This is a genomic window from Myroides sp., assembly GCF_032073645.1.
Lineage (GTDB): Bacteria > Bacteroidota > Bacteroidia > Flavobacteriales > Flavobacteriaceae > Flavobacterium > Flavobacterium odoratimimum.
In genome coordinates, this window is the sequence record NZ_DAMANB010000009.1 from 57,672 (window position 1) to 115,342 (window position 57,671).

The 57,671-nt window shown below is 33.8% G+C and carries 48 protein-coding genes (2 of these 48 cut by a window edge); 26 read left to right on the forward strand and 22 right to left on the reverse strand.

Annotated elements, in window-relative coordinates:
* Together RT228_RS08560 and dtd are read right to left on the reverse strand one after the other, a co-directional pair.
* Positions 1-56, reverse strand: the beginning of a protein-coding gene (locus RT228_RS08560) for a hypothetical protein (protein ID WP_006257220.1). The gene continues 148 nt to the left of window position 1, outside the view; only the first 56 of its 204 coding nucleotides appear in the window; it begins with the start codon at positions 54-56; its stop codon lies off the left edge, out of view.
* Positions 56-508 carry a D-aminoacyl-tRNA deacylase gene (gene dtd / locus RT228_RS08565; protein ID WP_006257221.1) on the reverse strand — a complete coding sequence of 151 codons (453 nt, stop codon included), beginning with the start codon at positions 506-508 and terminating at the stop codon, positions 56-58. The genes RT228_RS08560 and dtd overlap by 1 nt, the downstream gene beginning before the upstream one ends.
* 198 nt (positions 509-706) lie before the next feature.
* Here dtd and RT228_RS08570 point away from each other — a divergent pair, with 198 nt between their 5' ends.
* Positions 707-2,038 (forward strand): metal-dependent hydrolase family protein, encoded by a 1,332-nt coding sequence (locus tag RT228_RS08570; RefSeq protein WP_006257222.1) that lies wholly within the window; start codon positions 707-709, stop codon positions 2,036-2,038.
* 228 nt (positions 2,039-2,266) lie between these two features.
* A complete protein-coding gene (locus tag RT228_RS08575) occupies positions 2,267-2,767 on the forward strand; it encodes a hypothetical protein (protein ID WP_006257223.1) in 501 nt (166 codons plus the stop codon).
* Between the two features lie 251 nt (positions 2,768-3,018).
* Here RT228_RS08575 and RT228_RS08580 read toward each other — a convergent pair whose 3' ends face one another.
* Positions 3,019-3,372, reverse strand: a complete 354-nt coding sequence (locus RT228_RS08580; RefSeq protein WP_006257224.1) for a hypothetical protein — start codon at positions 3,370-3,372, stop codon at positions 3,019-3,021.
* A gap of 640 nt (positions 3,373-4,012) precedes the next feature.
* On the opposite strand from RT228_RS08580, the gene RT228_RS08585 reads away from it, so the two are divergent.
* The 4 genes from RT228_RS08585 to RT228_RS08600 are packed head-to-tail and all read left to right on the forward strand — an operon-like array spanning position 4,013 to position 12,426.
* The gene (locus RT228_RS08585; RefSeq protein ID WP_286401742.1) at positions 4,013-7,033 is read left to right on the forward strand and encodes a SusC/RagA family TonB-linked outer membrane protein; all 3,021 of its coding nucleotides are present in this window, start codon (positions 4,013-4,015) and stop codon (positions 7,031-7,033) included.
* Complete coding sequence (locus tag RT228_RS08590; protein ID WP_006257226.1) at positions 7,033-8,400, forward strand: RagB/SusD family nutrient uptake outer membrane protein; 1,368 nt, start codon at positions 7,033-7,035, stop codon at positions 8,398-8,400. The genes RT228_RS08585 and RT228_RS08590 overlap by 1 nt, the downstream gene beginning before the upstream one ends.
* Before the next feature lie 10 nt (positions 8,401-8,410).
* A complete protein-coding gene (locus RT228_RS08595; protein WP_006257227.1) occupies positions 8,411-9,616 on the forward strand; it encodes a DUF4929 family protein in 1,206 nt (401 codons plus the stop codon).
* Entirely contained in the window at positions 9,616-12,426 is a 2,811-nt protein-coding gene (locus RT228_RS08600) for a M16 family metallopeptidase (protein WP_286401739.1), read from the forward strand. The genes RT228_RS08595 and RT228_RS08600 overlap by 1 nt, the downstream gene beginning before the upstream one ends.
* 84 nt (positions 12,427-12,510) lie before the next feature.
* Here RT228_RS08600 and RT228_RS08605 read toward each other — a convergent pair whose 3' ends face one another.
* From RT228_RS08605 to RT228_RS08625, 5 genes are all read right to left on the reverse strand, one after another.
* On the reverse strand, positions 12,511-14,478 hold the full coding sequence (locus RT228_RS08605) for a hypothetical protein (RefSeq protein WP_006257229.1): 1,968 nt from the start codon (positions 14,476-14,478) through the stop codon (positions 12,511-12,513).
* A gap of 151 nt (positions 14,479-14,629) precedes the next feature.
* On the reverse strand, positions 14,630-16,609 hold the full coding sequence (locus RT228_RS08610) for a DUF3857 domain-containing protein (RefSeq protein ID WP_006257230.1): 1,980 nt from the start codon (positions 16,607-16,609) through the stop codon (positions 14,630-14,632).
* Positions 16,610-16,614: 5 nt separating this feature from the next.
* Positions 16,615-18,513, reverse strand: coding sequence for a DUF3858 domain-containing protein (locus RT228_RS08615; protein WP_006257231.1), 1,899 nt, complete (start codon positions 18,511-18,513; stop codon positions 16,615-16,617).
* Between the two features lie 83 nt (positions 18,514-18,596).
* Complete coding sequence (gene rsgA / locus RT228_RS08620; protein ID WP_006257232.1) at positions 18,597-19,562, reverse strand: ribosome small subunit-dependent GTPase A; 966 nt, start codon at positions 19,560-19,562, stop codon at positions 18,597-18,599.
* 146 nt (positions 19,563-19,708) lie between these two features.
* Positions 19,709-20,788: a chorismate mutase gene (locus RT228_RS08625; RefSeq protein ID WP_006257233.1), complete on the reverse strand. Its 1,080-nt coding sequence runs from the start codon at positions 20,786-20,788 to the stop codon at positions 19,709-19,711.
* Between the two features lie 181 nt (positions 20,789-20,969).
* Here RT228_RS08625 and RT228_RS08630 point away from each other — a divergent pair, with 181 nt between their 5' ends.
* From RT228_RS08630 to gldA, 3 genes are read left to right on the forward strand one after another with little or no spacing between them, the layout of a single operon-like run.
* On the forward strand, positions 20,970-21,812 hold the full coding sequence (locus RT228_RS08630) for a sulfite exporter TauE/SafE family protein (RefSeq protein WP_006257234.1): 843 nt from the start codon (positions 20,970-20,972) through the stop codon (positions 21,810-21,812).
* A gap of 4 nt (positions 21,813-21,816) precedes the next feature.
* Positions 21,817-22,206 carry a DUF1634 domain-containing protein gene (locus RT228_RS08635; RefSeq protein WP_006257235.1) on the forward strand — a complete coding sequence of 130 codons (390 nt, stop codon included), beginning with the start codon at positions 21,817-21,819 and terminating at the stop codon, positions 22,204-22,206.
* Positions 22,207-22,242: 36 nt separating this feature from the next.
* Complete coding sequence (gldA, locus tag RT228_RS08640) at positions 22,243-23,139, forward strand: gliding motility-associated ABC transporter ATP-binding subunit GldA (RefSeq protein WP_006257236.1); 897 nt, start codon at positions 22,243-22,245, stop codon at positions 23,137-23,139.
* Between the two features lie 151 nt (positions 23,140-23,290).
* Here the strand turns inward: gldA and RT228_RS08645 are convergent, their stop codons facing one another.
* Both RT228_RS08645 and RT228_RS08650 read right to left on the reverse strand, forming a co-directional pair.
* Positions 23,291-24,682, reverse strand: coding sequence for a RagB/SusD family nutrient uptake outer membrane protein (locus RT228_RS08645; protein ID WP_016650211.1), 1,392 nt, complete (start codon positions 24,680-24,682; stop codon positions 23,291-23,293).
* Positions 24,683-24,694: 12 nt separating this feature from the next.
* Entirely contained in the window at positions 24,695-27,811 is a 3,117-nt protein-coding gene (locus RT228_RS08650; protein ID WP_006257238.1) for a SusC/RagA family TonB-linked outer membrane protein, read from the reverse strand.
* Positions 27,812-28,225: 414 nt separating this feature from the next.
* Between RT228_RS08650 and RT228_RS08655 the strand changes: the two genes are divergently transcribed.
* Positions 28,226-28,687: an Lrp/AsnC family transcriptional regulator gene (locus RT228_RS08655; RefSeq protein ID WP_006257239.1), complete on the forward strand. Its 462-nt coding sequence runs from the start codon at positions 28,226-28,228 to the stop codon at positions 28,685-28,687.
* Between the two features lie 51 nt (positions 28,688-28,738).
* Here the strand turns inward: RT228_RS08655 and RT228_RS08660 are convergent, their stop codons facing one another.
* The 9 genes from RT228_RS08660 to RT228_RS08700 all read right to left on the reverse strand — a co-directional run bounded on the left by RT228_RS08660 (position 28,739) and on the right by RT228_RS08700 (position 36,228).
* Positions 28,739-29,353, reverse strand: a complete 615-nt coding sequence (locus RT228_RS08660) for a deoxynucleoside kinase (RefSeq protein ID WP_006257240.1) — start codon at positions 29,351-29,353, stop codon at positions 28,739-28,741.
* Positions 29,353-30,219: a hypothetical protein gene (locus tag RT228_RS08665; RefSeq protein ID WP_016650209.1), complete on the reverse strand. Its 867-nt coding sequence runs from the start codon at positions 30,217-30,219 to the stop codon at positions 29,353-29,355. The genes RT228_RS08660 and RT228_RS08665 overlap by 1 nt, the downstream gene beginning before the upstream one ends.
* A 12-nt stretch (positions 30,220-30,231) precedes the next feature.
* Positions 30,232-30,717: a dihydrofolate reductase gene (locus RT228_RS08670; RefSeq protein WP_006262857.1), complete on the reverse strand. Its 486-nt coding sequence runs from the start codon at positions 30,715-30,717 to the stop codon at positions 30,232-30,234.
* Positions 30,718-30,721: 4 nt separating this feature from the next.
* Positions 30,722-31,132, reverse strand: coding sequence for a 2TM domain-containing protein (locus tag RT228_RS08675; protein ID WP_006257243.1), 411 nt, complete (start codon positions 31,130-31,132; stop codon positions 30,722-30,724).
* A 23-nt stretch (positions 31,133-31,155) separates the two neighbouring features.
* On the reverse strand, positions 31,156-31,980 hold the full coding sequence (locus tag RT228_RS08680) for a thymidylate synthase (protein WP_025125323.1): 825 nt from the start codon (positions 31,978-31,980) through the stop codon (positions 31,156-31,158).
* Between the two features lie 26 nt (positions 31,981-32,006).
* On the reverse strand, positions 32,007-32,639 hold the full coding sequence (locus RT228_RS08685) for a bifunctional nuclease family protein (protein WP_016650207.1): 633 nt from the start codon (positions 32,637-32,639) through the stop codon (positions 32,007-32,009).
* A 91-nt stretch (positions 32,640-32,730) separates the two neighbouring features.
* Positions 32,731-33,699 carry an electron transfer flavoprotein subunit alpha/FixB family protein gene (locus RT228_RS08690; RefSeq protein WP_006257246.1) on the reverse strand — a complete coding sequence of 323 codons (969 nt, stop codon included), beginning with the start codon at positions 33,697-33,699 and terminating at the stop codon, positions 32,731-32,733.
* Between the two features lie 36 nt (positions 33,700-33,735).
* Entirely contained in the window at positions 33,736-34,482 is a 747-nt protein-coding gene (locus RT228_RS08695; RefSeq protein ID WP_016650206.1) for an electron transfer flavoprotein subunit beta/FixA family protein, read from the reverse strand.
* Positions 34,483-35,391: 909 nt separating this feature from the next.
* A complete protein-coding gene (locus RT228_RS08700) occupies positions 35,392-36,228 on the reverse strand; it encodes an AraC family transcriptional regulator (protein ID WP_006257248.1) in 837 nt (278 codons plus the stop codon).
* A gap of 162 nt (positions 36,229-36,390) precedes the next feature.
* Between RT228_RS08700 and RT228_RS08705 the strand changes: the two genes are divergently transcribed.
* The 4 genes from RT228_RS08705 to RT228_RS08720 all read left to right on the forward strand — a co-directional run bounded on the left by RT228_RS08705 (position 36,391) and on the right by RT228_RS08720 (position 41,394).
* Positions 36,391-36,936: a GNAT family N-acetyltransferase gene (locus tag RT228_RS08705; protein WP_025125325.1), complete on the forward strand. Its 546-nt coding sequence runs from the start codon at positions 36,391-36,393 to the stop codon at positions 36,934-36,936.
* 306 nt (positions 36,937-37,242) lie between these two features.
* Positions 37,243-38,220, forward strand: coding sequence for a pyruvate dehydrogenase complex E1 component subunit beta (locus RT228_RS08710; protein ID WP_006257250.1), 978 nt, complete (start codon positions 37,243-37,245; stop codon positions 38,218-38,220).
* Between the two features lie 73 nt (positions 38,221-38,293).
* Complete coding sequence (locus RT228_RS08715; protein WP_006257251.1) at positions 38,294-40,783, forward strand: DUF5686 and carboxypeptidase-like regulatory domain-containing protein; 2,490 nt, start codon at positions 38,294-38,296, stop codon at positions 40,781-40,783.
* An 83-nt stretch (positions 40,784-40,866) separates the two neighbouring features.
* Entirely contained in the window at positions 40,867-41,394 is a 528-nt protein-coding gene (locus RT228_RS08720; protein ID WP_006257253.1) for an inorganic diphosphatase, read from the forward strand.
* Between the two features lie 61 nt (positions 41,395-41,455).
* On the opposite strand, the gene RT228_RS08725 is transcribed toward RT228_RS08720, so the two are convergent.
* Positions 41,456-41,947: a DinB family protein gene (locus RT228_RS08725; protein ID WP_286401725.1), complete on the reverse strand. Its 492-nt coding sequence runs from the start codon at positions 41,945-41,947 to the stop codon at positions 41,456-41,458.
* Positions 41,948-42,235: 288 nt separating this feature from the next.
* On the opposite strand from RT228_RS08725, the gene RT228_RS08730 reads away from it, so the two are divergent.
* The 4 genes from RT228_RS08730 (at position 42,236) to RT228_RS08745 (ending at position 46,017) form a co-directional block, all read left to right on the forward strand.
* A complete protein-coding gene (locus tag RT228_RS08730) occupies positions 42,236-43,684 on the forward strand; it encodes an alanine/glycine:cation symporter family protein (RefSeq protein WP_006262853.1) in 1,449 nt (482 codons plus the stop codon).
* A gap of 55 nt (positions 43,685-43,739) precedes the next feature.
* Entirely contained in the window at positions 43,740-44,300 is a 561-nt protein-coding gene (locus tag RT228_RS08735; RefSeq protein ID WP_006257257.1) for a GNAT family N-acetyltransferase, read from the forward strand.
* A 189-nt stretch (positions 44,301-44,489) separates the two neighbouring features.
* Positions 44,490-45,218 carry a bifunctional demethylmenaquinone methyltransferase/2-methoxy-6-polyprenyl-1,4-benzoquinol methylase UbiE gene (gene ubiE, locus RT228_RS08740; RefSeq protein ID WP_006257258.1) on the forward strand — a complete coding sequence of 243 codons (729 nt, stop codon included), beginning with the start codon at positions 44,490-44,492 and terminating at the stop codon, positions 45,216-45,218.
* 1 nt (position 45,219) lies between these two features.
* A complete protein-coding gene (locus RT228_RS08745; RefSeq protein ID WP_006257259.1) occupies positions 45,220-46,017 on the forward strand; it encodes a porin family protein in 798 nt (265 codons plus the stop codon).
* A 50-nt stretch (positions 46,018-46,067) separates the two neighbouring features.
* Here RT228_RS08745 and RT228_RS08750 read toward each other — a convergent pair whose 3' ends face one another.
* Positions 46,068-46,802 carry a TrmH family RNA methyltransferase gene (locus RT228_RS08750; protein ID WP_006257260.1) on the reverse strand — a complete coding sequence of 245 codons (735 nt, stop codon included), beginning with the start codon at positions 46,800-46,802 and terminating at the stop codon, positions 46,068-46,070.
* Positions 46,803-46,880: 78 nt separating this feature from the next.
* On the opposite strand from RT228_RS08750, the gene RT228_RS08755 reads away from it, so the two are divergent.
* Genes RT228_RS08755 through accD form a run of 3 tightly spaced genes read left to right on the forward strand, consistent with a single transcriptional unit; the run spans position 46,881 to position 51,422 of the window.
* On the forward strand, positions 46,881-49,409 hold the full coding sequence (locus RT228_RS08755) for a BamA/TamA family outer membrane protein (protein WP_006257262.1): 2,529 nt from the start codon (positions 46,881-46,883) through the stop codon (positions 49,407-49,409).
* Positions 49,410-49,455: 46 nt separating this feature from the next.
* Positions 49,456-50,523, forward strand: a complete 1,068-nt coding sequence (fbaA, locus tag RT228_RS08760) for a class II fructose-bisphosphate aldolase (protein WP_006257263.1) — start codon at positions 49,456-49,458, stop codon at positions 50,521-50,523.
* Between the two features lie 44 nt (positions 50,524-50,567).
* Positions 50,568-51,422 carry an acetyl-CoA carboxylase, carboxyltransferase subunit beta gene (gene accD / locus RT228_RS08765; RefSeq protein ID WP_006257264.1) on the forward strand — a complete coding sequence of 285 codons (855 nt, stop codon included), beginning with the start codon at positions 50,568-50,570 and terminating at the stop codon, positions 51,420-51,422.
* 73 nt (positions 51,423-51,495) lie between these two features.
* Here accD and RT228_RS08770 read toward each other — a convergent pair whose 3' ends face one another.
* Positions 51,496-52,743 (reverse strand): ABC transporter permease, encoded by a 1,248-nt coding sequence (locus tag RT228_RS08770; protein ID WP_058699298.1) that lies wholly within the window; start codon positions 52,741-52,743, stop codon positions 51,496-51,498.
* A 192-nt stretch (positions 52,744-52,935) separates the two neighbouring features.
* Here RT228_RS08770 and purH point away from each other — a divergent pair, with 192 nt between their 5' ends.
* The 5 genes in view from purH to mrdA are tightly spaced (at most 52 nt apart) and all read left to right on the forward strand, a layout consistent with a single transcriptional unit that may run on beyond the window.
* The gene (gene purH, locus RT228_RS08775; protein WP_058699297.1) at positions 52,936-54,462 is read left to right on the forward strand and encodes a bifunctional phosphoribosylaminoimidazolecarboxamide formyltransferase/IMP cyclohydrolase; all 1,527 of its coding nucleotides are present in this window, start codon (positions 52,936-52,938) and stop codon (positions 54,460-54,462) included.
* A gap of 52 nt (positions 54,463-54,514) precedes the next feature.
* Positions 54,515-55,543 (forward strand): rod shape-determining protein, encoded by a 1,029-nt coding sequence (locus tag RT228_RS08780; RefSeq protein ID WP_006257267.1) that lies wholly within the window; start codon positions 54,515-54,517, stop codon positions 55,541-55,543.
* Positions 55,544-55,552: 9 nt separating this feature from the next.
* Positions 55,553-56,383: a rod shape-determining protein MreC gene (mreC, locus tag RT228_RS08785; RefSeq protein ID WP_006257268.1), complete on the forward strand. Its 831-nt coding sequence runs from the start codon at positions 55,553-55,555 to the stop codon at positions 56,381-56,383.
* Positions 56,376-56,900 carry a hypothetical protein gene (locus RT228_RS08790; protein ID WP_006257269.1) on the forward strand — a complete coding sequence of 175 codons (525 nt, stop codon included), beginning with the start codon at positions 56,376-56,378 and terminating at the stop codon, positions 56,898-56,900. Before mreC ends, RT228_RS08790 begins: the two co-directional genes overlap by 8 nt.
* Positions 56,897-57,671, forward strand: partial view of a penicillin-binding protein 2 gene (mrdA, locus tag RT228_RS08795; protein WP_006266359.1) — the 5' portion only. The gene runs 1,106 nt beyond the window's last position; only the first 775 of its 1,881 coding nucleotides appear in the window; it begins with the start codon at positions 56,897-56,899; its stop codon lies beyond the right edge, outside the window. Before RT228_RS08790 ends, mrdA begins: the two co-directional genes overlap by 4 nt.

Sequence of the window (57,671 nt, forward strand, 5' to 3'; positions counted from 1 at the left end):
CACGTCATCATCACATAGATAACCGTGAATAAACTAAACTTTACTAAACTATTCATTATTCTTTATTTTGACTATCTATTACGATTGTTACAGGTCCATCATTTAGCAATTCTACTTTCATATCCGCTCCGAATTTACCTGTTTGTATACGTTTACCTAAATCATTTTCTAACTTATCTATAAACTTCTCATACATAGGTATAGCAAAGTCTGGCTTAGACGCCTTAATATAAGAAGGTCTATTTCCTTTTTTCGTAGAAGCATGTAAAGTGAATTGACTTACTAATAATACCTCACCATCTACTTCTTTTACAGACTTATTCATCACTCCATTCTCATCTTCGAAAATACGCAAATTCACAATCTTACCTGATAACCATTCTATATCTAGTTTTGTATCAATATCCTCTACCCCTACTAAAACTAAAAGTCCTTGTCCTATATTACCAACTACACTACCTTCTACAGTCACAGAAGCCTTTGTCACACGCTGGATTACTACTTTCATCTCTTTGTTCTTTTTTATTCTATTACTTACAAACTTAAAAACTTTCTAAAGTTCTACCTTCATTTCATTAGATTAATTTCTAACAATAAAGTAGAATCAACTACTTCATAAAATATTATTAGGCAGAAAGCTACTTTTATAATAACTTAGAGGCTATATAATTTGTACACAGAACAATCTTCTAATTTTCCTTATTTTATGAAATTAAAATCCATAATAGCACTTTTTGTTGTTAGTACTTCTATCACATTTGCTCAGACCAAACAAGTCCTTATTGAGAATGTAAGAATCCTAGACCACAAGACTGCAGCCCTTACTGCGCCAATGAATGTCTTAGTCTCTGATCAAAAAATAGAGAAGATAAGCCCTTCTTCTATTTCTGTTAAAGGCAAAGATGTAACTAAAATCAATGGCAATGGAAAAACACTTATGCCAGGATTAATCGATGTACACGTACACATGGTATTCGGAGCTTTGACTATGGAACAAATGATGTCTCCTAATGCAACTCCTGAAAGCTTAATGCAAAATGTAGCTGTAGGAGCGCACAGCATGCTTATGCGCGGTTTCACTAGCGTTAGAGATGCAGGTGGCCCTATATTTCCTTTAAAAGCAGCTATTGATGCAGATAAGACTGCAGGCCCACGTATTTGGCCTTCAGGTGCTACTATTAGTCAGACTGCAGGACACGGAGACTTTAGAACTCCTAATGAGCGCTCTAGACGCTACTTTGGGAAGCCTTCTCGTGCAGAAGAAATGGGGGCTACATTTATAGCAGATGGCCGTGACGAAGTACTTACTGCTACTAGAGAGAACCTACGCTTCGGTGCTAGTCAAATCAAAGTAATGGCAGGTGGAGGAACCTCTTCTGCTTATGATCCTATCGATGTTACACAATATACTTTTGACGAAATCAAGGCAGCTGTAGATGCAGCGGAAGACTGGGGTACTTATGTGATGGTACACGCTTATACTCCTAGAGCCGTACAACGCGCTATAGAAGCTGGTGTGAAGTCTATCGAACATGGACAAATGCTAGATGAAGAGACTCTAAAGATAATGGCTGAGAAGAACATTTGGTTAAGTCTACAGAACCTAATGGACAACAACGATAATATGGATGCGCAACGCAAAGAAAAACGCAAACCTGTACTAGAAGGACAAGACAAAGTATGGCCATTAGCCAAACAACTAGGAGTAAAACTAGCTTGGGGTACTGACTTCTTATTCGAACCAGAATTAAACAAAGAGCAAAATGACTATATCCTGCGTTTACAAAAATGGTTCACTAATGCTGAAATCCTAAAAATGGTTACTCAAGATAACGGAGAGTTACTTCAGTTATCAGGATTGCGCAGTCCATACCCTGGCAAATTAGGTGTAGTAGAAGAAAATGCTTATGCAGACTTACTACTTGTAGATGGAGATCCTCTAAAAGATTTATCTCTTATAGCTAATCCTGAGAAGAACTTTATCTTAATCATGAAAGGTGGTAAAATCTATAAAAACACCATCAATACGAAGAAATAAGAATATCATTATACTATAAGAAGACTGCCTAATAAGCAGTCTTTTTTTGTTTTAGTTATAGCCCATTGTTGCCCATTCTAATTTTAACCTCACTAAGGCTATAAAAATTCAATTATCTTTGCGCAGTTATTTTACGACCTACATGACTTACTTCTTTATAATAAATCAGTACTGTAAAATAACAAGGCTACTATCAAGCCTCCTTAAATTAAAATGTAATTCAAAAATATGAGAACAGAAATTTGCTCTTGTGAAGGCTTAGACCCTTTTTGTGATAAATGCTTCGGAACGGGTCATGCTCCTTTATCAACTTCAAAAAAAACTGTAACTAAACAGTCAAGCAAAGTAAAGCCGATTAAAAAAACAAAATCTTACTTGCCTGAGAAAATAGACTCTTTAACTAAAATAGAAATAGATGCACTCGCAATCAAGATTATCTCTACTTTAGACTTAAAGTCTAAAAAACAAATGCAGATTCTTAATTCTATTCCTTTTAGTACATCTACTTTTAGAAGAGATTATAAAGAAAAGTTTATTGACTTAGAAAATATCGAAACTGAAAAACAACAATTGAGAAATGACTTATTTATTATTGATCAAGAAATAGTATCAAAGAACTATAGAAGCCATTTCACATTCAGACATTTCTTATCTGATAAAGACGTTGATGTAACATCTAATCGAGAACTTAAAGGTTTAATTAGAGAATACAAAAAGCTTAAAAAATAAGCTATTTTCTAAACCAAAACAAATACATCTGTACAGTTCACCTACAGCCTCAATTCATGTTGTCGCGGATGCCGTAATCCGTGACATTGATTAGAGGGAACACGCAAGATATTACATATTTTCCCACTATGTAAAAACACATACAATAACCTCTATACTTGTGTTATCTCAACTGCCTATAATCTGTATGAGGTGACATAGCTTGGGGGACACACAAGATATTATGTTTCTACTTTAAACGCATTCAGATATTATAGGACCTCTGCTCCTATTAAAAAACCTTTAAAAGCATCTTTATACTGGTACTCTGCAAAGCACCTTACACAGATAACGCCTAATGACTTATAAAGACTATCTAAAGAAGTTAAATCTTCGTCTTTACTAATCTCATATCTATCTGCTAATTTTAATCTATCCTTTGTCTCTAGACTTAAGACATAACTAAATTCTAGTTTATCCTCTATATCGATATGCATCACTACTTTTATCTTGCACAGACTTGTAGATAGCACCTCTTCTCCTAATTGTATTTTATCTACTAAGTCTTGCCCCATACAAGATAGGATACCACTTAATCCATGTTTAGAGCAACTAATCATTCCCATATATTCTAATTTTAAACATAACACACTACCTAAACACAATAGATAGCTTCAAATCAAAAAGAGCAAAAATAAAACAAATAAAACTTTATTTTAACAAAATAAAAAACACATTGTTTACGAAATTAACAATTCAAACTCATGTATCTTTCTACTGAATTCGTGTTGCTTTCGTTCTACCTAAGTCCGTAGTGAGTCCGTTATGAGTCCGTAGTGAGTCCGTTTTTTGGGCTAAAATAACGGACTCACTATATACTCAAATAGTTTCTATCATTCACATATACCTAACATACCACTACAAATCTTCGAGCTACTCAAGAGCTGTATTCTAAATAATCACATCCTATTTAGACATCATTCTAACCTTAAGAATTTCTACATTATAAGAAATAATTCTAAATAATAAACAACACATAAAAAGCAATAAACCTAATCTCAAAAAGAAAACAAACACCTAATAAACAGTAAAATAAGTAAACAAAAAACCTATAGTATAACTAAGCTTACCTTGTAAAAAACTCGCTTATTGTAGTTTTTTAATACATAACTAATCTAAATAAAGTCATTATTCATTTTGAAAAGTAAAAAAACTCTTTACTTTTGCACTTTAATTTAGAATTAGTCTTAATTATAACACACCATTATGCTACTTACTCCACTACGAACTATTACTACTCTCGTAATCAGTTTATTTTGTGCAATTGGAGTCTATGCACAAGAGCCTGTATTCACAGGTAAGATTTTAGATCTAGAAACTAAAAAAGGATTAGATACAGCTATAATCACTGTACTAGCCTCAGGAGATACCTTTTTCACTAATGAAAAAGGAGAGTTCCAAATTCCTGAGCTCTATCACTCTTCTGTTATCATCAGCCATGAAGGCTTTGAAAATCTAGAAATGAAATTAAAAAAGGGAAGTCAAACAATCTATCTACTACCCACTACAAAACAATTAGATGAACTGATCATCCGAAAATCGACTAATATCAATGATATCGACATTCGTAATAGTACAGGTTCTGTAATCACAGTAGACATGACACAACTGAGTCAACGCTCAGAGTTGAATATAGCTAAGTTATTAGAAGGACAAGTAGCAGGTCTTACTGTTACTTACTCTGGAGAACTGGGCAAAAAACCAGAGATAAGATTACGAGGTAATTCTTCTTTTAACTATCAAGGAAATGCCAATGAACCACTGTTTATAATGGACGGAATTGTGATTTCGACAGAGACTTTTATGACTCTTAATCCTAATGACTTCTCCACTATTAAGGTATTAAAAGATGCCCCTGCTACCGCTCTATATGGTATTAAGGCTGCTAATGGAGTTATCGAATTAACCTCTAAAAGGGGATTTGATGGTAAACCGATTATTAGCTATGCTATGAAACAAGGAGTAACAATGAGAGGGGAAAGAACAGCTAATATGATGAAGACTGATGAAAAACTAGCATTCGAACGCAGAATGCAAAATCCTGCTACTCCTGGATATCTATACTCATCAGAATATATCAATAGTACATATCAGAACAGTCCTCTTCTAAGGCAGAAACTACAAGAAGGAGAACACAAATTAGACTCCTTAAGAAGAATTAATACAGATTGGTTTAAAGAATTAGTAAAGCCTAATTATTTCCAATCTCATAACCTTAGTGTAAGAGGTGGTACCGAAAAAAACTCTTATTTCTACTCGCTGAATTACAGTAAACAAGGTGGTCGTATACCTGGTAATGATATCAATCAAATAACCGCACGTGCTAATTTAGATTATATATTAGCTCCTAATCTAACCTTATCTCTTAACAATAGTTTTGGGCTTTCGACTACCAATACTGAAAATGGAATGGATAATGATCCTACTTCATTAGCCTTTATGCTTAATCCTTATGAAACAAAGCATTCGACAAAACTAACGAGTTATTCAGATCGCTCTTATGCTGACTTAATCAATCAATACAAACAAAAACAGACTAGTAAAAGATTTAGCAGTTCCATGGTAATGCAATGGGATATATTGCCCGAATTAAACATAGCAGGGGTAATAGGTGCAGACTATTCATTAAGCGAAACTTATAAAAGAATCCTTAGTACTGCCTATAGTCAAAAGCAAAAGCCTAACAATGCCAAAGGCTTTATATCTGACTCTGATAGCAAGAACTTCGATTTTACATATAATCTACGTGCTAATTACCAAAAACAATTAGGCGACCATGATATTTTCTTAGGAGTAAATATGGATTACTATACTACGAATACAAAAGTTATTGGGGGTGAAGGTCATGGAATAGATGATGAAATCAGTAGTCTATCGGGTATCAACAACTCTTTAACAGGTGATTATGCTCCTAAAAACTCAGGAAGCAAAATAAAGAATACACAACTTGGTTTTGGAGCTGCGTTGGGATATACTTATAAAGGAACTTATGATGTATATGGAAGTTTCAAAAGAGATGGTTCTTCCCTTTTACCTTCAAGTAAACGATGGAATGATGCATGGTCTACAGGAATAGGATGGTCTCCTATTCACTATGGTTTTTTCAAGAATCAAAATATACTAACTGATTTGAAATTTAAAGCCTCATTAGGATATACAGCAAGTATGACAGGAATCTCAATAAGAGATATAGAGTCTACTTTTAGCAATCCTAATACATTCTATGGAGACTATAGATTATTAGTGCTACAAGGAATACCTAATAAAGATTTAAAACCTCAACAAACTCACTCTATAAACTACTCCGTAGATTTCGGCTTCTTTGAAAGACTAAGTCTATTAGTTAACTTCTATCAAAACACAACAAAAGATGCTATACTATCTATGCCTATAGCTATGAGTAATGGGTTTAATACATTTACTAAAAATATAGGAGAACTAGAAAATAGAGGGATAGAATTTATGTTAAGTGGAGATGCTATCAGGCTAAAAGATTTTAGATGGAATACTTCTCTTTCCTTATCCTATAACGCCAATAAGGTAAAATCACTTTATGGTACAGATAGAATATATCTAACAGAAGAATCTGTAATACCAGAATACGAAGTAGGCAAACCTCTAGGTATCATCTATGGGCTGCAAACTAATGGTATACATCCATTAACAGGAGTACCAGAATACATAGATAATGATGGTCATGTAATAGATCTAAATCAGCCAAAAAATGCAAATCACTTCAGACGTATTGGCTACAGTATAGCTCCTTATAACGGCTTTTTCAACAACTACTTCACTTATAGAAATTGGGCATTAAATATAAATATCAACTATAATTTCGGTGGTAAGAAAATGTATGATCAGTCTTATGTGAGAGACTATAGCAAATCTCATTTAAATGCCATAGAGGGACAGTTACAAGATAGCTGGTTTGAAGTAGGAGATGAAGATAAGGTTTATCCTATCAAAAAACTACCAAGCAATGCAGAAGATTATTCTCAAAGCTTTGCTAATAATAGAACAATATATAAAACAGACTTTATCAAGCTAAATTACATACAACTTAGTTACAACTTAGGCAATAATAACTTTATCAATAAGTATTTTAAATCCCTACAGCTAAGTGTACAAGCAGATAATATCTACACATACCGTTTTCAGACAGATAGAGGTTCTCTAAATGATGTATTACAGCCAATATTAACTTTCTCTCTTAATGCTACTTTCTAATGATTAAAAAAATATTCTACTTATTTGTATTTAGTTCTCTATGGGGATGCAGTCTAGAAAATAAATCTGAGAACGAAATTTCTGGAAATGATATTATCAATTCACCTATCAAAGCTTATGGAGTACTATCACAGGCATATAAAGCTACACCTATACAACCTAAAGATTATACTTTATATACAGAAGATCTACAGCCATCCTATCTAATTAATTATCTAAAAGGAAGTAGCCTCACTTATAAATGGGATGAAACAACCTTATCGATTAATAGTAGTTCGATATGGAATAATCACTATGATGCCATCGTCCACCTAAACGTACTATTAGAATCAGATCACAACTTCAATAGTCAGGACCCTGTTTGGCAGTACATTAAAGGTTCTGCTTTAGTCTTAAAAGCTTATAATTACTTCGATTTATTACAACTATTCTCTGAACGTTATAACCCTACAGCTTTAGGTATTATCGCTAAAGATAAATTAATCGTAGAAGAAAAAGCTAGACTAACTCAAGAAGAGTCTCTTAAACTAATCAAAACATACTTATCTGAAGGTCTAGATTTAATACAGCAATCTGGTAAACATCAAAACTACTTTATCAAAGAGAAAGGGATCAGGATACTACAGGCAAGGGTCGCTATGTATGAGAAAGAGTATGCAAAAGCAGAAGCTATTGCACAAAAACTTGTAAATGATGGAGCTAAACTTCCAACCTCAACAGAGGATTATCGCAATATTTGGGCTTCAGATAATACTAATATCTACTGGTTATACAACAACCTAGATAATCCTAATCACTACTTATATTACGAAGATAACCAAGGGGATCTACTTTACATCAATGAAGATTATAATTTTGACTTGGACGATATTAGATATACCATATCTCAATATAAACACAGTATGAAAGCGACTGCTGAGGACAAAATAGAGCGTTCTCTTCTAGGTAAATACAAAAGGTCACAACTAGATAAAGACCCTAGAGATGTGGTGATGATACGCAGTACAGAGGCATATTTCATCTTAGCAGAGAGTCTTTTAGAACAAAATAAATTAGCACAAGCAAAAGAAGTTCTCAATACATTCTTATCTGCTATTAATCAGCCTAACATAGAAGATACGCCTAGTCAACAAGAACTACGTCATAAACTTCATTTCGAAAAACAAAAAGAGTTCATTGGAGAAAAGAACAACTTCTTTGATCTAAAACGATGGAATACACCCATAGAACGAAAAAAAGAAGATAGCAATACTATCATTATCAAGATAGAACCTAATGACTATCGCTGGACATGGCCAATACCCATGAATGAATTGAGATATAATAACAATGCTCAACAAAACAAAGGCTGGCCTTCATTCAAATAAACAAAGTAAGATGAAAACAAGTTTTAAACATATAGTAAAGTCATTCACTATACTACTCCTAACTACACTATCTTTAAGTAGCTGTAGTAAAGATGATGGGGTTACTAAAGAATACTTAGGTGAAAATAAAGTTCATCTATCTACCCAAAACACGGTGCTAAAAAACAATGGGGAAGATGAGATCTCCATAGAAGTATTACTAGTTAAAAAAACACATCAGACCATCACTTTAACTTTTGGTCTGGAAGATAATCAAGAGCAAGGCAAAGATATTTTAGAATTAAAGAATCAAACTATCACCTTTGCTCCAGGTGAGAAGAAAGCAGTAATTACACTTAAAAGTAAAACAGCTCGTACTATCACTGAAGCAAAAAGAATAAAACTAAATTTAGTAGAAAACAATACAACTATTCCTTTAGAAAAACCTCTTGTTTTTACAGTATTACCCTTGAGTGTTATAGATGAGCTAACGAAAGAACAGATTGCTTTACTAGACGGTTATAAAGAAAAAGGATTGGATTTATACCCTCTACTAGGAGAAATAAATGTCACTACAGAGGTTAAATATCCTGGAGGGGGCGTACAAGAAGTATTTAACCTACCTTATACTACTATTCTAACAGGTAAGACGATAATAACACTAAGCGAATTAGCCACAACAGATAAACCTGTTCTTAAAATGACCTCTAATGCTATGGGACTGGAGGCTTATTTCTACAAAATGTTTAGAGACTTAACTATTGATGATTTAGAGTTTTGGAATAACCCTGGACCTGATGCTCCTCCACAAAACAAAGAAGTAATGAAATCTGTAGGATTAACACGTACTTCTACAGAGTCATTTGAGGTGACACTTAACCATATCGCCATAGATATTAATACTAAAGAAGTATCTTTTATATCAACACTAAAGAACTTATATAATGATGAATATCTAGCTGTACCTTTTGAGTTTAAATATTCTGCTTGGGATAGGTTTAAAAAACTACTAGATGCAGGAGATTTAATGGCTACTGAAAACTATGAAATGGGAGGTTCTATTAACCCTGCACATCATATCAATGTAGATCAAATAATAGAAGACGATTATGACAATTATACTTGGAAAGAATCAAAAGCTAAACTGACAGATAGTAAGTTTACTTTTGAGTTTATATTCATTCATAACAATGCTGATGGATATATCCAAGTTAAAACAGAATACAAATTAAAATAATGAAACGTACTCAAATACTATATTTCTTTGCTTTAGTACTTTGCCCTCTGCTTGTAGTAGGGCAAGGTACTTTTTCTCCATTGCCTAAAGCAGAAAAAGCAATTTATGGAACATTAGACAATGGGCTAAACTATATCATCCATCCTATACCTCAACAGAAGACAGAATATCGTCTAGTCTTAAATGTAGGATCACTACAAGAACGCGATGATGAGAAAGGATTTGCTCATTTCTTAGAACACATGATCTTTAATGGTAGTGATGACTTCCCAGGTAGACAAGCTATTGATACATTACAGCGTTTAGGCTATCAGTTTGGGAGAGATATCAATGCTTATACTACTTATGAGCGCACCGTATATGATCTGTCTCTCTTAGATATCAAACAACAGGATTTAGCAATAAATATACTAGCTAACTTCTTAGGGAAGTCACATCTCCATAATGAGGGAATAGAAAAAGAACGAAGAATCGTTATCCAAGAGATTAAAGACTTTGGTACAGAGCCTTTATTTAACCGCAAAAAACTAGAAGGTACTCCTCACTTAGATAGATTGCCTATCGCTACTGAAAAAGAGATTCTAAATCTAGATCCTGTAAAGCTTAGAGCATTCTATAAACGATGGTATAATCCTGCTCTAGCTACTATAATCATCGTAGGTAAGGTGAATACTAAAGATGCTATAGAGCAAATAAACAAATACTTCAGTTCTTTTAAAGGGCAGTCGAATCTAGATAGAAAACAAAGCGAAAACACTTTTAGCCCTGTCTATACTGACCTATTAGAAAAGCAGAGCAATACGACTATAAATTCTAATAAATTAGAAATAGTACGCTTTACAGAAGCACCTTTCTTAGCTTCTAAAGAAGATTACAGACAACAGCTTATAGAACAAATCTATAAACAATGGATCAATAAGAAACTGTCTATGAGCAAGAGCACTGCTACTGCTCACAGTCTATGGTATCTACCGAATAAAAATGAAAATGCTATAGAAATACAGGCTAAGTCAGAAGAAGAATTACAGAACCGTATAAGTTTAGTAGCTAGTACATTAAACACAATGTCTGTAAAAGGTATTCACAAAAAAGAGCTTGAACATTATAAGCAACATCTACTGAACCACTCTGTTCCTTCTGAAGACGAAGATATTGCTTATATCACCAATGCTTATGTTGATCAGGTCGTAGTGAATAGCCACTACTTATCTTCGATAGAAAGACATGCTTTACTAACTGAGTTACTCCCTACTATCACCACAAAAGATATAGAAAGTAAACACAGTAACACATGGTCTACTGATCAAGAGAACCTATATCTACTTACATATAATGATAGTTTGTTCTCCATAGACTCTGCTGATGAACTAAACAAGTATTGGAATGAAGGAAGTACAAAAACATTAGTATTCAAATCTGCTAAACAAAAGAAGACGTACGAAAGACCACGTGGTTCATTCCACTGGAGAACAATGCCTCCTATACAAAAAGCAACAACTGATATAGCTGTAAAAGAACAGCTATATGCGGATATCAACCTTACAGAACTAACATTAGCGAATGGGCTACGCATAGGTATTAAACCAACAAAGGCAACAGATGATAATTATATCATGACTTTGTTCACAAGAAATGGGCTAAATCAAATACCTACATCTGAACAAAAATATTATCAAGATGCTGGATATTTTATAGACTCTTCTTGGATACACGGCTTTACTAATGACGGATATATGCAAGCGGGATCTGATAGAGAGATATCTACACTCGTGAGTATAAATAAGGATGCTAGCATTATCAATACTTCTTCGCGAAAAGGAAATAGCAAAGACCTTTTTGAATGGACGTATAGAAAGTTATATGACTATATCACACCTCAACAGGATTTTAAAGAATATATAGAGGAAAGTGTCTCTTCTATAGATACAACTACTAAGTCTTCTTCTTTATTAGATAATCCTGCTATCAAAATAGGACATCAAATAGAAGAATATAAAAAAGAAGGTAGTTTATTCTCTGAAGAGCTCACAACGATAGAAGACTGGAAGAAAGTTAATCTAGATAGTTTCTTTACTTTATACAATCAATCATTTGCTAATCTAGAAGAAGTGTATGTACTTATCGCAGGGAATTTTGATACAGATGATATCAAGAAGAAGGCGATCGCTTACTTCGGTGCTTTAAATAATACTCCAAAGCAAGTAGATAAAAACGGTGCTAATTCATCTAAGGCATTCGTAAAAGAAGAAATAACACGAGCTACACTAACGAGTAGTGATATCGAAAGACCTGATGTCACAATAGTATTCAATGGAACAATTAAACCTACTCTAAAAGAGAGCATGATGGCTCATATCGTGAGAGAGATGTTTAACAACCAGTTCTTAACACTATCGAGAGAAAAAGAAGGATTAGTATATTCTCCTTATTCCGCTCTAGACGTAGAAGTTTACCCTGAGCCTAGAACTTCTGTTAGTTTATTCTTCTCTACCTCTTTAGATGATATAGATAAATTAGAGACCTTAGCTAAAGAAGTTATTCATTCACTTCAAACACAAAGTATTTCTAAAACAGAACTAGAACAAATGAAATTGACCATTCTAAATAATAAACGCTTACATCTAACAGATACGAGTACATTCCAATGGGTAGAAAAACTTAGAGAAACTCTATTAAACTTTGGTTCTCTTGAAGACTTTAATAATTATGATGCAATACTAAATAGCATCACTCCTGAAGACATTAAAGAGATTTCAAAATCTATATTTAACACCTCTACTTACGGAGTATTTATACTCACTCCTCAGTAAAATAACAAGTGGTTATTGCTCCACTTTATTTTCTCTTTACTAATAATAATTGAATAAGGCTACCTGAATCAGGTAGCCTTATTTTTATTTCTTCTCTAAGGTAACTTGTGCTTTTAACTGTTCTAATAATTGAGTATACACATTTCTCACGCTGTCATAGTCTTTTGAATCAATCACTCCTTTAGCTTTAATAAAAATCAAACTACACAGTACTTGATTGTCTTTTACCTCAAACTTAGTTTGTACTTCTAGACCTGTCTGCTCACTTTTTAAAGTAAAGTTTTGAGGTAGAGTACTTACTTTATACCCTTCTGGAATCACTATGCCCATTAGATAATTGTCTAACTCTGGATACCCTATGTAAATAGGATTGTTTCTATATTCGTTTTTAAATGGATTAGAATACAATGGGTAGAACTGAAATGGATTAATAATATACTTATCATTAAGAAACAATACACCATTCTGCTTACTGAACGAGAATACTGCTCTTACATCCTTCTCATTATTATCACCATTATACACACGTGTACTACTTACATTCATCCCTACGTACTGACTCTCGTACCACTTCCCAAATCTCCATTCACTACCATCATACATATTTCTAAACTCTAGAGCACGATAGTTTTTATAGTTCTCTATAATCTGACCTGAAATACTTCCATTCAAATTAGGAGTGATCTGATACTTCACTTCTTTACTAGAAATGAACTGAGGCATTAGATTCACTTTAATAATAGCCCCAGTGTCGTATAGTATAGTACCTGTACCATTTAAATCATCTAATGATAAGATATTAAGAGTCGTATACTTATTCGTAGCATCTACTAAATAAATACTATTATCAGCTTCTATAGCAGTAATAATATGGTTATAATAGTTGCGTTGCCAAGCGGTTTTCACACCATTACTTCTAGTACTCAATAATACTGGATTAGCTTTTATACCAACATATCTTAGCATGGCTGTCAATAGTAAGTTCACATCAGCACTATTTCCAGTCCCTTTATAGAAAGTAGTTTTGATACCATTCTGTGTGAAAAGTCCATATTCTTGATTCCATGTTACTCGACTCTGTACTACATTTAATAGTTTTGAAATCTGAGCTTCTATACTTAGTCCCTTATATTCTTCTAGGTTAATTTCTTTTTTAAGAAACTTATCTTGTTTTAATTCTTTACCAAACCCTCTATTTTTAAGTAAGTCAGCATAAAACTCTTTCTCCGTTTGCATTACTTTTTCCGCAGAATTACCTGGGAACTGTACTTGTTGTAAATCAAAGCGCACTGTTGAAATATAGTTCGCAGGATTATCTAGATAAGGCTCTACAATAAAAGAAGGTACTAATTGTGCTTTATACGTTTTTTCTATAGCATTGATTTCAGACTTAATCATAAAGCCATTCACCCCACGAAAAGAGACTCTTCTATTATACTCTTGTTCTGTTAGTTTTATATCTCCTTTTTTTATGATGCTATATAAAAAGTACTCTGGTACTACTACTTTATAACTGGCGCTTTCTTTAGGCATATCACTCTGTATATACCACTCTGGTAACTCATCTATATAGTTTGTAGATTTAATATACGAATACTCTATAATATCTCCTGCTTTCGCATCATTATAACTCACTCCCTTCTCTCTCCAATTACCTTTATCTTCATCAATTAGATTTTGTTTTGGAGATTTCTGTTTTACCACTTGACCATCTACCAATCGATATATATTAGATACATTAATAGTCATATCCTCTCTTGCGTATCCTTTAGGTGCATAAGGAACCACGAACTTCAACTTTTCCTTAGCTACCTCATCATATAATTTGATTTTACGTGATACAGTCTCATTCACTCTAAAACCATATTCATCAGAATATTCAAAATCTACTCTAACTTCTTCTTGTAGTATGACCGCTTTATCCTTAACGAAAGAGGTATTACTTAGCTCTGCTAATTCAGCTGGCTTTACTTTTCCTAAGAAATCTTGTCCATAAGAAGGTGTCTGTAGACAACATATTAATACAAATAAAAAACAGGCTATTTTATTCATTATCTTATTTTTTGTGGTAGTAATTATAAAGTCAAAATTTACCACAATTATACAACATAGCAAGAGGACTTACACCAAAAAGATTCTTAATTAATCAGACTACTACTTTAAATACATAAAAAAAACCAAGACTACTCGTCTTGGTTTTAATTTACTTCTTTTTAAATATTATTTGGTCTTCTAACTTTTCAAACATCTTTGTGTAGAATGTTTGCACTTTAGAATAGTTCTTTGCTTCTATAAAACTTCCTCTTGTAAATTGTATAATGAAAGTAACGTTATTGTTTTCTTTCTGTATTTTATAATCTAACCCCAACTCTATTTCATCATCTTTTAAATCTAATGCTTCTGGTAAATATTCTATCTCATATCCTTGTGGTATAATTACTGAGAATTTATAGATATAAATTAAAGGATAAATAAAATTAATAGGAAGTTTTCTCTCTTTTGCAGTAAAAGGATTCGTTCTATAATTATAAAATATGCTCGGCTTGACATATAGCTCATTTCCTATTACTGTACATCCATCTTTCTTAGACATACCAAATCTTACAGATAAGGGCATTAATGAATTCTCTTTCTCTTGTACATTTATATTTCCCACCTCAACATTGTCAAAACTTTCTTCAAAAATCTTAGTTATCGCATCATCACCTTTACCTTCCATATCTTTTCGAAGCCATAATGCAGAATAATCTCTATATTGCTCTGTTCCTCTTCCTATAGTTACTCCATTTTCATTAATACTTAATGTATAATTCTCCGAAGTAACAGAATAAAAATTAGGTATCATATCGATTTCCTTAAATTTATCCTTGTCCTGTATCATTAGTCCCTTCCAATTTAGATTATTTACTCTAATCACATTTAAGCTACCGTACTTCTCTGTAGCATCTAATAGAATAACCTGTCCATCTAACATGGCTCCTACAATCACTCTGTTATAAGAAGTTTTCTGTAGTGATATACTAATACCATTCTCTATAGAACTAACTAAGATAGGATATGCTTCTATCCCTACGTAACGCAACATCGTAAGTAGAGTAAAGTTAACATCAGCATAGTTACCCGTCTTTTGTTCTAAAGCTTTCTTTAAATCTTCTGAATAATAACCATTCTTCTTATTCCATGAGATTATGTCTTTAGTTTTTGCTAATACTTTCTCTATTTTCGCTTTATTATCTAGATTCTTATACTCTTCTAAGTTGATTAATTTACTCAGTGGTTTATCCATCTTAAACTGCCCTGAAAAAGAAGAATTCTCATAGATAGACTTCACTAAATCACCTTCATTAAGCGATATATTCTTCGGTTTCTCGTTAGGAAAACGAATAATTGACAAATCGTGTTTAAGACTAGATCGATAATTGTCTATATTAGATACAAAAGGTTCCTCTTTTAATGAACTTACGTTGCTTGTACTATAAATACCTGTAGATTCTGTATACTCAAAATATGGTGCTTGTGGTCCTCTATCATTAGAAAGATAAAGTCTCTTCTTCTCCGATGTTTTCTTTGAATCGATTTTAGCTTCACCCATTATTCTAGAAGTATAAATAAAATATTCAGGTATCTTAATCTCATATACAGTACTATGAATAGGGATACTTCTCTGAAAATCCCATGAGGGAATGTAACTAAAATAGTCACTAGTCACAGTATAACTATACTCTACTATAGAGCCTTCACGTACGTCTGGTACAACGACTTTCTTTGTTTTCCAATTCTCGTCTTGTTTTTCGTCAAAGATAGCGCTTGACTTTATCTTAGTTCGTTGTACTTTTCCATCAACCAAGTTATAAGTATATACATCGTTTATACGCACAGACTCAAGCACTTTATTCCCAATATAATAAGAAACTTGAAAATCTGCCAAAGACAGTCCTTCTTTCTTATATATCTTAAGTTTACGACTTACTTCTCTAACCAACTTAAATCCAACATTAGGAATATAATCAAAATATACACGTCCATACTCATTAAGAACAGCAGCTTCAGCCTCTGGATCAATTTTATCTACTGTCTCTTGTAATTCTTCAACAGTGACTTTTCCTAAAAAGTTCTGCGCCTGTGTAGTATATGTACACACACAAATTAAACAACTGATGGTAAACTGTAATACTTTTCTCATAACCCTTATTGGTTTAATTTCAACACTATTTTTGCTTGGTCATTTTTTTGAATCTCTTCTTTATACTTGCGATATAAATCATAATCTTCTACAGTAAATAATCCTTCATTTGCACTGCTTAAACGAGTGTAATATATCTTCTGGTCTCGCACCTGATAAGTCACTTTATAGTCACCATACTTAGTATTTAGATTGACATTTTCGGGAAGATTGTCCACTACATATCCTTCAGGAATCTCTAGTTCTACTACATCCTCATCCTTCCAAGAAGAACTGATATACAATGGTTGTTTTCTATTCTTACTATTACTTAAATTACTATTACTTACATTCCATCCGTTAATAGAAAACACTAATCTATTTCCTAATTTAGTTGCATACTTAGCACCTGTAAAGGAGAACTTCTCATCAAACGATGTTGTATTATTATCAATACTTAGATTAATCTCCTTAAACTCATTAATATTAAAAGAAGAGAATCTTTGCTTATAATACTTTTCCCTATCTCTGGAATTGGCATAATACATCTCTACTCTATTATCAAACTGCCCTCCTTTAGATGTAATATCTAAAGCAACTTCTATATCTCCATTAACTTTAAGAGAATAAATTCCTTTACTGATCTGTGTGCTTTCGTCTCTAGTATACGCCTTAGTTTTCACGATTTCACTATCGTTCTCCTTCACTACTAATACCTGACGATCATCTGTGAAGCCAGCTATATACCCAAAAGGCAGTTGATTATTAGTACACTCCACCCATTGATAACCGCCTTGCTTAAGAGGAATAGCTATAATCATATGATTGCCTTGAAGGCAAACTGACTCTTCTCTTATATCTATTGAACTAGATGAACCATAGACCACCACTGGATAACTCTCTATTCCTACTACTTTTAATAAGGCACGATAATAGTTACTAAGCCCTTTACAGTCTCCATAATTTAATCTCTTAACATCATTAGCTAACATAGGTTTCCAACCTCCTACTCCTAACTGTACACTGATATAACGTGTATGGCTCTGCATATATTCATAAAGTACCTTAGCTTTAGCCATATCATCTGTGAAATTTGCTGTCAGTTCATTTACCTTCTTAATTGTCTCCGGAGTTAAAGCTTCTGTTCCTTTAATAAAATTGTGATAATACCAATTACCCAATTGTTCCCAATTAGTAAACTCTCCTTTTATTCCCTCTAGTGAGACCTGTCCTAAAGTAACAACTACACTTGGCAAAAGCTTATTAGAACTTGGCATATTACTCTCACTTGTCACTGCCTTAAAATCTTTGAGAGTATAGGTAACTTTATTTCCTTGATCAACTTTAGTAATCTTCGTAAAGTCAGGATTGTATAGCAAGGGAGTACTGACAATACCACTACTGTTCTCTATAGAAAAAGTAGAAAGTAAAATCGACTCAGAAAAATATTGTATAGGTTGCCACTTTGGCAAAAAAGCAGTGTTACGAGATTCTATTTCACTCTCATATATAAATATTACAGGATACTGAACTGGTCTAAACTCAAAAGTAAGAACCCTTATATCAGTAATAGCCATTCCTTGACTAAGTGAATAGTCTTTAAAATCTTTTTGTTTGAATACTTTAACTATTTTACCTTGAGCATCTAGTTGAGTAACTTGAATCTGTTTTATCTTATTACTTCTTCCATAAATCTCACTAAAATCAAGGCTACTAAGACCTTTCTCAGAGAAAACAGTTACGACCTTCCTTGTCTTGATTGTATATTTATCAATAGAAAAAATTTGTAAGTCTACAATATTCTCATTTATGACTGTATATGCATTATCTATAAAATCTTGCTCTATCTTAGATACATTGTAGTTATCTTGTGATAAAGCAGAAAAGTATATGAATAAAAATAGCAATAGATACTTAGTTTTCATTCTCTTTTAGTTATTAAATTATACCACGCAATATACGTTAAAAAAAACTTAATAAAATACAAAATAAAAACAAAAAACCAAGACTATTCGTCTTGGTTCTTTCCATCTTTATATATATCTGTTCGATAATGTTCTTCTTCTCCGTCTAGAATCTGAATATAAGTCTTATACCTAGACCAAGCTAATTCATCTCTATCCAATGCGTCCTTTACAGCACAGTATGGCTCCTCTCTATGCAAGCAATTATTAAACTTACACTGATCCTTTAAAGCAAAAAACTCAGGAAAATAGTCACCTACTTCTTGTGGTTCCATATCTACCACACCAAATCCTCTAACACCTGGAGTATCAATAATCTTAGCATCAAATGATAAGTCAAACATCTCTGCGAATGTCGTAGTATGCTGTCCTTGTTGATGTTGTTCTGAGATTTGAGCCGTCTTTAAGTGTAATCCTGGTTCTATAGCATTGATTAAAGTAGACTTCCCTACTCCAGAATGCCCTGTAAATGTAGATACCTTACCTACCATTCTTTCTTTAATAGCATCTATTCCTTTACCTGTGACAGCAGATACTCTTAAACATTCATAACCAATCTGAGAATAAATATACTGCATGTACAACTGCTCATCTAGAGCATCTTCAGAATAAGTATCTATTTTATTAAATACTAATACTGTCTTAATTCCATAAGCCTCAGCAGTCACCAAGAATCTGTCAATAAAACTTGTAGTCGTAACAGGATTATTTATGGTTACAATTAAGAATAGAGTATCAATGTTAGAAGCAAGAATATGTACTTGCTTAGATAAGTTTACAGACTTACGAACGACATAATTCTTACGAGGTTTTATATCATTAATAACCCCCGTAGTAACATCGTTTGTAGTTTCTAGTTCAAAGCGAACATGGTCACCTACAGCAATTGGATTAGTACTTTTAATACCTTTAATCCTAAACTTACCTTTAATTCGACAGTCATAAAATACGCCGTCTTCACCTTTCACTGAGTACCAACTACCTGTTGATTTGTAAACTATACCATTCATATGGCAAATATACTTCAAAAAATATGTTCCTTAAACAGGATTAAAGACAATTCTTAGTTAACCTGATTCATTACTATACAATACTTTAAACAAAGAAAGGGCCTTTACATCTGTAAAAGCCCTTCTATAATTCACATTACCAACTACTATTTGTTGATAATTTTATCTTGTCTATGAATACTCTCTTGGTGAATAGCAGTATATATAGCAGTGATAAACTCTTCTGTAAATCCGATATGTTTACCTTCTTCTTGCATCTTTTCAAGAATTTTCAACCAACGATCTTGTTGGAATACAGCTACGTTTTTCTCTTTCTTCAATGTTCCGATTGCATCAGAGATAGCCATACGTTTTCTCAATAGATCAAGTAACTTACTATCCATATCATCGATTTGGATACGATGAGCTTGTATTTGTTGTAAGAACTCTTCAGTTTCATCCGTTACGTTTCTCACTTGTAATTTAGAAATAATATCTCCTAGTTGATCAGGTGTTACTTGTTGAGCAGCATCACTCCATGCATTATCAGGATCACAGTGTGTCTCTATCATTAATCCTTCATAGTTAAGATCTAATGCTTGCTGAGATACACCTAATATTTTATCTCTATTACCTGTAATATGTGATGGATCACAGAAAATAGGAATATTAGGTAAATGTAATTTTAGATCAATTGGGATTTGCCACTCAGGGATATTGCGATACTTCGTTTTCTCATAAGTACTAAACCCTCTGTGAATAACTCCTAATTTAGTAATACCTGCTTCTGCAAGTCTCTCTACTCCACCCATCCATAAAGATAAGTCCGGATTCACTGGATTCTTTAACAAAACAACTTTGTCAGTACCTCTAAGTACATCTGCAATTTCTTGAACAGCAAAAGGATTTACGGCAGTACGTGCCCCAATCCATAAGATGTCAATATCGTGCTCTAAGCACAATTGTACGTGTTCTGCGGTTGCAACCTCAGTAGCTAATAACATTCCTGTCTCAGCTTTAACTTGTTGTAACCATTTCAATCCAATGGCACCTACTCCTTCAAATCCACCTGGACGAGTACGAGGTTTCCAAATCCCAGCGCGATAGACTTTAACCTCTTTTGGCAGTGACTTAGCGATTCTCATGACTTGCTCTGGCGTTTCCGCACTACAAGGACCTGCAATTATTGCAGGATTTTGTCCTTGGAATAAAGACAACCAATCCTTGTTAATGTTTAGTTTTTCCATTGGTTAATTATTAATTTGTATTTACATATAATGACGTTTTTACAACTTTGGTTTTGTACTTACCAAAACTGTCAAAAAAAGACTCTAATATATTATTTTAAATTATAAAGTTGGCCTTTTATTCGATATTTATTTGATAAATAATTACTTTTAACCACTTAAGAACAAAATAATATAAAAAATGACCTTATTAACTTTCACGCTGATCATGTTCTTAGGAGCATTTGCAGCAGGCTTCATAGGCTCTTTATCAGGACTAGGAGGCGGTATAATAATCATTCCTTTGTTATCTGTATTCTTAGGTGTTGATATGCATTATGCTATTGGAACTGCCTTAGTTGCTGTAATAGCGACTTCTTCAGGATCAGCTTCAGCCTATGTCAAAGAAGGAATTACCAATATGAGATTAGGAATGTTTCTAGAAATAGCAACTACTGCAGGTGCAGTTATAGGAGCTATCATCTCTACCAATGCAAATACTTCTGTTCTGGCAGTTATTTTTGGATTAACTCTTACTTTTTCCTCTATCAATTCTCTTCGAAAAAAAGAAGACCATTTAGTCACTCCAGAGAACTCTAGCAAACTTGCCCATAACTTAAAACTAGTAAGTTCATACCCTACCCCTAGTGGTACGACTGTAAAATATGGTATGAAGAATATTATTGGAGGGTTTAGCATGATGGGGATTGCAGGAATGATGTCTGGACTATTAGGAATTGGCTCAGGTGCCTTTAAAGTAATTGCTATGGACTCTATTATGAAGATTCCCTTTAAAGTATCTACTACGACAAGTAACTTTATGATGGGAGTAACAGCTATTGCTAGCTCTGTTATCTATATTCAAAAAGGATATATAGAACCCTCTATCTGCATGCCTGTAATAATAGGTGTATTAGTTGGGGCAATGGTAGGAGCCAAAGTACTTCTAAAAGCCAACCCTAAAAAACTAAAAGTATTCTTTGCTTTTCTAATCTTAGCTTTAGCGATTAATATGATTTATAACGGAGTAACAGGTAATATATAAGATTATGGGAACAACTAAATTTTCAGACACAGACTTACAATCTATAATTGGTAATGTACTGCGATATGGAGTATGGACTGCCCTATCTGTTGCTGGTATAGGAGGCATTATTCTTTTTTCTAATAAAGGAAGTGAACAAGTAAACTTCACTAATTTTATAGAAAAAGATGATAATATAATCAACGTGATAAACAATATTTTTTCAGGAGTAGCCCAGGTAGATGGAGAGTCTATTATCTTCTTGGGGATATTACTTTTATTTTTAACACCTGTGCTTAGAATATTTCTATCACTTTTATCGTTTTTCTTAGAGAAAGATTGGCTATATGTATTTATCACATTGATTGTAATAGGTATTATTGTATTCAGTGTTTCTTTCGGATTTTCACATTAAATATATACTTTTGTTACTATCATATAAATCAAAATAATGTCACTACAGGTTAAAAATATAAGCAAGTTTTATGGCGAACAGAAAGCCTTAGACAGTATTAGTTTCTCTATCCCAAAGGGTCAAATAGCTGGCTTTTTAGGCCCTAATGGGGCAGGTAAGTCTACACTAATGAAGATTCTAACGACATACATTCACAGTGATGAAGGTCAAGCTTATGTCAATGACTTTAACGTAGAGACAGAACAGCGAAATGTACAGCATTCTATAGGTTATTTACCAGAGCACAATCCGCTGTACTTAGAGATGTATGTGCGAGAGTATTTACAGTTCAACGCTGATATTTATAAAGTAGCTAAAAGTAGAATTGACGAAGTAATTAACCTAACAGGTCTAAGTCCTGAAGCGCATAAGCGAATAGGTGAATTATCGAAAGGATATAGACAGCGTGTAGGATTAGCCACTGCTCTTCTTCACGATCCAGAGGTACTTATCTTAGATGAACCTACCACAGGATTAGATCCTAATCAATTAGTAGAGATTAGAGAGTTAATTAAAAACATTGGTAAGGATAAAACGGTATTTCTCTCTACACATATTATGCAAGAAGTAGAAGCTATTTGTGACCGTGTGATTATTATCAAAAAAGGACAAATAGTAGCAGATCAAATGCTTTCATCTATGTTAGAGAATCAAAATGAACAGATAATAGCTGTTGAATTTGACTTTAAAATAGAGGTTCAGTTTATAGATAGAATCCCTAACCTTATCCGTGCAAATCATATTCATGACACACAGTGGGAATTAGTGTTCCCTATAGATAATGATTATAGACCTACTGTATATGACTTCGCTCAAGAGAATGGACTTAAAACACTATCCATGCAAGTAAAAAACAAAAATCTAGAAAGTCTCTTTAGAGAGATTACACAATAAGCAAAAACACCTCTTAGTAGAGGTGTTTTTTTTTATACCTCAACCCACACAAAAAAAGAGGTTGTCACGAATGACAACCTCTTACGCTAACTAAAAACAACAACCAAATACCATTCTAAAATGGATACTTTTTTTAAAAATAAATATTCAATTAATTACGAGCATCTAACTCTTCTTGAGGAATGACTAACTGGAAGCGTTTATCCTGTGCAGGAAGAGATACTACAGTTCTGTGATTACCTGTACGAGTGATTCCTCTTAATAATCGCTTAGCATCGAACCACTCTACTCCGCATTCTCCATATAATTCTTTTCTTCTCTCTAATAAGATTACATCTAGTAACGCTGTACCAGTAGCACTTGTAGCTTTAGCTTTTGCATCTCTATTTAGACGAATAGCATCTAATATCTCTTTTGACTTTCTTTCATTGCCTAAATGATATTCTGCTTCAGCTTCTATTAATACCAATTCAGGATATCTGATAACTGGTAAATCAGCTTCGAATGTGAATTTAAACTTAGAAGTCACATACTCTTGCCAATCTCCTTTAGGCTTTTCGTAAAAATTACTAAACAAGTTTCGCACATCTGTTGGGCTAAAATATTTCACAAACTCATCATTGATAAACGTACCGTGATAAGCTACCGCTATATGATCCATCATAGCGTGTGGATGTGATTTATAATACACAGACTGATCAGCACTCTGAGGCAATGCCCATAACCACTCTGTCGCACTCATCGTATCAAAGCCTTTGTTGTAATCTTCTGCATTCAATACTTTTAGTATATTTCCTCCATAAGCTTCATTCGCATTCTTCTTAGCTAGATCCCATTTACCCATATATTGATATACTTGAGCTAAAAATGCTTGAGCTACTGATTTATTGATATACGATTTATTTATTCTACCTCCTCCTAGTCTAGACGAAGCTTCTTCTAAGTCAGTTACTATTCTAGTAAAGAACTCTTCCTTAGTAGAAAATGGATTAGGTATAGTAGTCGGCTCTGTATATATCGGCGGAAATGTTACGTTTTGATTAGATAAATAAGCATCTCCAAACTCTATTGCCAATTGAAAGTAATAATATCCTCTAAGAGCTAGAGCCTGACCTATTAACTCATCTTTATCTTCTTTACTAATCTTTGTACTCTCTTCTACTCCTTGAATAAAGTTATTTACTTGATCTATGATTCTATAAGGCAATCGCCATGAGAACTTAGATCTAGTCCCTGTACTTAAATACACCTGGTAGTCATAATCTGAGCCAAACCAAATCTGTTTTTGTATCAAATCTGCTCCTTTTACACTTCGAGCAAATAAAATACTATGTAATCCAGACGCTTCATCATTAATCAAAGTGCTTCTCTGTAATCTCAAAATTCCCGATAAGAATGAGGTCGCCCCCTCTTTACTCCCAAATACTACTTCTGGAGATATACTATCTTTTGGTTTTGGATCATCTAAGAAATCTGATGAACATCCTGTAACTGTGCTAATAAACAATACAGCTACGATACTTTTTATTATTGATTTTATCACGTATTTACTCTTTTAGAAATTAATATTTAATCCAACAGATAGGGTTGCAGATAGAGGCACACGATAGTTAGTCACCCCGTTAATTGCTTGCTCTGGATCGATACCTTTATGTGACTGGAAAGTCAATAAATTCTCTCCTTGCACATATACCCTTGCTTGTTTTAATTTAAACTTACCTAAACTTTCGATAGGTAAAGTATACCCAAGTGTTAATGCTTTTAATCTTAAATAATCATTCTTATACAGGAATCTAGTAGATGTTGCAGCAAAGTTATTTGTAGAGTTAATAAGTACTGGGATATCCGTAATATCACCCGGCTTTTGCCAACGATTAACTATATCAGGTGAACTTTGATATCCTATAGACATACCATTCATTAATCCCGAATAATCATTATCATAAATATAACCACCTAAACTAAAATTAAAGAATGCACTAAAATCAAAGTTTTTATAAGATAAAGCCGTATTAAATCCTCCTACTAGTTTTGGAAGAGCAGATTTATTATAGTAACGCGTTGCCTCGTTATAGTCCTTTGTAGTTTCTCTTCCTATCACTTGACCATCTGTATCTACTACATCCTTATACCACATTCCATATCCATCATTAGGATCTACACCAGCCCAATCTCTTAAATAGAAATCATAAAGAGAGCGACCTTCTGCCCATCTATTTAACCCACTGATAAAACTGTCTTGCGTCAGTGATTTAATCTTATTTCTATCAATAGAGAAATTAAGTGAAGTATCCCATTTCCAATCGCCAGAACGTATATTATGAGAAGTCAAGCTTACCTCTAGTCCATAGTTTTCTATTGTTCCAGCATTAGATAATATCTCTAAGTTACCAGTAGAAGGAGCTTGTGGAATAGCAAATAATAAATCTATAGAACGCTTTTTATAATAATCAACCGATCCTTCTATTCTATTGTTAAACAAACTAAAATCGATACCAGCATTGAATGAAGCTGTTTTCTCCCATGTCAAATATGGATCAGCTAAATCACCTAATACAACCCCAGGATTATCTAACTGATTATAACCTGTATCAAATAACCTTAAGTAAGGAAAATACTTCCCTGTGATATTATTATTTCCTAGCTCACCATAAGAAACTCTTAATTTTAATAAGTCAATAGTATTATTGTCTACTAAGAAATCTTCTGATGACACTATCCAAGATCCTCCTACTGAGTAGAAGTTTCCTTTTCGAACAGATTTATCAAAACGAGTACTTGCATCACGTCTAAACGATCCTTCTATAAAATACTTATTTGCATAGTCATAACTTACCCTACCTAAATAACTAGTCAATCTATCCTCTACATCGTATCCATTAATACCCTCTAATGAGGTACCACTCCCTATCTCTGTATTACCAGGTAAGAATCCTGTAGTAGAAGCATTAAAGAAATCTTTCTTAAACTTATAAGCCTCGTAGATACCATCTACTGCGATATGGTGTTCTCCTAATATCTTATCGTAGTGTAAGGCATTAATAAAGTTCAATGTCTCTGACGTATCCTTGAATCTAAGTACACGACCATTCACACTAGATGCCTGACCATACTGAGAGTTGTTGTACTCTTTATTGTCATAGTCATACTTTTCATAAGACAGATTAGTTCTGAAATATAACCCCTCAGCCAAATCTAACTTAGCAAAACCATTCCAACTCGTCGTAGATCGTCTAATTACAGTACTATTGTTTTGTAATATCCCTGCTGCATTCTCACCACTCATGATAGGGCGAACACTATTAATATCTTTACTAGAAGCATTACCATAATCATAGATCAGACTTCCTTGAGCATCATATACTACTTGTCCATTTAAGTCTCTTTTATATACAGGATATACACTAGGCATAGCATAGATCCATCCCATTGGGCTATAAAGGTTAGTACCACTCTGTACAGGGAAGTTTTGATTAGAAGCAGAGTACGCAGTATTAGCTCCTAATTGTAACCAGTCTGTCACTTGACTTTCTATATTAAGACGAACAGTCGTACGTTCAAAGTTAGAAGTCTTGATCATTCCATCTTGGTTTAAGTAGTTACCTGAAAGGAAATAAGTCGTACGATCACCTCCACCTGCTACATTAAAATTGTATTCATTTCTAAACGCTTGGTTTCTCTGCAATTCTTTTTTCCAGTCTGTCTCCCATAACAACGGATTCTTAACTGTCCAATTACCATTATAATCCACAGGTTGATCTGTTCCAAATGGATTATAACCAAAATAACTTACTAACCCATCTGAAGCCGTTCTACGTGCTGTCTCTTCATCTTGGCCTAGCACATACTGATAGTTATTCTTTCTGGCTTCCCACAGATACTGTGTATACCCACGAGTATCTAATACCTTGTGTGTTTTCACAGCATCGAATGCTACTCCAGAACTCAACTTGATATTCACGTCTGGTTGGCTATTTAGCTTACCCATTTTTGTTTTAATCAGGATTACACCATTAGCTCCACGAGAACCGTATAAGGCTGTAGAAGACGCATCTTTCAGCACGTTGATACTTTCTATCTGATCTGCACTTATCGAGCTAATATAGCCTGAATACGGAGCTCCATCTAATATAATTAATGGATCTGCTGATGCATTGATAGAACCGATACCACGAATGCGTATTGTAGGGCTCTCTCCAGGTTGAGAGTTAGAGTTTATGATATTCACTCCAGCTACTGTTCCTTGTAGTGCAGACACTACAGAAGTAGACACTTGCTTATCTAGAGCATCACTCTTGATCTGACTAATTGCACCTACTACAGCTTTTTGCTTTTGAGCCCCATAAGCCACGATTACGATATCATCTAAACCTATCACATCCTCTACTAAGCTAATATTCACTACACGCTGTTTAGTCACAGTAATAGACTGAGGTTTAAAACCTACGTACTCGAATTGAAGCACATCACCTTCATTTACATCGATAGCATACTTACCATCTAAGTCTGTTTGTACTCCTTTAGTTGAATTCTTTACGATAACTGAGACTCCAGGTAGAGAGAATCCCCCCTGTTCACTTACCACACCTGTCACAGTTACTTGTTGTGCTAAAGCCACATTACACAGCAGTAGCAAGCTACTTATTAGTAGCCGAAGTTTAATACTTTTCATTTATACTAAAAATTTTATTATTTTTAGCAGCACACACATTACCTATCGTTTTTTTGCTGCTTAAAAAAACGATACAAAAAAAGGAGGCTCTACCAAAGCCTCCTTTTCTGTTATTAAAACAAAAAATCAATAAAGCTTTTCTTCACATAAGGGTACACACATCTTCTCCATACACATAGAGAAGTTTTTAGCAAGAACAGGTGTACTGCATGATTTCGAAATAGGTTTTACTATTTTTTGTATAATCTTCATTTACTTATTTTTTATCTGATATAACAGTGCAAAGATATACACATAAATATTTTTTCTACAACACAACCACAATTAAGGAAAAAACATCTATAATCAATATCTTTCAAAGAAAAAACCATTACTTTTACATATCCTAAACTTCACTAAACAGAAAAATTAACTATGCAACACATAGACGAAATTGATAAAAGACTACTTATCGAACTTCAATTAGACGGAAAACAATCGACGAAACAGCTAGCAGAGAAAGTAAATCTATCACTTACACCTGTACACGAAAGAATAAAGAAGCTTGAAGCAACAGGAATTATTCAAGGATATTCTGCTCAACTCAACCCCGATTTATTAGGAAAAAAACTAATCGTGTATTGTCAAGTAATCTTGATTAGACATCAAGAAAGCCTCTTTGAGGAATTTGAAAACTATGTCAAAGGATTAGACGAAGTATTAGAAGCTTCTTATATAGCAGGAGACTATGACTTCTTTTTAAAATTACTAGTTGATGACGTACAAGCCTATCAACAATTTGTAGTACACAAGATATCCAAACTAGAAATTATCTCTAATATCAAAAGCTCTTTTGTTATTCAGACCATAAAGAAGACCTCTAATGTACCCTTATAAAAGAAAAGCCCTGACGTAACATCAGGGCTTTCTTATATTCTATATTTCTTTTTAAAACAGACCGTTGATTTCCGCATCTATTTTATTGATTACGTTTCCTAAATCTTCTGGGTTTTCTACGAAATCCAAATTATCTACATCGATAATTAGTAACTTCCCTTTGTCATACCCTTTAATCCACTCTTCATATCGTTCATTTAATTTGTTTAAATACTCGATAGAAATAGAGTTTTCATAATCTCTTCCTCTCTTTTGGATTTGCCCTACTAGATTAGGTACAGAGCTTCTTAAGTAGATTAATAAATCTGGAGCTCCTACCAATTCTTGCATCAATTCGAATAAAGAAGAGTAGTTCTGAAAATCACGATTAGACATTAAGCCCATTGCGTGTAAGTTCGGCGCGAAGATATGTGCATCTTCATATATCGTACGATCCTGGATAATCGTCTTACCACTTTGTCTAATTTGTAAAACTTGACGAAAACGGCTATTTAAAAAATACACTTGTAAGTTAAAAGACCATCTGTCCATCTGGTGGTAGAAGTCATCTAGATAAGGATTATCTACTACATCCTCATAATGAGGTTCCCACCCATAGTGTTTGGCTAATAAATTCGTAAGCGTAGTCTTTCCTGCGCCTATATTTCCAGCAATAGCTATATGCATTACGGTAATTTTATAAAGTAATTATTTATTTTCTGTCCGTCAAAAATACTCAATTTTTGATTGCCATAAAAGAAGCCTGAAATGCTTTTTTCTTTTGTATCTAGAACAGAAGTCTTATTCGCTTTTAAATCAACAAAGTATAATTTATCTTTATAAGAATAAAGTAATTTATCTACCTCTAATATTTGCATTAAATCGTATTCCGTCTCTAGATTATACGTAACAACCTCTTTACCGACTAGGTCATTTCCATGTAATACGTTCTCTTCATCTACCCAAAAGAACAGATGAGGCAATGTCAAATATTGTTTAATCTTAGCTCCTTCTGGAAAAGTAAATACACGGTGTAGCTCATAAGTAACACTGTTATATAAATTCACTGATCTGTTGCGCTCATTTACTAACCAATAATTACGCTTCGTACTCACCCCTGCAAAACTAGTCTCCATAGTCGGAAACTTAACTCCTAATTCGATGACATTGCGTTCTGCTAATTCTCTATTGACTAATACAAAAGCCTTCTTTTCTTTATAGAAAAGCATTAGTTCTAGAGGATTAGTAATATCGATTAAGGTAAGAGAGTCAAAATTCTTACTCTTATAAGAAGTACCACTATATTTTGTGTTCTTTCTAAAAACATCTCCTTCTTTTAGATAAGTACTTTCATAGATATCTTTACCTAAGAACTGCTGATCCTTACCTACATTTTCATTACTTTGAAACTTTAGTCTCAAAGTATCCATAATGACAACAGGTTTATCACTCTCTAAAGCTTCTTTTTTTTCAGATATTGTTTTAGAAGGTTTTTGAGCATATCCTAGAGCGACAACTAAAACAACAATTAAACAAGAAAATATCTTTTTCATAACTTACTTTTTTTAACTTTTGATATACGTCAAAAAGGTAAAAGGATATTGATGTTTTGCATCTTTATCATGAAACTCCTCTCTGACTAATTTCCATTCTTTAGGATCGATAACAGGAAAGAAAGCGTCTGCCTCTAATACCGTATGTACACGAGTTAGTTCTATCTTATCTGCAAAAGGAAGTGCTAGATTATAGATTTCTCCTCCGCCTATAATAAAACTCTCTTCTTGCTCTGTTACTAAATCTAAAGCCTTTTCTAAACTATTCACTACAATACACGATGCTGGAGCCTCGTACTCCTCTTGGCGTGTAATGATGATATGCGTACGATTAGGTAAAGGTTTTGGAAAAGACTCAAAAGTCTTTCTCCCCATAATAATAAAATGATGAGACGTTAAGTCTTTAAAATGTTTAAAATCATCTGGCAAATGCCATAACAAATCATTGTCTTTACCTAAAGCATTATTCTCTGCAGCTGCAGCGATCAGTGTCAGCATATTTTTATTTTTTATCTAATTCTGGTGAGCTAGTAGGAGTTGGTTGTTGGATTTGCTCTAAATCTCTCTGTGTATCTACTAATGGAAAATCCTTCTCTACTTTTGCTCTTAATTCTTTGATGCGTTGTTCTTGTAGTTCTACTAAACGTCTTACTTGCTTATCCTCCCATCGCTTACCCATAAAGCGATCTACGATTAACACATTCACAGCGTGTAAGAATACTAACAATGCCCATATCCCGATAGCATACGGCCACCAAATCGTAACTGTAGTCTGATCCTGAACTAAGCCGTTAAAACAAAACATGGCAATACTCCCTAAAACAAATACGACGAAGTGAAAGAATAACATCTTTCTTTGTTTTAATCGTTTGCGTGCATATTCATACATTTCGTAAGATTCATCTCTTTTCATAAGCTATATTTTTATTGCGCTGTTTATACAGATACTTGTCCTTTTATAGCAGGATGAGGATCATATCCCTCAAGTGTAAAATCCTCGTATTTAAAACTAAATATATCTTTCACCTCTTTATTGATTACCATTCGAGGCAACGGCTTTGGTTCTCTACTTAGCTGTAGTGTCACTTGCTCTATATGATTATTATAGATATGCACATCCCCGAATGTATGGATAAAATCTCCTACTTCTAGATCACATACCTGAGCGACCATCATCGTTAACAAGGCATAAGAAGCAATATTAAAAGGTACTCCCAAGAATACATCTGCACTGCGCTGATATAACTGACAAGACAGCTTCCCATCTGCTACATAGAACTGAAAGAATGAATGACATGGAGGCAATGCCGCCTTTCCATTCGCTACGTTATCTGCAAAAGAGATAGAAGTGTCTGGCATCACACTAGGGTTCCATGCAGACACCATTATACGTCTACTGTTAGGGTTGTTCTTCAGGGTATCTATCACCTCTTTTATCTGGTCTATCCCTTCTCCATTCCAGTTTCTCCATTGATATCCATACACAGGTCCTAGATCACCGTTCTCATCAGCCCACTCATCCCATATACGCACTCCATACTCACTAAGATACTTAATATTCGTATCTCCGTTTAAGAACCACAACAACTCATAGATGATAGACTTTAAATGTACTTTCTTAGTCGTCACTAAAGGGAAACCTTCTGCTAAGTCAAATCGCATCTGGTGTCCGAATATACTCTTGGTTCCTGTACCTGTTCGATCTCCTTTTTGTGTTCCTTTATCAAGTACTTGTTGTACTAAGTCTAAGTATTGTCTCATTGTTGTGTTGTCTATATATAGGGTTATTATCTTTTATTTAACTCATCTCTTAGCAAAGCTGCCTTTTCATAGTCCTCACTTGCTAAAGCATCATCTAACATCTTCTCTAGATCTGATTTAGTATAACTAGAAAAATCATTTGCCTTCGCCTCTTCTTCTAAAAACTGTTCTACCTGAGAAGCAATGTCCTCTCCTGAATGTGGTACTCTACGCTCTTCTACTGTTTCTTCCTCTTCTTCCACCTCAGCACTAAGGATGATACCTGCTCTATCAAGAATATCTTTATACGTATAAATAGGGGCATAAAAGCGTATTGCTAGTGCTATCGCATCTGATGTACGTGCATCTATCGTCTCTTCTACTCCATCTCTTACACAGACTAGACTAGAGTAAAAAACTCCATCTAATAGCCTGTTAATGATAACTTCTTTGACTATGATACTATATCGATCTGCTAGGGTCTTAAACAAGTCATGAGTCAGAGGTCTAGGTGGTTTAATATCATCCTCTATCGCTATCGCAATAGACTGAGCCTCAAAGGCTCCTATTACGATAGGTAATTTTCTACTTCCTACCTCTTCTTCTAGTATAAGCGCATATGCACCATTCTGTGTATGACTATAAGAGATCCCACTTACCGTTAATTTTATTAAACTCATAATTATTTTTTATACAAAAAAAGCAACTAAAACAAAGATATAAATATTCTTTGTCTTAGTTGCCTTATATATTTAAAAGCTTATAAAATGCTTATGCATTCTTAGCCTTAAACTCTTTTAATTTCTCTACTAACTGAGGCACTACTTGGAATGCATCTCCTACGATACCATAATCAGCTACTTTAAAGAATGGTGCTTCCGCATCTGTATTAATAGCTACTTTTACTTTAGAAGAGTTCACCCCTGCGATATGTTGGATAGCTCCAGAGATACCTACAGCGATATATAAGTTCGCAGCTACAGGCTTACCTGTTTGTCCTACGTGCTCTTCATGCGATCTCCACCCTAAGTCAGATACAGGCTTAGAACAAGCTAATGCTCCACCTAATACTTCTGCTAAGTCTTCGATCATCTTCCAGTTCTCTGGTCCTTTTAATCCACGTCCTCCTGATACTACTACATCAGCATCAGCGATAGTTACTTTTCCAGATACTTTTTCTACTCCTTCTACTTTTAGGCTGAAGTCAGCATCGTTTAACGATGGTGCAAAATCCTCAGCTGCAGCAGCTCCAGAAGCCTCTACTAGTCCGTAAGAGTTCTTAGCTAATGCTAATACTTTTACATCTGTAGTTAATTCTGTATGTGTAAATGCTTTAGTAGAGAAAGAGTTTCTCTTCACTACGAAAGGAGAAGTACTCTCTGGCAAAGCTACCACGTTAGAAGCATATCCAGCGTTTAGAGCTACTGCTACATAAGGAGCAGCGTATAAACTGTCTGTTGTAGAAGATAATACTACTACTTTAGCTCCTTCTTTAGCAGCTGCTTGTTTGATTACATCTGCATAAGCTTTAGCATTAAAGTTAGCTAACTTATCGTTAGATACTTTTAATACTTTATCTACACCGTATTTTCCTAATTCGCTTACGTCTGAAGCATTGATCGTTACAGCTGTCACAGTTGTTCCTAATGACTCTGCTACTTTTTTAGCATAAGAAGCTAACTCTAATGCTACTTTTTTAAATTTTCCTTCTGCTGATTCAGCATATATTAAAACTGACATAATTCTTCTTTTTTAAAGGTTTACAAATAAATGAAATTAGATAACTTTTGCCTCGTTGTGTAACAAGTTGATTAACTCATCTAAGTTATCAGGTGAAATCATTTTACAAGCTGATTTTGGAGCTGGTTTTTCGAATTTCACATCTTTAGTAGTTGCCTCTGCTCCTACTGGTTCTACTACAGCTAAAGCCTTTGTTCTAGCTGACATAATACCACGCATATTAGGAATGCGCAAGTCTTTTTCATCTACGATACCTTTTTGTCCTCCGATTACTAATGGCAATTTTCCAGAGATAGTCTCTTTACCACCGTCTATCTGACGAATCGCTTTCACAGAAGTACCATCTACTTCTAACCCTTCACATGAGTTTACGAAATCGTATCCTAAGAATGCAGCTAGCATTCCTGGTACCATTCCACCATTATAATCTAAAGATTCCTTACCAGCTAATACTAAGTCAAAACCTCCATTTTTTACTACTTCTGCTAATTGTTTTGCTACGAACATTCCGTCAGTAGGATTAGCATTCACACGGATAGCTTCATCTGCTCCGATAGCTAATGCTTTACGCAACGTAGCTTCAGTATCAGGTCCACCTACATTCACTACAGTAACTGTAGCTCCTTGTTTCTCTTTGAACCAAATCGCTCTAGTTAAAGAATACTCGTCATTAGGATTGATTACAAACTGTACTCCATTTGTATCAAATGTTGTATCTCCATTCGTGAAGTTAATTTTTGAAGTAGTATCAGGCACATGACTGATGCAAACTAATATTTTCATTTTTATATCGTTTTTTGTGTTTCACATTTACTTACCGAACGAAAATAAGAATTTATTTTTGATATTTTACTATGCGTGCATATAAAATTATCAGTCTTATTTAAATAGATTCTAATTAACAAACTTTTACCTCTACCCGTTTATAATGCTCCACACCCCTTAATTATATTGAAATACAAACTTTTTCTTTCCTATTTATGGTAAGGGTACTCCTGTCCTTATCCTATTATTTCTCTTTTAATAACAACTCTTTTAATAAAAGAATTAACACGAATTTGGTTAAATAATCTTTTGACACCTTCACTTCTACTCTTAATACTCGAACAGAATTACGTTATCACCACAGACAAATTCAGATTTGAATCTATGCCTATAGCACTAATATCACCTCCCTTATAATAGCTATCTAAGTAGAACACTATTCTTTTTAAACAACTCAACAATTTTCTCTACTTCTTCAACACCGCTACAACACTTCTTCAACATTCCTTCAACAAACAACGTCTTAACTAGAGCAATCATGGAGAAGTCTTGACGAACTGTTGAAGAAGATAGCACAAAGCCTTATATATACTGGCTTGAAAGCTATTCAATACCCAACTACAAAAAAAGGACAACAAACAACAGCACCTTAAAAATCAACCACTTAACCCTTAAAATTCATAAAATGAAAATAAAAAAGCAGACCTACTTTTTTCTTAAAACAACGTTTAAAGAAGGATTAAAGCTCTATTTAGGCTAAAAAACAATGTAAAAAGACAGCTTCTAGTATCATTATTAGTCCCAAAAAAGGACAAGAACAAAAAAAGTGTAGAGAAATTCGAACAACTATATATAGTACATAGCTAGGATAACTACTGATTATTTAATCACATATACTAATATTTCACCAACAAAAAAATAGTAAAGCTATCTTCTAAACTGCAGAGGATTTACCCCTGTCTCGCGCTTAAAGAAACGCCCCATATAAGAAGGATCTTGAAAGTTTAACTGCTCGGCTATTTGGCTAATGTTTAAATCCGTATTGCGAAGGTAATCTTTAATCTCTAATACCACTTGACGATTAATAAGCTCTTTAGGGCTATAATTCAAGAACTGCTGAGTGATCTGTGATAAATAATAAGGTGTAATACATAAAGTATCTGCATAGAACGCGACATCTCTATGCTGCTTAGCATGATGAGTGATCAGATCCCAGAACTTCCAGCATAGCTCCTCTTGTCTACTGTAGTGTTTCTCTATAATTAACTCATCATAGTTAACCTGCTCTGATAAATTTAAAAACAAAATCTGAAATTGGTTACACAGCATTCGCTTAGTGTGTATAGAAGTGTGCTCTATCATATAAAGAGATACAGAATGCCAGTGATTATAAATCCTAATATTCTCTTCACTAAAATATTGCACTGGGAAATAATGTAGGTAACTAAACAATTCGTTTGGTAATACATAAGCAATCTCACTAGCGAAATCGCGCTGAATCAAAAAACAATGCATCCTATAGTCCTCTGACATCTCTCTGAAGGTGACTATATTATCTTCTCCTACGATAATAAAGTTACCCTTACTCAGTATATACTCTTTAAAATCAACACTGATGAGTGCCCTTCCAGCTTCTACAAAAAAGAACGATAAATAAGGGGTAGCAACAGGATAATCAAACTGATTCTCTTTCGTACAAATGCCATAATCCACCCCAAAACTAAGAGTGATACGCTCCTTTAAATCTATCAAAACACTTTTCATAAATACAGAATAAAATCAAAGTACCATACAAATAAACAAAAATACTTTCTAAAATTACATTTTTATCTAAAATAATCATACAGCCAGATTCTAAGCACACCCCTACTTTTGCATCAGAATAATAACAAGTACTTTCAACAAGAGTACAAAAATGAAAAGAAGATGAGACTAGAAACAGAAAGATTGATTTTGCGCCCTTGGGAAGAGTCAGATGCAGAGAGTTTATACTTATACGCAAAAGACGAACAAGTAGGTCCAGCAGCAGGTTGGCCAGCCCATAAAAGTGTAGAAGAAAGTAAAGCAGTAATCAACAACGAATTTGCACACCCAGAGATATACGCCGTAGCTCTAAAAGACACTAATGAAGCGATAGGATGTATTGGTTTGTTAATCGGAAAAAACAGCAACTTTGACATTTCTGAAAACGAAGCAGAAGTAGCCTACTGGGTAGGTGTACCACACTGGGGCAAAGGCTATATCCCAGAGGCACTTGAGCGATTAATCAAACACGCATTTGTAGACCTAAAGATCGTAGACCTCTGGTGTGGATTCTATGAAGAAAACGCTAAATCACTACGTGCACAATCAAAATGTGGATTTACATTCGCTTATAAATCAGAAAACAGATATGACAAATACTTTAAAGACGACCGTATCGAAGTAATCACTAGATTAAAATACGAAGACTGGTTACAATCTCAGCAATAACACTTCACCCTTCTATCTCTATAGGAGGGTTTCTTTTGATTGGGCACATAGAGATGGCGTAACACCATGAGTTAAGAAACCTCAACGATACAACGATAAACTATAAAAGCTAAAATACTACAACACCTTCAACTAAAGGCGTATAATATTAAAGAATTGTAAATCAGAAATAAAGTAGGTTATAAAAAATATAATAAAAGAGGACGCATAAGATTAAAACCTATAAAACAATAAAACAGATACTCAAGATAAAGATATTTTTTCCTATTTTTGCTTTCGTAAATTAATTACACAAAATAGAAAATTATGAGAACGATTCAATTTAGAGAGGCCGTGTGTGAAGCGATGAGCGAAGAAATGCGTCGCGACGAATCAATATATTTAATAGGTGAAGAAGTAGCTGAATATAACGGTGCTTATAAAGCTTCTAAAGGTATGTTGGACGAATTCGGTCCAAAACGTGTTATCGATGCTCCGATTGCAGAGTTAGGATTTGCTGGTATTGCAGTTGGATCTGCAATGAATGGTAACCGTCCTATCGTTGAGTTTATGACTTTCAACTTCTCTTTAGTAGGAATCGACCAAATTATAAACAATGCTGCTAAGATGCGTCAGATGTCTGGTGGTCAATTTAATATTCCTATCGTATTCCGTGGACCTACTGCATCTGCAGGACAATTAGGTGCAACTCACTCACAAGCTTTTGAAAACTGGTATGCTAATGTACCTGGATTAAAAGTAGTAGTACCATCTAACGTATATGACTGTAAAGGATTATTAAAAGCGGCTATCCGTGATAATGACCCTGTTATCTTCATGGAATCTGAGCAAATGTATGGTGATAAAGGTGAAGTGCCAGAAGGAGAATACACTATCCCATTAGGAGTAGCTGATATTAAGAGAGAAGGTACTGATGTAACTATCGTTTCTTTTGGTAAAATCATCAAAGAAGCTTATAAAGCTGCTGATGAACTAGCTCAAGAAGGTATCTCTTGTGAAATTATTGACTTGCGTACTGTACGTCCATTAGATCAAGAGGCTATTCTTAAATCTGTAAAGAAAACAAATCGTCTAGTAATTCTAGAGGAGGCTTGGCCATTTGGAAGTATTTCTTCTGAAATTACTTATATGGTACAAGAGCAAGCATTCGATCATTTAGACGCTCCTATCCAAAGAATCACGACTGCTGATACACCAGCACCATATTCTCCAGTATTACTACAAGAGTGGCTACCTAACGCTAACGATGTAGTGAAAGCTGTAAAAAAAGTACTTTACAAGTAAAAAAAATAACGTATATTTGATAGACTCCATCTTATGCTAAGATGGAGTCTTTTTTTATGAATACTACTTTACTATGAAAAATAAAGTTAAGTTTCTATTATTATTTCTACTCGTTTCAGCATTTAGTTGGGGACAAACCAAAGTAAGTGGGAAAATAATTGACGAAAACAACTTAGAGGTGCCATTTGCTAGCGTTTACTTTAAAAACTCTACTGACGGAGTTATTGCTAATGAATCTGGTAAGTTCTACTTAGAGTCTACCAAGACCTATACTACCCTAGTGGTATCTTTCGTGGGTTATAAAACACTTGAAATTCCGTTAGAGGGAAAAACAAATCTAGATCTAAAAGTCGTTCTACAAGATGACAACACCTTAGATGAAGTTAAAATCTATGCTGGTAAAACTTCTAAGAAGAATAACCCTGCCTTAGATATTCTACGTAAAATATGGGAGCGTAAACGCAAGAATGGTTTATATATGTTCTCTCAATACGAGTATGATAAATACGAAAAAGTAGAGTTTGACTTAAACAGTATAGATAGCGCATACCAGAAGAAAAAACTATTCAGAGGTATGGAGTTCATCTTCGAACAAGTAGACACCAACCGCATTACAGGGAAGACATACCTACCTATTTTTATCAATGAAAATATAGGTCAGGTATATGGTGATAATAGAAACGGTAAGAAAATCGAAAAAACCTTAGGAAACAAAAACTCAGGTTTTGATACGAATCAACATATTATCGAATTCGTTAAAGACCTATACGCTGAGTATAATATCTACAACAATTATATCAAGATATTCGATAAAGACTTCGTCAGTCCACTATCTCGTACAGGTATTAATGTGTATAACTATGTACTAGCAGATAGTGCTTATATAGATGATAAATGGTGTTTTAATATCGTATACTACCCTAGACGTAAAGGAGAACTAACATTCAAAGGAGACTTCTGGGTGAACGACTCTACATTCGCAATCAAGAAAATTAATATGGAAGCGAGTAGAGATGCAAATATTAACTGGGTTAAAGAGATTTATATAGAGCAAGAATTCGATGTTCTAAATGATTCTGTATTCCTATTGACTAAAGATCACTTCATGTCTGACTTTGCCCTTTCTAAAAGAGAGAAGTCTAAAGGGGTCTATGGTAAGCGTACTTCTATCTATAAACATCACAAATTTGATATAGAGCATCCTGATGAATTCTATCAAAAGAATGTGAATGTATATGATGAAGGAATCTATAAAAGAGATGAAGACTTCTGGAAAAGTTATCGCTTTGAATCATTAAGTAAAGACGAACTAGGAATCTATAAAATGCTAGATACATTAAAAACAGTACCTAAGTTTAAGTTCCTATTTGATCTATCATCTACTATAGCGAGTAACTACTACAATATCGATAAGTATAAATTTGACTACGGACCTATCTTTTCTACTTTTGGATATAACGATATTGAAGGGTTGCGTTTGCGTGCTGGTGGAAGAACTTACTTTGGTCCGAATGACAGATGGAGATTAGAAGGATATGGTGCATACGGATTTAAAGATAATCAGTTTAAATATGGCGTAAGTGCTAAAGTACTATTGCACAACGATAGTAGATTAATCTTATTCGGAGGAAACCGTAGAGATATAGAGCAAATAGGTGTAAGTCTTACAGAGACAAATGATGTATTGGGAAGAAGTTTTGCTTCGAACTCTTTATTTGCGAGTGGAGATAATACGAAATTGACTAAAATTAATCTTTCTACAGTAGGTTTAGAAATAGAACCTGTCAAGAACTTAAAGTTTAGTACTTCGTTTAATTATAGAACACTAAGAGCGGCATCAGACTTATTTAACCTAGACTACTACGAGGATAAAGAGAATAATATCATCGCTAACGAAACAAAACAGTCTGAGTTTAACCTAACTGCCGAATATACACCTAAACGAAAAACAATAGGATACGGTGTAGATAGAACAGATGTAGATAAAAAATACCTACGTATGTTCTTAAAGTATACACAAGGGTTCAAAGGTGTAATAGATAGTGACTTCGAGTATAAAAAAGTTCAATTCTATGCTAGAAAACCATTATTGTTAGGAGGTTTTGGTACATTGACACCTACATTCGAAGCAGGGAAGACATTCGGAGAAGTACCTCTAGGGTTATTAAGTGTTGTACCTGGTAACCAGTCGTGGTTTAATATCGAAAATACGTTTGCGAACTTAAACTACTACGAATTTGTTACAGATCAATATGCATCATTACATTTAGAGCACAATTTTGGAGGTCGTTTATTCTCTCGTATTCCATGGTTAAGAGATTTCAATTTACGTGAGATCGTAGGAGTTAGAGGAATATACGGAAAGGTCTCACAAGAGAACATCGATTTAAATGCATCAGGACTACAATACAAGGCACCTAGTGATGTGTATTATGAATATTATATAGGTGTAGGTAATATATTTAAAATCTTTAGACTTGATTTAAGTTGGAGAGGAAATTACCTAGATATGCCTGACGCTAGAAAGTTTGCTATTAGAGGATCTTTCGGAATTTATTTCTAATAATTAATCTAAAACTTGTTATAAACAAGTAATTAGAGTACTTTTGCACACGATTTTTAGAAATAAGATTTAAATAAAAAAATATGAATACATTCGAAACTTTTGATGCATTTGTTGAGATTCCAGCAGGCAGCAGAAACAAATATGAGTATGATTTTGATTTAAAAAGATTGCGTTTTGACCGTCTTTTATATTCTAACATGAGATATCCAGCTGATTACGGATTCATTCCAGAAACATTAGCTTTAGATGGAGATCCTCTAGACGTACTTGTAATGTTCACTGAGCCATCTCTTCCAGGAATGGTAGTAGAGGTAAAACCTGTAGGTGTTTTCTATATGGCTGATGATAAAGGACAAGATGAAAAAATCTTATGTGTACCTGTATCTGATCCAATCATGAATAAACTAAACGATATTCAAGATGTAAACGAGCACTTCAAAAAAGAAGTAGAACACTTCTTCAAAGTATACAAAGACTTAGAAAACAAAACAGTTACAACTGATGGTTTTGGAGATAAAGCAGCTGCTGTTCAACTAATCAAAGAATGTACTGAGCGTTTTGAAAAATTAGAAAACAAAGCTGAAGGTTTATTCAGCATCCGTTACTAATAAAATATAGTAAGAGAGCCACTCAAATGAGTGGCTCTCTTCTTTTATATCTACTACTTAATTATTTTTTATCTAAATATCTTTCTAATAAGATATCTATATGGTGTAAAGTATGACCATAGTTAAGCCTACCGATCTCTTCTACAGAGAGTACATAATGAGCCATTTGGTTTTTTAAAGCTAAAGCTTCTGTTGTAAAACCTTTAAACTGATAATACACACTCTTCATCAGTGTGATATATTCTTCTCTTAAATCTTGAGGTTCTTTACATTCCCCTTTTGAATTATCTACATACAGATTCTCATCAAATCCACTTAAGACACTTGTGTCCTGACGTGCGATATGCAAGGCACGATAACTAAATATACGTTCACAGTCTATCAGATGCTGTATCAGTTCCTTTACCGTCCACTTCCCTTCTGCATAAGCATAATCCCATTTATGTTGTAAGGTTACTTTATCCATTACCTCTAAGACAATAGGGATACAAGCTAATAATATCTCTTCTAAAGGCAATCCTTCTGAACGTCGAATGTAATCTGTGTGTGACATAGAGTTTATTTATAAGGTTTAGTCTGGTTATTTGTCTATCCAAAGTTAAAAAATGTCTTCATTAGTTATCGATATTTTTTACAAACAAAAACACAATACTTCACCGAAATAGCTTCATAAATAAAGTAAGATTTAGAAAGAATGATTTTAAATTTAAAAAAAGATAATTTTAACACCTTTCAATACTTAAAATTTTCTTAATTTCCACAAATATAAAACAAGCATATCTCTACTTAATAACAAAGAGATGTACTACAAACACACACAACAAAAAGCACAAACAACACAATGGAAGAAATTATTAAATTACTAAATGACTTAATTTGGTCTAACATTTTTATTGCACTCTGTCTATTAGTAGGACTTTATTTTACGATTACAACAGGATTTATACAGATCAGATACTTTCGCCATATGGTGAAATTACTTTTTACAGAAGGTTCTTCCGATAAAGGGGTAAGCCCATTTCAAGCCTTTAGTATGGCTATCGCTGGACGTGTAGGAGTAGGTAATATCGTAGGAGTAGCTACCGCTATCGCTGCCGGAGGTCCTGGAGCTATCTTCTGGATGTGGGCTATTGCCTTCTTAGGAAGTGCATCTGCTTTTATAGAATCTACATTAGCACAAATTTACAAAGTAGATAAAAATGGTCAATACGTAGGAGGTCCAGCCTTCTACATCGAAAAAGGAATGAAGAGTAAAGCATTTGCCCTATTCTTCTCTATCGTAACTTTAATCAGTTGTGGTCTATTCTTACCGAGTATCCAAAGTAATAGTATCGCCGTAAGTATGCATTCAGCTTTCTCTATCCCTACATGGGTTAGTGGTATTGCTATTTGTTTATTCTTAGGATTTGCAGTATTTGGTGGAGCGAAGAAAATGGGATTAATTGCTCAGATCATTGTACCTTTTATGGCTAGTGCATATATTATCATGGCTGTCATTATTATAGGGTTAAACATACAAGAGGTACCACACATCTTTGCTTTAATATTTAAATCTGCCTTTAACTTAGAGTCTGCTTTTAGTGGAGTCTTCGGTGCTGCAATCGCATGGGGTGTAAAAAGAGGTATATATTCTAATGAGGCTGGGCAAGGTACAGCACCACACGCTTCAGCTGCCTCTGAGACATCTCATCCTGTAAAACAAGGATTAGTACAAGCTTTCTCTGTTTATGTAGATACCTTATTCGTATGTACAGCAACAGCCTTAATGATCTTATTTACAAATTCGTATAACGTGATAGATGAATCAGGGACTTATATAGTAGAAAATATGCCCGGTGTAGAAGCTGGAGCTGCTTATACGGTAAAAGCAGTGGCAACACACTTTCCTGTATTCGCTTCTCAATTCATTGCTATAGCACTAACTTTCTTTGCTATCACTACAGCTATGTCTTATGTGTTCATCGCTGAATCAAACTTCGAATACTTAAGTAAAAAGAAAAACATTATCCTAAGATGGATCATGCGTATCATCATATTAAGCATTGTATTCTTTGCCTCTACTAGTGAACCAAGTATAGCATGGGGAATCGGTGATATCGGTGTAGGAGCTATGGCATGGATTAATATCATCGCTATCTTTATCCTAAGAAAACCAGCATTAAAGGCTTTAAAAGATTATGTAGCACAACGCAAAGAAGGAAAAGATCCTGTGTTCGAACCTAGTAAAATAGGTATAGAGAATGCTTCTGAGGAATGGGATAAAATAAATGAACGAAGAGCACATCAGTAATAATCACGAGTTCTCTTAAACTTTCTTACCTTTGTACTAATTCAAATTAAGAAAAATGCATTATACAATTAGACCTGCAAAAAGAGAAGATTACGACGTAGTTCCAGAATTAATGCTACAAGCAATGGAAGATATTGTCTTCACATTTATCCAAAAAGAAGACATCGAAGAAGCCATTAACTTTCTAACTATTATGTTCCGTAAACCGGGGAACTTATATAGTTATGAAAACACTTTCGTAGCGATAGATGAAGAGGGTGATATCGTAGGTTCTATAACTGGATATAACGGAGATGACTTTATCACGTTAAGAGAGCCTGTACTAGACCTAATGAAGCAACAGTATAATAATGACATGATACCTGAACCAGAAACCACTGGTGGAGAATATTACTTAGACACTGTAGCTGTATCTCCTAAAGTACAAGGTAAAGGAGTAGGTAGCCACTTACTGAAACATGCTGTAGACTATGCTAAGTCACAAGGTCATAAACAAGTAGGACTAATTGTAGATTTAGAAAACCCTAGTGCAATGAAGCTTTATTCTCGACTAGGATTTAAACAAGGAAATCAACTAGAGTTTGCAGGTGGTGAATACTACCACATGTATATCTAACCTCATACAGATAAACCTGAGCATGTGTTCAGGTTTTCTTTTTTTTCAGATCCCCTATTCTTTGTTTTAGACAATAGATCATTGTCTTTATCTACTTCCTTATTTAAAAAGCATTTATTCTTCATTTTGACACAAAACGAAACTTCTCATTTGGCTTTTAATAATTATATTTGTCAAAAATAAAATACAATGTCAAAAAATATTACTCCATACGAAGGATCTGAATTAGGCAAGAAACAACAAGTCGAACAAATGTTTGATACTATTTCTGGCAATTATGATAACTTAAATAGAATGATTTCTCTTGGTACTGATCAAGGATGGAGACGTAAGGTATTAAAGTTAGTATCTGAACAAAAACCAACTACAATATTAGACATTGCTACTGGTACTGGTGATTTAGCTATTCTGCTATCTAAAACAGAAGCTACTAAAATCACTGGACTAGATTTATCCGCTGGAATGCTAGAAGTAGGTAAACAAAAAATCAAAGCGTTAAACTTAGATAATAGAATCGAAATGGTACAAGGAGACTCAGAAAACTTGCCATTTGCAGACAATACTTTTGATGCTATCACAGTAGGTTTTGGTATTAGAAACTTCGAAGACTTAGAAAAAGGATTGTCAGAAATACTTCGCGTATTAAAACCTGGAGGAATATTCGTTATTCTAGAAACTTCTGTTCCTACTAAATTCCCATTTAAACAAGGATATTTCTTCTATACGCAGAATGTAATGCCGTTCATGGGTAAATTGTTCTCTAAAGACCAAAAAGCTTATAAATATTTATCTGACTCTGCAAAAAACTTCCCTTTTGGAGAAGCTTTAAACAATATTTTAAGAAAAGTTGGGTTTAAAGATGTAAAGCATCTTCCACAAACGATGGGAATTGCTACGATATATTCATCTTCAAAATAATATGAAAAGACTAATTGTATTTTTTTTAATCCTATTCGTTAGCTCACAGTCTTATGGGCAATGGATATTTGGTAGAAACCCGATGCTTAACAAAAGAGATTGGGACAAACAGCGTGTCCATTGGGGCTATTACTTAGGAGTCAATTCATACAATTACAAGTTTGATTATAATGCAGACTATTATCACAAGCTACAAGCATTAAAAGAAAAATACCCAAATGACTATACTGAAATACAAGTAAAGTCTTCTATGGGATTTAATGTAGGACTTGTTGGGAACTTGCGTATCATGGAGCATTTAGACTTGCGCTTTGAGCCAGGACTAACATATGCAAAAAGAGAATTGTCTTTCCCTAGAGCGCTTATCTATGATTATTATGCTACACAGCACAATAATCCAGAACCTTCTGAATATGAATTAAACAGTTCTTCGGTCAAGTCAACTAGTGCTACATACCTACACTTCCCTTTATTATTAAAATTCTCTGCTCTGAGAACTGGAAATATACGTCCTTATGTCTTAGGAGGTTTTTCTTTGGACTTAAACTTAGGAAGTAATAATAAAGTAGATAGCGATAACTATGAGGGAGTCTGGCGAGTAGAGAAGCTTACAGCTAACTACGAAATAGGGGTAGGTATCGACTTTTATTTTGAATATTTTAAATTTTCTCCTTCTATTAGAGGGGTATTTGGAATTAATGATGAATTAATCAGAGATAAAAATGCGCAAAGTCCATGGACTGGAAATATAGAATCAATGAAATCTAGAGGGATATTTGTCAACTTTACCTTTCATTAAAAACAGATATAAAAAAAGGGAACTTACTTAAGTTCCCTTTTTTTATATGCTTAAAAATTATGTCTTCTAAATTCGCTTAGTACAATAGAGGCTGCCATGGCAACATTTAAACTTTCTGTCTGTTGTAAATTTCCATAACGAGGAATCGCTACTCTTTCTGTTACTAAATTTTCAATAACATTCGAAATACCATTAGCTTCATTTCCCATGATGATAATTCCTTTATTCGCCACTGTTTTCTGATAGATATTATCTCCATCCATAAAAGTACCATAAATAGGAAGCTCCCCTCCTGCTCTAATTAATTCTGGTAACTCTCCATATACAAGATTAACACGAGCAATTGACCCCATTGTAGCCTGTACCACTTTAGGATTATAGACATCTACTGTCTCACTGGTACAAATAATATGCTTGATCCCAAACCAATCGCATAATCGTATAATAGTCCCTAGATTACCTGGATCTCTAATATCATCTAAAGCAACGATAAGATCACTATAATCTACAGACTCTTGTTCCGTGCAATGAAATACAGCCAAACAATTAGAAGTCGTACTCAGCGCAGACATCTTTTTTAAATCTTCTTTACTGACAATAGAAACCTTCGACTGAGGAACATTAAACTTCAGTTCTTCTGTACAATATATGTGCTCTAAAACCAACGAAGACTTCACTAATTCTCCAACCACCTTAACTCCTTCTGCAATAAAAAGTTGGTGTTCTTTTCTATATTTTTTCTGATGTAAACTCTTAATTAATTTGATTTGGTTTTTCGTAACCATAAAAAACTGTATTTTTGACTGAAAATTGACTATACTACTTTGAGCAGATTTTTACCAAAAATACTACTATTTCTATTAATGAGCATAAGTTTTTTTGCATGCTCTATCACGGAGCAGGTTCCAAACGACCGTGCTCTATTAATGGATAATACCATTCTCGAAAATGGTAAAAAAATATCTAAAGAAGAGGTTATGGCGCAGCTATACCAACACCCGAACAGCACTTTTCCCATGACTAATATGAGGTTAAGACTATATCTGTACAATCTGGCAAAGCCAAATGCTGATTCACTATATCAAATATGGTTAAAAGAAAACCCTGGTAAAGAAAAGGTAATGGAGAGTGTTCTTTCTAAGAAACAAGTTGACCGATTAGGAGAGTCTTTTATTATATCTGGGATTAATAACTTCCTATTAAAAACAGGAGAAGCACCTGCTTTATACGATAGCCTGAGAACAAACAAATCTAAGATTCGTCTAAAAAACTACTATTTCAACAAAGGTTTTTTTGATACAAAAATTACAACTCAGTTAGATACCACTGGAGTAAAAAAAGTAAAAAACACATATAGCATTACTACAGGAGAACCGTATGTAATAGATAGTATTAACGCTAATATCAGTACGAAAGCTTTAGAAGATCTATACCTTAAGTCTCTATCAAAATCAAAAATCAAGAGCAATACTGTATTTGATGTTAAAAACTTCGAAGAAGAACGAAAAAGATTAGCTACAGACTTTAGAGATAATGGTGCGTATCATTTTCAAGAATTAAATATTCGCTATGAAGTAGATACTATTATCAATAAAAAAAACAGAGCGAATATAGAATTAATCATTGATCCTAGAACAGTAAAGTCAGGGGATTCATTAAAAGAAGTTCCGTTTAAAATATATACGATTAGCGACGTAAATATCTTCACAGATAATAGTTCTAAAAACAAAGAATACGTCTTAGATAGTGTTCACTATAACAACTTTAATATTTATAGTTCTACAAAACTTCAGTATAAGCCAAAGGCACTTACAGATGCTATATTTATAACAAAAGGAAGTACTTTTAGTGACTTCAGAAGAGTATTAACCTCTCGCTCTATCAGTAATTTACGTACTTTTAACTATCCTGTTATAGAATATGTAGAAGATAAAAGAGATACTACTGGACAATCATTAATCAGTAATATCTACCTAACATCTCGTAAAAAGATGACTTTCAACCCATCATTTGATGTTACTCACTCGAATATTCAAGATTTTGGTATTGGTGGTAGTATGGGGTTACTGTTCAGAAATGTTTTTAGAGGAGCTGAGATATTAGAAATCAACTTAAAAGGATCATTAGGTTCTTCTCGCCAAATGAGCAACCCTAATGATGTGTTCTTCAATGTAACAGAATATGGTGGAGATGTTAAACTAACTTTTCCACGACTATTATTTCCAATAAATACGGATAGATTAATTCCTAAAAGTATGTTACCAACAACTTCTATGAGCTTTGGGCATACTAAACAGAAAAATATTGGGCTAGACAAAAACAGTTTAACAGCTATTATAAACTATACGTGGCTACCATCAAGAAGGAATAGCTTTAGTGTGGATTTAGCTAATATACAATACATTAGAAATACCAACCCTAGTAATTACTTCAGTGTTTATAAATCATCTTATACTAGATTAAATGACCTGTCTAAAAACTATACTACTATCAATCCAGACTATTATGATCAGAATGGAAATCTAACGATAGCTGAAGGAGGAAGTAATCTATTTATAAAAGATGCTCTAGATACAAATAATCCTCTAGGTATCTCTGCTCAAGATCATCAAGAGATAAGAAGTATAGAAGAAAGACGTATACGCCTATCTGAAAACAACTTAATTATAGCGAGTAATATCACTTTTACGAATACGACTAGAACTAATCTATTAGATAACAGCTTCTATACGCTAAAAGCTAAAGTAGAGTCTGCAGGTGGTCTTATGAACTTATTAATGCAAAATACAAGTTCTAAAATAGGACCAACAGGAAAAAAAACAATAATGGATGTAGAGTTTTCTCAATATGTAAAAACAGAGGTAGACTTCGTTAAATACTTTGATCTAGGCAAAAAACGTGTTGTTGCAATGCGTGCTTTCGCTGGTCTAGCAGTACCTTATGGCAACTCCAATTCCATTCCATTCACAAGGAGTTATTATTCAGGAGGATCAAATGACAATAGAGGATGGCAATCTTACCGATTAGGTCCTGGGCAAAGTGGAGGTATCAATGACTTTAACGAAGCGAATATGAAATTGTTCTTCAGTACTGAGTATCGTTTTAACATAGGAGGGAAATGGTATGGAGCACTTTTCGTAGATGCCTCAAATATTTGGAACGTATTTGATGATATTAAAGATAATACCTATACCTTTAACGGCATTTCTTCATTAAAAGATATGGCAGTAGCATCGGGATTAGGATTGAGATATGATTTTAGTTTCTTTGTATTCAGATTAGATATGGGATTCAAAACATATAATCCTGCACAAGATAAAGGACAAAAATGGTTCAAGGAGTTTAGCTTAAAAGAATCAGTCTTAAACGTTGGAATTAATTATCCATTCTAATTCAAATAATAATTAGTATTTTTGTACAAAATTTAAACACACAACTATGGCTCATAATATTAAACCAGGAGTTGCTTTTGGCGACCAAGTTCAAGAGATTTTTAGATATGCAAAAGAAAAAGGTTTTGCACTACCAGCAGTAAATGTAACTAGTTCAAGTACTATCAATGCTGTATTAGAAACTGCTGCTAAATTAAATTCTCCAGTGATTATTCAGTTTTCAAATGGAGGAGCATCTTTTATGGCAGGTAAAGGGTTGTCTAATGAGAATCAAAAATCAGCTATCATAGGAGCTATTGCAGGAGCAAAACATGTACATGCATTAGCAGAAGCTTATGGAGTAGCTGTTATTCTACATACAGACCACTGTGCAAAAAAACTATTACCTTGGATAGATGGCTTATTAGATGCTGGTGAAGAACATATGAAACAATATGGTAAACCTCTATTTAGTTCACACATGATTGACTTATCAGAGGAGCCTATTAAAGAAAATATTGAGATTTCTAAACAATACTTAGAGCGCATGGACAAACTAGGTATGACATTAGAAATAGAATTAGGAATCACAGGAGGAGAAGAAGATGGAGTAGATAATACGGATGTAGATTCATCTAGATTATATACGCAACCTGATGAAGTAGATTACGCTTATGAAGAATTATCTAAAGTAAGCCCTAGATTTACAATCGCTGCTTCTTTCGGAAACGTACACGGTGTATACAAGCCAGGTAATGTAAAACTGACTCCTATCATTCTTAAAAACTCTCAAGAATACGTAGCGAAGAAACACAACTTAGGACACAATCCTGTTGATTTCGTATTCCATGGTGGATCAGGTTCTTCTTTAGAAGAAATTAGAGAAGCTATTAGTTACGGTGTAATCAAGATGAATATCGATACAGATACACAATTTGCTTACACAGAGGGAATCAGAGACTATATGTCTTCAAAAATAGACTATTTAAAAACTCAAATAGGTAACCCTGACGGTTCAGATATTCCAAACAAGAAATATTATGATCCAAGAGCGTGGGTTAGACAAGGAGAATTGACTTTAATCGCTCGCTTAGAACAAGCTTTTGAAGATTTAAATAACGTAAATACGTTATAATTCCCCCCTTGCTTTCAAATTAGTATAAACAAAAGAAACATTTTATGGCTTGGTTTAAAAGGAAAGAAAAAGGTATTCAGACGCCAACAGAAGACAAAAAAGATATTCCAAAAGGATTATGGTATAAATCTCCGACTGGAAAGATAATTGATCAAGATCAGTTAGAACAAAATTTATGGGTGAGTCCAGAAGATGGATATCACGTTCGTATTGGTAGTAAAGAATATTTTGAAATTCTTTTTGACAACAACGACTACAAAGAAATAGCCAAAAGCCTTTCTTCAAAAGATATTTTGAAATTTGAAGATACTAAAAAGTATGTAGATCGTTTAAAAGAAGCAATGACTAAAACACAATTAAAAGATGCTGTTAAAGTCGCTGTTGGTCAATCAAAAGGAGAAAAATTAGTAGTTGCTGCAATGGACTTTGCTTTTATTGGAGGTTCTATGGGATCTGTAGTAGGAGAAAAAATCGCACGTGGTATAGACTACTCATTAAAAAATAAGATACCGTTCTTAATGATTTCAAAATCAGGAGGAGCTCGTATGATGGAAGCAGGTTTTTCATTAATGCAAATGGCAAAAACATCTGCTAAATTAGCAATGCTAAGCGATGCTAAAATTCCATACATTTCATTATGTACAGACCCTACAACAGGTGGTATATCAGCTTCTTTCGCTATGTTAGGTGATATCAATATAGCTGAACCAGGTGCATTAATTGGTTTCGCAGGCCCACGTATTGTAAAAGATACAACAGGTAAAGACTTACCTGAAGGCTTCCAAACTTCTGAATTTTTATTAGAACACGGATTCCTTGATTTTATTACACACAGAAGAGACCTGAAAAAGAATGTAAATCAATACTTAGATTTGATCTTAAATAGACCTATGAGATAATCTCTTAAGGTTAGAACATAAAAAAAGGATACTATTTTTTGCAATTAGTATCCTTTTTTATTTCTACTTATTTCTATCCTCCCATTCTAATAGCTTCTACAGGATCTAACTTTGCAGCTGATCTAGCAGGTAAGTACCCAGACAACACTCCTATAAAACCTGATAAAATCAGTCCTACGAAAATATTAGAAAGACTCAATACAAAAGTAAAATCTAATAAACTAGTAACTAGTAGACCTATCCCCCATACCATAACGATCCCCACTAGCCCACCAATAAGTGATAATATAATTGCTTCAAACAAAAACTGAAATAAGATAAAATGTCTCTTTGCTCCAATCGCTTTTTGAATACCAATAAGATGAGTACGTTCTTTAACAGATACAAACATAATATTAGCAATACCGAAACCTCCTACCAATAAAGAAAAGCCACTAATAATCCATCCCACTACATTCATCTGTCCGATAATTTTCTCAATCATATCTAACATCCCTCCAAATACATTGATAAAGAAATTATCATCCTCCCCTTCTTTCAATCCTCTATACAATCTTAATTTCGCTGCTATTTCATCTTCAAACTGTTTAATATCTACATCTTTACTAGGTTTAAGAATCACTACTGTAGTAGATGCTAAACTATTATCGCCAAACATTTGTCTCATTATATTCACTGGCATATAAACACTCTCATCTTGACTCCCTCCAACGCTTATAGATCCTTGCTTTTCAATAACACCAATAACTGTAAAACGCTTACCATAGAGTCGAACATACTGTCCTACTGGATCAAAATCCTCAAATAATGTATTAGCTACTTCATGCCCTATCACTACCACAGGAACACCATTTGTTGCCTCTGATTCATTAAAAAAACGCCCGTTAACCACTTTTACATTATCCAAAAACTGCATATCAGAAGAACATGGTCTCATAATAACTTCTGCATAGTTTGCACCAAACTTCATCTGTTCAGACTTAGTAAAATAATTAAACGATGCATACTCTACATTGGCTAGATTTCGTTTAAGATAATCGTATTCGTCATACTTCATCTTTGGATACTGCTCATACTTCCATTTAGGAACTTCGGTTGGCCCAAAAGAACGATCGAAAACATAAATCATATTTCGATCAAAACCACTCAATTCACTTTTAATATTCCTATCCATCGAATCTACTGCTGCTAAAACAGCTATAATCGAAAAAATCCCAATAGTAACACCTAGAAAAGAAAGTGCAGTACGAAGCTTATTAATACGTAACGCATTAATTGCAAAACTAAAACTCGTGGATAAAAGTCTTAAATACACTCTCATAAGGCTAATCGCTTTTCTTTATAGATATAACATAACTCCCCTAATCTTGTCAACAACACAAAAAACAGAGAGATATTTTTCTAAATTAATCAATATTAGAAATAAAATAAAAAGAAAGTTAAAAAACTTCTTCATTAAACTTTATTAATACCTAGACAATAGTTACTTTTGCGCATTGACAAAAAACACAACATGAGCACAACTAAAAAAATTCAATCAGCCCTAATTTCTGTTTTTGATAAAAATGGATTAGAGCCAATCGTAAAAGAGTTACACAAGCACAATGTAACTATCTATTCTACTGGTGGTACAGAAACATTTATCAAAGAGTTAAACATACCTGTAGTACCTGTAGAAGACGTTACTTCTTACCCTTCTATCCTAGGAGGAAGAGTAAAAACATTACATCCTAAGATCTTCGGAGGGATTCTTAATAGACAAGATCACGAAGGAGATATTGCTCAAATGAAAGAATATGAAATCCCACAAATTGATTTAGTAATTGTGGATTTATATCCATTCGAAAACACTGTAGCATCTGGAGCACCTGAAGCTGATATTATTGAAAAAATAGACATTGGAGGTATTTCTTTAATCAGAGCTGCTGCTAAAAACTTTAAAGATACAGTAATCGTACCTTCTGTAAACGAATACGAACTATTCTTACAGATGATTCAAAAGAATAATGGGGCGACTACTTTAGAAAACAGAAGATTATTAGCTACAAAAGCTTTCCATGTTTCTTCTCATTATGACGGAGCTATTTTTAACTATTTCAATACAGACGAAACAGTACTTAAAATTAGCCAAGCAAATGGAAATGAACTTAGATATGGAGAGAATCCTCACCAAAAAGGTCACTTCTTCGGAAACTTTGATGCCCTTTTTGACAAGTTAAATGGAAAAGAACTATCTTACAACAACCTACTAGATGTAGATGCCGCTGTAAACTTAATGAATGAGTTTAAAGGTGAAGCTCCTACATTCGCTATTTTAAAACACAATAATGCGTGTGGAGTAGCACAAAGAAGCACAATGAAAGCAGCGTACTTAGATGCTCTAGCTGGTGATCCTACTTCTGCATTTGGAGGTGTTTTAATTGCAAATAACACTATAGATGTAGCAACTGCTGAAGAAGTCAACAAATTATTCTGCGAGGTTGTAATCGCTCCTGCATACGACGAAGCTGCTATTGAGATTTTAAAAGAAAAGAAAAACAGAATTATTTTAGTAATAAAAGAAACTGAACTTCCTAAGAAACAAGTACGTACTTGCTTAAACGGAATTTTAGTTCAAGATAAAGACAATATTACAGACAATAAAGAGCTATTAACTAACGTTACAAAATTATCTCCTTCAGACAAGGAAATAGAAGATTTGTTATTTGCTTCTAAAATCTGTAAACACACCAAGTCAAATACAATTGTATTAGTAAAAGATGGTCAACTGTGCTCTTCTGGTACAGGACAAACCTCTCGTGTAGATGCTTTACGTCAAGCAATCGAAAAAGCTAATTCATTTAACATAGAACTAAAAGGTGCTGTTATGGCTAGTGATGCATTCTTCCCTTTCCCTGACTGTGTAGAAATAGCTCACAACGCTGGAATTACAGCTGTAATCCAACCTGGAGGGTCTATAAAAGACGATTTAAGTATCAATTATTGTGATGAAAATAATATCGCTATGGTTTGTACAGGAATTCGTCATTTTAAACATTAATTTACTACTTTTGTAAAGCATTAAAATATTAACTATAAAGCCTTTTAATTATATGGGATTTTTTGATTTTATGACTGAGGATATCGCTATAGACCTTGGAACAGCGAATACCCTAATCATCCATGGAGGAAAAGTTGTGGTAGACAACCCTTCTATTGTTGCCCGAGATAGGACCACGGGTAAAATTATTGCTGTCGGAAAAGAAGCAAGCTTGATGCAGGGAAAAACGCATGGTAATATCAAAACAATTCGCCCATTAAAAGACGGAGTTATTGCTGATTTCGATGCTTCAGAAAAAATGATAAGCCTCTTTATCAAGAGCATTCCTGCATTAAGAAAAAAAATGTTTACGCCAGCATTACGTATGATTGTATGTATTCCTTCTGGAATAACAGAGGTAGAAATGCGTGCTGTAAAAGAATCTTGTGAGCGTGTGAATGGTAAAGAGGTTTACCTTATACATGAACCTATGTCTGCTGCAATTGGTATTGGAGTAGATATTATGCAACCAAAAGGTAATATGATTGTAGATATCGGAGGTGGTACTACTGAGATTGCTGTTATTGCCTTAGGAGGTATTGTATGTGATAAATCTGTTAAAATTGCAGGTGATGTATTCACTAATGATATCATCTATTATATGCGTACACAACACAACTTATTCGTTGGAGAAAGTACTGCAGAAAAAATCAAAATTCAAATCGGAGCAGCTACTGAAGATTTAGAAACTCCTCCAGAAGATATGCTAGTTCAAGGGCGTGACCTATTAACTGGTAAACCAAAACAAGTAACTGTATCTTACAGAGAGATCGCTAAAGCTTTAGATAAATCTATCCAACGTGTAGAGGATGCTGTAATGGAAACATTATCTCAAACTCCACCAGAACTAGCTGCTGATATCTATAATACTGGTATTTATTTAGCAGGTGGAGGTTCTATGCTTAGAGGTTTAGACAAACGTATTTCTCAAAAAACAGACCTTCCTGTATACATCGCAGAAGATCCGTTAAGAGCAGTTGTAAGAGGTACTGGCCTAGCAATCAAGAACATTGACAAATACAAAAGTGTATTGATCAAATAAAAATAACTTATGCAGCAGATAATCAATTTCTTTATAAAAAACAGTACTAAGCTACTGTTTTTGCTGCTTTTAGTCATATCATTCGGGCTAATAATACAAACGCATACTTTTCATCAAAGTTCGTTTATTAGCTCTGCGAATGGTGTGACTGGTTATGTCTATGAAAATGTAAACAACTTTAAGGAGTATATGCATTTAAAAACAGAGAATGATGCTCTTGTTTTAGAAAATGCACACCTAAAGGCCATCGCTTTCAACAATACTACTGCACAAGATTCTATAGAAATTAGAAACTTAATGCCAGAAGAAAGACAAGAGTACTCTATCATAGTCGCTAAAGTAATCCGTAATACTTTTAATACTAAAGAAAACTACCTTACCATAAAAGGTGGTTCTAAACAAGGTATCGAAAAAGATATGGGAGTGATTAATAGTAATGGAGTGATTGGAGTTATAGAAAAAACATCTAAAAACTACTCTACAGTACAAAGCATCTTGAACGTTAAATCTAAGATCAATGCTAAAATAAAAGGTACGAATCACTTCGGTCCTCTAGAATGGGATGGAAAAAACACTGGATATGTTAATTTATCTGATATACCAAGGCTAGCTGAGATTTACAAAGGAGATACTATTGTTACAGGAGGTATATCTACGATATTCCCTGAAAATATTCCTATTGGAGTAATCGAGAAAGCATATACTAATGAAACTTCAAATTACTTTACAATTTCTGTTCGCTTGTTCAATGACATGACGAACCTTGGTTATATATACGTAATTAAGAACAAAGATATTGAAGAAATTAACCAACTAGAAGCTGAAACAAAAGATGAATAGTGTTGCATTTTCAAATATTGCTCGTTTTATTGCGTTACTAATCGCACAGATTCTTATTTTCAATAATATAGATCTTTTTGGTTTTATAAACCCATTTCCATATATCCTTTTTATCATTTTATATCCAACAGACAACAATAAAGCTGTTTTTTACTTAACAAGCTTTTTTTTAGGTCTTATTGTAGATATGTTTGAGAACTCTGGTGGAATGCATGCAGCTGCTAGTTTAATTCTAGCCTTTGCTAGACCATCAATATTAAAGTTCTCCTTCGGGATCAGCTATCAATATCACAATTTAAATATTATCAAAAAAATCACTAAAGATATTTTTAAATCTCTAGAGGTTTTTGGTTATATTTCAATATCCGTTGTTATACATCACATTATTCTTTTTGGATTAGAATTCTTTAGATTTAATTTTATCTGGGAGATTCTTTTAAGAACTGTACTAACAACTATAACTACACTACTAGCGTGTATTTTGATATTATTCCTGATTAAACCGTCGAAAAAATGAGAAAGCTTTTATTACCATTAATTATTATAGTAGTTACTATTGTAGTACTAGCTAGATTATTCTTTTTACAGATTGTAGATGATACTTATATTAAAAAGTCAGAGAATAACGCTTTAAAAATTGTTTATGAATATCCTGAAAGAGGATATGTCTTTGACAGAAACAATAAATTACTTATAGCGAACCAACCTTCTTATGATATTATGGTTGTTCCTAGAGAAGTTAAGAATATTGATACTCTAGCTTTATGCAGTTTACTAGATGTTACTTATGACCAGTTTGTTTCTAAATTAGAAAAAGCAAAGGTATATAGTCCTAGACTACCTTCTATTTTCTTACCTCAATTAAGTAAAGCTGAATATGCTGCCTTTCAAGAAAAAATAAGACACTTCAATGGGTTTTATATTCAAAAAAGATCTCTAAGAGACTATCAAGTATCTTCAGGAGCAAACCTTTTTGGGTATATCCGTCAAGTAAACGAACAAAATATAAAGTCAAATTCATATTATAAATCAGGTGACTTGATTGGTATACAAGGTATCGAACAAGAATATGAAGAGACATTAAGAGGTACTAAAGGTGTAAAATATATTCAAAGAGACCGTTTTAATAGAGAAATAGGTTCTTTTAAAAATGGAATATATGACACTTTAGCCGTAAAAGGAGATGACATTATTCTTACAATAGATAGTGAACTACAGGCTTATGGAGAGTTATTAATGCAGAATAAAAGAGGGGGTATTGTTGCAATCGAACCTAAAACGGGAGAAA

Excerpts from the sequence above, each read along its gene's own strand:
- RT228_RS08675 (WP_006257243.1), bottom strand. The coding sequence starts at position 31,132 with ATGAAAAGAGATGAATCTTACGAAATGTATGAATATGCACGCAAACGA.
- fbaA (WP_006257263.1), top strand. The coding sequence starts at position 49,456 with ATGGCTCATAATATTAAACCAGGAGTTGCTTTTGGCGACCAAGTTCAA.
- RT228_RS08600 (WP_286401739.1), top strand. The coding sequence starts at position 9,616 with ATGAAACGTACTCAAATACTATATTTCTTTGCTTTAGTACTTTGCCCT.
- RT228_RS08780 (WP_006257267.1), top strand. The coding sequence starts at position 54,515 with ATGGGATTTTTTGATTTTATGACTGAGGATATCGCTATAGACCTTGGA.
- RT228_RS08790 (WP_006257269.1), top strand. The coding sequence starts at position 56,376 with ATGAATAGTGTTGCATTTTCAAATATTGCTCGTTTTATTGCGTTACTA.
- purH (WP_058699297.1), top strand. The coding sequence starts at position 52,936 with ATGAGCACAACTAAAAAAATTCAATCAGCCCTAATTTCTGTTTTTGAT.
- RT228_RS08685 (WP_016650207.1), bottom strand. The coding sequence starts at position 32,639 with ATGAGTTTAATAAAATTAACGGTAAGTGGGATCTCTTATAGTCATACA.
- RT228_RS08695 (WP_016650206.1), bottom strand. The coding sequence starts at position 34,482 with ATGAAAATATTAGTTTGCATCAGTCATGTGCCTGATACTACTTCAAAA.
- RT228_RS08700 (WP_006257248.1), bottom strand. The coding sequence starts at position 36,228 with ATGAAAAGTGTTTTGATAGATTTAAAGGAGCGTATCACTCTTAGTTTT.
- RT228_RS08650 (WP_006257238.1), bottom strand. The coding sequence starts at position 27,811 with ATGAAAAGTATTAAACTTCGGCTACTAATAAGTAGCTTGCTACTGCTG.
- RT228_RS08750 (WP_006257260.1), bottom strand. The coding sequence starts at position 46,802 with ATGGTTACGAAAAACCAAATCAAATTAATTAAGAGTTTACATCAGAAA.
- RT228_RS08745 (WP_006257259.1), top strand. The coding sequence starts at position 45,220 with ATGAAAAGACTAATTGTATTTTTTTTAATCCTATTCGTTAGCTCACAG.
- RT228_RS08575 (WP_006257223.1), top strand. The coding sequence starts at position 2,267 with ATGAGAACAGAAATTTGCTCTTGTGAAGGCTTAGACCCTTTTTGTGAT.
- gldA (WP_006257236.1), top strand. The coding sequence starts at position 22,243 with ATGTCACTACAGGTTAAAAATATAAGCAAGTTTTATGGCGAACAGAAA.
- RT228_RS08580 (WP_006257224.1), bottom strand. The coding sequence starts at position 3,372 with ATGGGAATGATTAGTTGCTCTAAACATGGATTAAGTGGTATCCTATCT.
- RT228_RS08710 (WP_006257250.1), top strand. The coding sequence starts at position 37,243 with ATGAGAACGATTCAATTTAGAGAGGCCGTGTGTGAAGCGATGAGCGAA.
- RT228_RS08605 (WP_006257229.1), bottom strand. The coding sequence starts at position 14,478 with ATGAATAAAATAGCCTGTTTTTTATTTGTATTAATATGTTGTCTACAG.
- RT228_RS08725 (WP_286401725.1), bottom strand. The coding sequence starts at position 41,947 with ATGTCACACACAGATTACATTCGACGTTCAGAAGGATTGCCTTTAGAA.
- RT228_RS08770 (WP_058699298.1), bottom strand. The coding sequence starts at position 52,743 with ATGAGAGTGTATTTAAGACTTTTATCCACGAGTTTTAGTTTTGCAATT.
- RT228_RS08635 (WP_006257235.1), top strand. The coding sequence starts at position 21,817 with ATGGGAACAACTAAATTTTCAGACACAGACTTACAATCTATAATTGGT.
- RT228_RS08730 (WP_006262853.1), top strand. The coding sequence starts at position 42,236 with ATGGAAGAAATTATTAAATTACTAAATGACTTAATTTGGTCTAACATT.
- mreC (WP_006257268.1), top strand. The coding sequence starts at position 55,553 with ATGCAGCAGATAATCAATTTCTTTATAAAAAACAGTACTAAGCTACTG.
- RT228_RS08570 (WP_006257222.1), top strand. The coding sequence starts at position 707 with ATGAAATTAAAATCCATAATAGCACTTTTTGTTGTTAGTACTTCTATC.
- RT228_RS08680 (WP_025125323.1), bottom strand. The coding sequence starts at position 31,980 with ATGAGACAATACTTAGACTTAGTACAACAAGTACTTGATAAAGGAACA.
- rsgA (WP_006257232.1), bottom strand. The coding sequence starts at position 19,562 with ATGAATGGTATAGTTTACAAATCAACAGGTAGTTGGTACTCAGTGAAA.
- accD (WP_006257264.1), top strand. The coding sequence starts at position 50,568 with ATGGCTTGGTTTAAAAGGAAAGAAAAAGGTATTCAGACGCCAACAGAA.
- RT228_RS08665 (WP_016650209.1), bottom strand. The coding sequence starts at position 30,219 with ATGAAAAAGATATTTTCTTGTTTAATTGTTGTTTTAGTTGTCGCTCTA.
- RT228_RS08630 (WP_006257234.1), top strand. The coding sequence starts at position 20,970 with ATGACCTTATTAACTTTCACGCTGATCATGTTCTTAGGAGCATTTGCA.
- RT228_RS08625 (WP_006257233.1), bottom strand. The coding sequence starts at position 20,788 with ATGGAAAAACTAAACATTAACAAGGATTGGTTGTCTTTATTCCAAGGA.
- RT228_RS08585 (WP_286401742.1), top strand. The coding sequence starts at position 4,013 with ATGCTACTTACTCCACTACGAACTATTACTACTCTCGTAATCAGTTTA.
- RT228_RS08720 (WP_006257253.1), top strand. The coding sequence starts at position 40,867 with ATGAATACATTCGAAACTTTTGATGCATTTGTTGAGATTCCAGCAGGC.
- RT228_RS08755 (WP_006257262.1), top strand. The coding sequence starts at position 46,881 with ATGAGCATAAGTTTTTTTGCATGCTCTATCACGGAGCAGGTTCCAAAC.
- RT228_RS08715 (WP_006257251.1), top strand. The coding sequence starts at position 38,294 with ATGAAAAATAAAGTTAAGTTTCTATTATTATTTCTACTCGTTTCAGCA.
- RT228_RS08660 (WP_006257240.1), bottom strand. The coding sequence starts at position 29,353 with ATGCATATAGCTATTGCTGGAAATATAGGCGCAGGAAAGACTACGCTT.
- ubiE (WP_006257258.1), top strand. The coding sequence starts at position 44,490 with ATGTCAAAAAATATTACTCCATACGAAGGATCTGAATTAGGCAAGAAA.
- dtd (WP_006257221.1), bottom strand. The coding sequence starts at position 508 with ATGAAAGTAGTAATCCAGCGTGTGACAAAGGCTTCTGTGACTGTAGAA.
- RT228_RS08735 (WP_006257257.1), top strand. The coding sequence starts at position 43,740 with ATGCATTATACAATTAGACCTGCAAAAAGAGAAGATTACGACGTAGTT.
- RT228_RS08705 (WP_025125325.1), top strand. The coding sequence starts at position 36,391 with ATGAGACTAGAAACAGAAAGATTGATTTTGCGCCCTTGGGAAGAGTCA.
- RT228_RS08610 (WP_006257230.1), bottom strand. The coding sequence starts at position 16,609 with ATGAGAAAAGTATTACAGTTTACCATCAGTTGTTTAATTTGTGTGTGT.
- RT228_RS08595 (WP_006257227.1), top strand. The coding sequence starts at position 8,411 with ATGAAAACAAGTTTTAAACATATAGTAAAGTCATTCACTATACTACTC.
- RT228_RS08590 (WP_006257226.1), top strand. The coding sequence starts at position 7,033 with ATGATTAAAAAAATATTCTACTTATTTGTATTTAGTTCTCTATGGGGA.
- RT228_RS08690 (WP_006257246.1), bottom strand. The coding sequence starts at position 33,699 with ATGTCAGTTTTAATATATGCTGAATCAGCAGAAGGAAAATTTAAAAAA.
- RT228_RS08670 (WP_006262857.1), bottom strand. The coding sequence starts at position 30,717 with ATGCTGACACTGATCGCTGCAGCTGCAGAGAATAATGCTTTAGGTAAA.
- RT228_RS08615 (WP_006257231.1), bottom strand. The coding sequence starts at position 18,513 with ATGAAAACTAAGTATCTATTGCTATTTTTATTCATATACTTTTCTGCT.
- RT228_RS08655 (WP_006257239.1), top strand. The coding sequence starts at position 28,226 with ATGCAACACATAGACGAAATTGATAAAAGACTACTTATCGAACTTCAA.